This is a genomic window from Armatimonadota bacterium (genome assembly GCA_016789105.1).
GTDB lineage: Bacteria > Armatimonadota > Fimbriimonadia > Fimbriimonadales > Fimbriimonadaceae > UphvI-Ar2.
Genome location: JAEURN010000001.1, coordinates 56,286 through 112,712 on the forward strand (window position 1 = coordinate 56,286; position 56,427 = coordinate 112,712).

General features: G+C 58.9%; 59 protein-coding genes and 1 tRNA gene (2 of these 60 running past the window's edge). 40 read left to right on the forward strand and 20 right to left on the reverse strand.

Features of this window, described 5'->3' with window-relative positions; genetic code table 11:
- Positions 1-1,212, forward strand: the 3' portion of a protein-coding gene (locus tag JNM28_00290; GenBank protein MBL8066869.1) for a polysaccharide biosynthesis tyrosine autokinase. The gene continues 879 nt to the left of window position 1, outside the view; only the last 1,212 of its 2,091 coding nucleotides appear in the window; its start codon lies beyond the left edge, outside the window; it ends in the stop codon at positions 1,210-1,212.
- An 82-nt stretch (positions 1,213-1,294) separates the two neighbouring features.
- Here the strand turns inward: JNM28_00290 and JNM28_00295 are convergent, their stop codons facing one another.
- From JNM28_00295 to JNM28_00320, 6 genes are all read right to left on the reverse strand, one after another.
- Entirely contained in the window at positions 1,295-1,948 is a 654-nt protein-coding gene (locus JNM28_00295) for an exosortase-associated EpsI family protein (protein MBL8066870.1), read from the reverse strand.
- On the reverse strand, positions 1,945-2,850 hold the full coding sequence (locus tag JNM28_00300) for an exosortase/archaeosortase family protein (GenBank protein MBL8066871.1): 906 nt from the start codon (positions 2,848-2,850) through the stop codon (positions 1,945-1,947). Before JNM28_00300 ends, JNM28_00295 begins: the two co-directional genes overlap by 4 nt.
- Before the next feature lie 100 nt (positions 2,851-2,950).
- Positions 2,951-3,610, reverse strand: coding sequence for a sugar transferase (locus tag JNM28_00305; GenBank protein MBL8066872.1), 660 nt, complete (start codon positions 3,608-3,610; stop codon positions 2,951-2,953).
- 181 nt (positions 3,611-3,791) lie between these two features.
- Positions 3,792-4,124, reverse strand: coding sequence for a hypothetical protein (locus JNM28_00310; GenBank protein MBL8066873.1), 333 nt, complete (start codon positions 4,122-4,124; stop codon positions 3,792-3,794).
- A gap of 40 nt (positions 4,125-4,164) precedes the next feature.
- Positions 4,165-5,991: a glutamine--fructose-6-phosphate transaminase (isomerizing) gene (gene glmS / locus JNM28_00315; protein ID MBL8066874.1), complete on the reverse strand. Its 1,827-nt coding sequence runs from the start codon at positions 5,989-5,991 to the stop codon at positions 4,165-4,167.
- A gap of 12 nt (positions 5,992-6,003) precedes the next feature.
- The gene (locus tag JNM28_00320; GenBank protein MBL8066875.1) at positions 6,004-7,191 is read right to left on the reverse strand and encodes a glycosyltransferase; all 1,188 of its coding nucleotides are present in this window, start codon (positions 7,189-7,191) and stop codon (positions 6,004-6,006) included.
- Between the two features lie 54 nt (positions 7,192-7,245).
- Here JNM28_00320 and JNM28_00325 point away from each other — a divergent pair, with 54 nt between their 5' ends.
- From JNM28_00325 to JNM28_00335, 3 genes are read left to right on the forward strand one after another with little or no spacing between them, the layout of a single operon-like run.
- On the forward strand, positions 7,246-8,472 hold the full coding sequence (locus tag JNM28_00325; protein MBL8066876.1) for a glycosyltransferase family 4 protein: 1,227 nt from the start codon (positions 7,246-7,248) through the stop codon (positions 8,470-8,472).
- Positions 8,469-9,401, forward strand: a complete 933-nt coding sequence (locus tag JNM28_00330) for an NAD-dependent epimerase/dehydratase family protein (GenBank protein MBL8066877.1) — start codon at positions 8,469-8,471, stop codon at positions 9,399-9,401. Before JNM28_00325 ends, JNM28_00330 begins: the two co-directional genes overlap by 4 nt.
- 19 nt (positions 9,402-9,420) lie before the next feature.
- On the forward strand, positions 9,421-11,961 hold the full coding sequence (locus JNM28_00335) for an alpha-N-acetylglucosaminidase C-terminal domain-containing protein (protein MBL8066878.1): 2,541 nt from the start codon (positions 9,421-9,423) through the stop codon (positions 11,959-11,961).
- A gap of 224 nt (positions 11,962-12,185) precedes the next feature.
- On the opposite strand, the gene wcaF is transcribed toward JNM28_00335, so the two are convergent.
- Positions 12,186-12,743, reverse strand: a complete 558-nt coding sequence (gene wcaF, locus JNM28_00340; GenBank protein MBL8066879.1) for a colanic acid biosynthesis acetyltransferase WcaF — start codon at positions 12,741-12,743, stop codon at positions 12,186-12,188.
- Positions 12,744-12,818: 75 nt separating this feature from the next.
- On the opposite strand from wcaF, the gene JNM28_00345 reads away from it, so the two are divergent.
- The 3 genes from JNM28_00345 to JNM28_00355 are packed head-to-tail and all read left to right on the forward strand — an operon-like array spanning position 12,819 to position 15,180.
- Positions 12,819-13,814: a bifunctional oligoribonuclease/PAP phosphatase NrnA gene (locus JNM28_00345; protein MBL8066880.1), complete on the forward strand. Its 996-nt coding sequence runs from the start codon at positions 12,819-12,821 to the stop codon at positions 13,812-13,814.
- Positions 13,796-14,680, forward strand: a complete 885-nt coding sequence (truB, locus tag JNM28_00350) for a tRNA pseudouridine(55) synthase TruB (protein MBL8066881.1) — start codon at positions 13,796-13,798, stop codon at positions 14,678-14,680. The genes JNM28_00345 and truB overlap by 19 nt, the downstream gene beginning before the upstream one ends.
- On the forward strand, positions 14,677-15,180 hold the full coding sequence (locus JNM28_00355) for a DUF2752 domain-containing protein (protein ID MBL8066882.1): 504 nt from the start codon (positions 14,677-14,679) through the stop codon (positions 15,178-15,180). The genes truB and JNM28_00355 overlap by 4 nt, the downstream gene beginning before the upstream one ends.
- Here JNM28_00355 and JNM28_00360 read toward each other — a convergent pair.
- A complete protein-coding gene (locus JNM28_00360) occupies positions 15,167-16,159 on the reverse strand; it encodes a pyridoxal-phosphate dependent enzyme (GenBank protein ID MBL8066883.1) in 993 nt (330 codons plus the stop codon). The genes JNM28_00355 and JNM28_00360 overlap by 14 nt on opposite strands.
- A 77-nt stretch (positions 16,160-16,236) precedes the next feature.
- Between JNM28_00360 and JNM28_00365 the strand changes: the two genes are divergently transcribed.
- The 5 genes from JNM28_00365 (at position 16,237) to hemW (ending at position 21,802) form a co-directional block, all read left to right on the forward strand.
- A complete protein-coding gene (locus JNM28_00365; GenBank protein ID MBL8066884.1) occupies positions 16,237-16,803 on the forward strand; it encodes a hypothetical protein in 567 nt (188 codons plus the stop codon).
- A 103-nt stretch (positions 16,804-16,906) separates the two neighbouring features.
- Positions 16,907-18,874 carry a 2-oxoisovalerate dehydrogenase gene (locus JNM28_00370; protein MBL8066885.1) on the forward strand — a complete coding sequence of 656 codons (1,968 nt, stop codon included), beginning with the start codon at positions 16,907-16,909 and terminating at the stop codon, positions 18,872-18,874.
- Between the two features lie 65 nt (positions 18,875-18,939).
- Positions 18,940-20,388 (forward strand): type II toxin-antitoxin system RelE/ParE family toxin, encoded by a 1,449-nt coding sequence (locus JNM28_00375; protein MBL8066886.1) that lies wholly within the window; start codon positions 18,940-18,942, stop codon positions 20,386-20,388.
- Entirely contained in the window at positions 20,388-20,684 is a 297-nt protein-coding gene (locus JNM28_00380; GenBank protein MBL8066887.1) for a hypothetical protein, read from the forward strand. Before JNM28_00375 ends, JNM28_00380 begins: the two co-directional genes overlap by 1 nt.
- A complete protein-coding gene (hemW, locus tag JNM28_00385; GenBank protein ID MBL8066888.1) occupies positions 20,681-21,802 on the forward strand; it encodes a radical SAM family heme chaperone HemW in 1,122 nt (373 codons plus the stop codon). Before JNM28_00380 ends, hemW begins: the two co-directional genes overlap by 4 nt.
- Before the next feature lie 4 nt (positions 21,803-21,806).
- On the opposite strand, the gene JNM28_00390 is transcribed toward hemW, so the two are convergent.
- The gene (locus JNM28_00390) at positions 21,807-22,379 is read right to left on the reverse strand and encodes a hypothetical protein (GenBank protein MBL8066889.1); all 573 of its coding nucleotides are present in this window, start codon (positions 22,377-22,379) and stop codon (positions 21,807-21,809) included.
- A gap of 186 nt (positions 22,380-22,565) precedes the next feature.
- On the opposite strand from JNM28_00390, the gene JNM28_00395 reads away from it, so the two are divergent.
- Complete coding sequence (locus tag JNM28_00395) at positions 22,566-24,176, forward strand: methylcrotonoyl-CoA carboxylase (protein ID MBL8066890.1); 1,611 nt, start codon at positions 22,566-22,568, stop codon at positions 24,174-24,176.
- A gap of 5 nt (positions 24,177-24,181) precedes the next feature.
- Here the strand turns inward: JNM28_00395 and JNM28_00400 are convergent, their stop codons facing one another.
- The gene (locus JNM28_00400; GenBank protein MBL8066891.1) at positions 24,182-25,003 is read right to left on the reverse strand and encodes a helix-turn-helix domain-containing protein; all 822 of its coding nucleotides are present in this window, start codon (positions 25,001-25,003) and stop codon (positions 24,182-24,184) included.
- 197 nt (positions 25,004-25,200) lie between these two features.
- Between JNM28_00400 and JNM28_00405 the strand changes: the two genes are divergently transcribed.
- Together JNM28_00405 and JNM28_00410 are read left to right on the forward strand one after the other, a co-directional pair.
- Complete coding sequence (locus JNM28_00405; GenBank protein MBL8066892.1) at positions 25,201-25,860, forward strand: hypothetical protein; 660 nt, start codon at positions 25,201-25,203, stop codon at positions 25,858-25,860.
- A gap of 142 nt (positions 25,861-26,002) precedes the next feature.
- Positions 26,003-26,959, forward strand: a complete 957-nt coding sequence (locus tag JNM28_00410) for a glycosyltransferase family 2 protein (protein ID MBL8066893.1) — start codon at positions 26,003-26,005, stop codon at positions 26,957-26,959.
- Here JNM28_00410 and JNM28_00415 read toward each other — a convergent pair.
- Together JNM28_00415 and JNM28_00420 are read right to left on the reverse strand one after the other, a co-directional pair.
- Entirely contained in the window at positions 26,951-28,003 is a 1,053-nt protein-coding gene (locus JNM28_00415) for a M42 family metallopeptidase (GenBank protein ID MBL8066894.1), read from the reverse strand. The genes JNM28_00410 and JNM28_00415 overlap by 9 nt on opposite strands.
- A gap of 18 nt (positions 28,004-28,021) precedes the next feature.
- Positions 28,022-30,877: a PAS domain S-box protein gene (locus JNM28_00420; GenBank protein MBL8066895.1), complete on the reverse strand. Its 2,856-nt coding sequence runs from the start codon at positions 30,875-30,877 to the stop codon at positions 28,022-28,024.
- Between the two features lie 113 nt (positions 30,878-30,990).
- Here JNM28_00420 and trxB point away from each other — a divergent pair, with 113 nt between their 5' ends.
- From trxB to JNM28_00500, 16 genes are all read left to right on the forward strand, one after another.
- Positions 30,991-31,926: a thioredoxin-disulfide reductase gene (gene trxB / locus JNM28_00425; GenBank protein MBL8066896.1), complete on the forward strand. Its 936-nt coding sequence runs from the start codon at positions 30,991-30,993 to the stop codon at positions 31,924-31,926.
- A 38-nt stretch (positions 31,927-31,964) separates the two neighbouring features.
- Complete coding sequence (locus JNM28_00430; GenBank protein MBL8066897.1) at positions 31,965-33,095, forward strand: hypothetical protein; 1,131 nt, start codon at positions 31,965-31,967, stop codon at positions 33,093-33,095.
- A gap of 115 nt (positions 33,096-33,210) precedes the next feature.
- Positions 33,211-34,236: a flagellar motor switch protein FliM gene (fliM, locus tag JNM28_00435; GenBank protein ID MBL8066898.1), complete on the forward strand. Its 1,026-nt coding sequence runs from the start codon at positions 33,211-33,213 to the stop codon at positions 34,234-34,236.
- A 3-nt stretch (positions 34,237-34,239) separates the two neighbouring features.
- A complete protein-coding gene (gene fliN / locus JNM28_00440) occupies positions 34,240-35,139 on the forward strand; it encodes a flagellar motor switch protein FliN (GenBank protein MBL8066899.1) in 900 nt (299 codons plus the stop codon).
- 23 nt (positions 35,140-35,162) lie between these two features.
- The gene (locus JNM28_00445) at positions 35,163-35,783 is read left to right on the forward strand and encodes a flagellar biosynthetic protein FliO (GenBank protein ID MBL8066900.1); all 621 of its coding nucleotides are present in this window, start codon (positions 35,163-35,165) and stop codon (positions 35,781-35,783) included.
- A complete protein-coding gene (fliP, locus tag JNM28_00450) occupies positions 35,780-36,595 on the forward strand; it encodes a flagellar type III secretion system pore protein FliP (GenBank protein MBL8066901.1) in 816 nt (271 codons plus the stop codon). The genes JNM28_00445 and fliP overlap by 4 nt, the downstream gene beginning before the upstream one ends.
- Positions 36,596-36,600: 5 nt before the next feature.
- Positions 36,601-36,870, forward strand: coding sequence for a flagellar biosynthesis protein FliQ (fliQ, locus tag JNM28_00455; GenBank protein ID MBL8066902.1), 270 nt, complete (start codon positions 36,601-36,603; stop codon positions 36,868-36,870).
- Positions 36,871-36,874: 4 nt separating this feature from the next.
- Entirely contained in the window at positions 36,875-37,630 is a 756-nt protein-coding gene (locus JNM28_00460; protein MBL8066903.1) for a flagellar biosynthetic protein FliR, read from the forward strand.
- Positions 37,631-37,634: 4 nt separating this feature from the next.
- A complete protein-coding gene (gene flhB, locus JNM28_00465; GenBank protein MBL8066904.1) occupies positions 37,635-38,708 on the forward strand; it encodes a flagellar biosynthesis protein FlhB in 1,074 nt (357 codons plus the stop codon).
- A 34-nt stretch (positions 38,709-38,742) separates the two neighbouring features.
- Positions 38,743-39,759, forward strand: coding sequence for a hypothetical protein (locus tag JNM28_00470; GenBank protein MBL8066905.1), 1,017 nt, complete (start codon positions 38,743-38,745; stop codon positions 39,757-39,759).
- A gap of 30 nt (positions 39,760-39,789) precedes the next feature.
- The gene (locus tag JNM28_00475; GenBank protein ID MBL8066906.1) at positions 39,790-40,281 is read left to right on the forward strand and encodes a hypothetical protein; all 492 of its coding nucleotides are present in this window, start codon (positions 39,790-39,792) and stop codon (positions 40,279-40,281) included.
- The gene (nadC, locus tag JNM28_00480; GenBank protein ID MBL8066907.1) at positions 40,278-41,135 is read left to right on the forward strand and encodes a carboxylating nicotinate-nucleotide diphosphorylase; all 858 of its coding nucleotides are present in this window, start codon (positions 40,278-40,280) and stop codon (positions 41,133-41,135) included. Before JNM28_00475 ends, nadC begins: the two co-directional genes overlap by 4 nt.
- Positions 41,136-41,180: 45 nt before the next feature.
- Complete coding sequence (locus JNM28_00485) at positions 41,181-41,840, forward strand: biotin--[acetyl-CoA-carboxylase] ligase (protein MBL8066908.1); 660 nt, start codon at positions 41,181-41,183, stop codon at positions 41,838-41,840.
- Between the two features lie 58 nt (positions 41,841-41,898).
- Positions 41,899-42,267, forward strand: coding sequence for a hypothetical protein (locus JNM28_00490; GenBank protein ID MBL8066909.1), 369 nt, complete (start codon positions 41,899-41,901; stop codon positions 42,265-42,267).
- A 54-nt stretch (positions 42,268-42,321) separates the two neighbouring features.
- Positions 42,322-43,566 carry a YHS domain-containing protein gene (locus tag JNM28_00495; protein MBL8066910.1) on the forward strand — a complete coding sequence of 415 codons (1,245 nt, stop codon included), beginning with the start codon at positions 42,322-42,324 and terminating at the stop codon, positions 43,564-43,566.
- A gap of 4 nt (positions 43,567-43,570) precedes the next feature.
- Positions 43,571-44,026 carry a TlpA family protein disulfide reductase gene (locus tag JNM28_00500; protein ID MBL8066911.1) on the forward strand — a complete coding sequence of 152 codons (456 nt, stop codon included), beginning with the start codon at positions 43,571-43,573 and terminating at the stop codon, positions 44,024-44,026.
- 33 nt (positions 44,027-44,059) lie between these two features.
- Here JNM28_00500 and JNM28_00505 read toward each other — a convergent pair.
- Positions 44,060-44,134, reverse strand: a tRNA-Gly gene (locus tag JNM28_00505).
- Positions 44,135-44,216: 82 nt separating this feature from the next.
- Here JNM28_00505 and JNM28_00510 point away from each other — a divergent pair.
- Positions 44,217-44,978, forward strand: a complete 762-nt coding sequence (locus JNM28_00510) for an inositol monophosphatase family protein (protein ID MBL8066912.1) — start codon at positions 44,217-44,219, stop codon at positions 44,976-44,978.
- Here the strand turns inward: JNM28_00510 and JNM28_00515 are convergent.
- From JNM28_00515 to JNM28_00525, 3 genes are all read right to left on the reverse strand, one after another.
- Positions 44,967-45,875, reverse strand: a complete 909-nt coding sequence (locus JNM28_00515; protein MBL8066913.1) for a sigma-70 family RNA polymerase sigma factor — start codon at positions 45,873-45,875, stop codon at positions 44,967-44,969. The two genes, JNM28_00510 and JNM28_00515, sit on opposite strands and share 12 nt — an antisense overlap.
- A gap of 68 nt (positions 45,876-45,943) precedes the next feature.
- A complete protein-coding gene (gene dnaG / locus JNM28_00520) occupies positions 45,944-47,740 on the reverse strand; it encodes a DNA primase (GenBank protein MBL8066914.1) in 1,797 nt (598 codons plus the stop codon).
- Between the two features lie 28 nt (positions 47,741-47,768).
- The gene (locus tag JNM28_00525) at positions 47,769-48,614 is read right to left on the reverse strand and encodes a hypothetical protein (protein MBL8066915.1); all 846 of its coding nucleotides are present in this window, start codon (positions 48,612-48,614) and stop codon (positions 47,769-47,771) included.
- Positions 48,615-48,799: 185 nt separating this feature from the next.
- Here JNM28_00525 and trxA point away from each other — a divergent pair, with 185 nt between their 5' ends.
- On the forward strand, positions 48,800-49,123 hold the full coding sequence (gene trxA / locus JNM28_00530) for a thioredoxin (GenBank protein ID MBL8066916.1): 324 nt from the start codon (positions 48,800-48,802) through the stop codon (positions 49,121-49,123).
- 43 nt (positions 49,124-49,166) lie between these two features.
- Positions 49,167-51,005, forward strand: a complete 1,839-nt coding sequence (locus JNM28_00535) for a DUF2207 domain-containing protein (protein ID MBL8066917.1) — start codon at positions 49,167-49,169, stop codon at positions 51,003-51,005.
- Positions 51,006-51,007: 2 nt separating this feature from the next.
- On the opposite strand, the gene JNM28_00540 is transcribed toward JNM28_00535, so the two are convergent.
- Entirely contained in the window at positions 51,008-51,685 is a 678-nt protein-coding gene (locus tag JNM28_00540; protein MBL8066918.1) for an HAD hydrolase-like protein, read from the reverse strand.
- A 91-nt stretch (positions 51,686-51,776) separates the two neighbouring features.
- On the opposite strand from JNM28_00540, the gene JNM28_00545 reads away from it, so the two are divergent.
- The 6 genes from JNM28_00545 (at position 51,777) to JNM28_00570 (ending at position 54,950) form a co-directional block, all read left to right on the forward strand.
- Positions 51,777-52,616 carry a polyamine aminopropyltransferase gene (locus tag JNM28_00545; protein ID MBL8066919.1) on the forward strand — a complete coding sequence of 280 codons (840 nt, stop codon included), beginning with the start codon at positions 51,777-51,779 and terminating at the stop codon, positions 52,614-52,616.
- A gap of 86 nt (positions 52,617-52,702) precedes the next feature.
- Entirely contained in the window at positions 52,703-53,485 is a 783-nt protein-coding gene (locus JNM28_00550) for a matrixin family metalloprotease (GenBank protein MBL8066920.1), read from the forward strand.
- 73 nt (positions 53,486-53,558) lie between these two features.
- Positions 53,559-53,750, forward strand: a complete 192-nt coding sequence (locus tag JNM28_00555) for a hypothetical protein (protein MBL8066921.1) — start codon at positions 53,559-53,561, stop codon at positions 53,748-53,750.
- A gap of 9 nt (positions 53,751-53,759) precedes the next feature.
- Positions 53,760-53,972 (forward strand): hypothetical protein, encoded by a 213-nt coding sequence (locus JNM28_00560; GenBank protein MBL8066922.1) that lies wholly within the window; start codon positions 53,760-53,762, stop codon positions 53,970-53,972.
- Positions 53,973-54,054: 82 nt separating this feature from the next.
- The gene (locus tag JNM28_00565; protein MBL8066923.1) at positions 54,055-54,483 is read left to right on the forward strand and encodes a winged helix-turn-helix transcriptional regulator; all 429 of its coding nucleotides are present in this window, start codon (positions 54,055-54,057) and stop codon (positions 54,481-54,483) included.
- 98 nt (positions 54,484-54,581) lie between these two features.
- On the forward strand, positions 54,582-54,950 hold the full coding sequence (locus JNM28_00570; GenBank protein MBL8066924.1) for a hypothetical protein: 369 nt from the start codon (positions 54,582-54,584) through the stop codon (positions 54,948-54,950).
- Positions 54,951-54,978: 28 nt separating this feature from the next.
- Here JNM28_00570 and JNM28_00575 read toward each other — a convergent pair whose 3' ends face one another.
- The 3 genes in view from JNM28_00575 to wecB are tightly spaced (at most 3 nt apart) and all read right to left on the reverse strand, a layout consistent with a single transcriptional unit that may run on beyond the window.
- The gene (locus tag JNM28_00575) at positions 54,979-55,572 is read right to left on the reverse strand and encodes an aminoacyl-tRNA hydrolase (protein MBL8066925.1); all 594 of its coding nucleotides are present in this window, start codon (positions 55,570-55,572) and stop codon (positions 54,979-54,981) included.
- Positions 55,573-55,575: 3 nt separating this feature from the next.
- Entirely contained in the window at positions 55,576-56,394 is an 819-nt protein-coding gene (locus JNM28_00580; GenBank protein MBL8066926.1) for an undecaprenyl-diphosphate phosphatase, read from the reverse strand.
- Positions 56,382-56,427: the final stretch of a UDP-N-acetylglucosamine 2-epimerase (non-hydrolyzing) gene (gene wecB, locus JNM28_00585; GenBank protein MBL8066927.1), read on the reverse strand. 1,091 nt of this gene lie beyond the right edge of the window; the window shows 46 of its 1,137 coding nt (coding positions 1,092-1,137); its start codon lies off the right edge, out of view; the stop codon is at positions 56,382-56,384. The genes JNM28_00580 and wecB overlap by 13 nt, the downstream gene beginning before the upstream one ends.

A 56,427-nucleotide genomic window follows, 5' to 3' on the forward strand; every position in this document is an offset into this window, starting at 1 on the left:
AAAGATACGGCACCCCAAGTCAAAGAGGTCGATGCCCAAATCAAAGTCCAAGAAGACCACATCGCCGACCTCGAGAGCTCATTGAAGGCGACGTTGATGGAGGACAACCCTGAATACGATATCGCCGTCCGCCGCCTGAGCGAAGCCAATGCCAACAAAGATGCCGCCATCTCCCGGCGCACTGAACTGGGCCGCATCGTGGATCAACGACAAGCCGAGCTCGATGCGCTGGGGAGTTTCACCCAAGAACAACGGGAATTTGAACGGAGGATCGGGCTCCACACCCAATCCATCGTGAACATGGAACAGTTGCGCGATCGCGTCGCCCTTCGCAACAACCAAGTCCGGTCGACCGTTGAACCTGTTACGGGTGCCATTTTTGCCGAACAAACCCAGCCGAACTGGGCCGTGACGATGGCGATCGCTTCGGTGCTCGGGTTGGCCCTGGCCATTGTCTTCAGCATCGTCCGCGACTCTTCGCTGGACAAGGTCAACAGCCGCGAGGAAGCCTATGTCCTTTCCGGCCACAGCAACCTTTCCAACATCCCGGATCGCAGCCGCAGCAAACACCCCATCATCACAAACCCGCAAACCAACCTGGCATTTGAAGCCTATCGGGTTCTCAGATCCAACATTGCAGTGCATGGCCGGGCCAGCGAAATGAAGTCGCTGACCGTTTCCAGCACACTCCGGCGAGAAGGCAAATCGGTGGTGGCTTCCAACCTGGCTATCGCTTTTGTCCTCAACGGCCAGCGGACGATCCTGGTGGATGCCGATATGCGGCACCCGACAATCCACACGCTTTTTGGGTTGCAGGATAAGCCGGGCCTGGGTGACCTGCTCATCGGTTCGGCGGGCGTCAACGACGTCCTTCAGCCGACCACCGTCGACGGGCTGTATGTCGTCACTTGCGGCACAATCCCCGCCAATGCGACAGAAGTCATGGGATCACCCCGCATGCAGGAAATCATCAACATGCTGACGGCCCAGGCCGATATGCTCGTTGTGGATTCGCCGCACGTCATCGGCCTTGCGGATGCGCCCTCGTTGGCGGCCGCAACCGATGCCTCCATCCTCATTTGGCAGCCCGGCCGGGCCAGCAAGTCTGAATTCCGCGAAGCCGTCGCCAACCTGGAAGCGTCGTCGCCGGCGTTCCTTGGGTATGTCGCCAACCGGGTGAGCGCCAAGGACGCCCACATCACCGGCGCCTAAGGATCATCTCAGGCCTTCAAAACAATGAGGGGCGGGTTCCATTGAGGAACCCGCCCCTTAGATTTTTCTGCCTAGGCAAACTTTAAAGGATGCCCTTTGTCGACTCGTTCAGCTGGTCGATATAGTTAGCGGCAAACTCGCGCAGGTCTTGTTCCGTGATCCCCGGCGTCATGCTCACGAACCGGTACGAGAATCCGAGCGTCTCAGCAAACGGATCTTTGACCTTGGCTTTCAGGAATTCGATTTTCGCGCTGTCGTAATTGGCAAAGCCATTCGGTGTGCGAAAAATGTACATGGCTTCCTGCTTCGGCGAATCGCCCCGTTGGATGGTCATCCACGTGATCGGAATTTTGCCCCGGGTCTTGGTCTCCAACTCGCGGTTTTCCAGAGTGGTCAACGTCCAACCCTGAGCGTTGAAGCAGATTTTTTGGTCGTGGAAGGCCTCCATCGAATCACCGGCGATCACCACGACGTCGATCTGGTTGCCCTTCGAGTCTTCCATGATCTGACAGGCGATGCCGATCGGCTTCAGGACTTCGTAGCTGACGTCGCCCATTTTGTAGCTGATCTTGGAGCCGAACTCCTTTGGGGCAAGCTGGTAGTCGCCGACTTCGGTCAGCATCATGTCTTCAAGCCACGCCTCGGTGTGCTTTGCCCCCTTGGGTGCAGAACCATAAATGCCGATTCCGGCCATGATTGCCAGCACCGGCGCAACAACGATTGCCACGCGTTTCATACTTTCCACCCGAGTTTCTTAGCCGTGAAGTAAAGGATCCAAAAGGCGAGCAGCAACGTGCCGTAGCTCCCGTAATGGTGCATCCATTCGCCGGCGTCGCTGCCAAATTGGTTGCCCAAGATGCCGATCAGTGCAATCCGAAGCGAGTTGATCGCCACCGCGAGCGGCAACATCAGCCCGAGCAAAATCAAGTTGCCCCACCACTTCAGCCGGGCGATCATCATGATCAGAGCAGTCGAAGCGATCAACGCGAGCGTCAGCTTCATCCCGCTGCAGGCGGCTGCAATGTACAGGTTATAGTGCGGTAAGTTGATCACCGTCGGTTCGGCCCGGAACGGCTCCATGCCAATGATCTTGAGCAGGTAATAGGCCCCGGAAGTCGACCAGATCTGGAGGTTGTTCGTGTGGTCGTCGATGATGCGGTTCCAAATCGGCAACGCCATGATCGAATAACCGATCGCCGGCAACATGTGCCAGGTCCGCTGCCAGCCATAGAACATCAACGACAAAGTGGCCAGGCCGGCAACAAACAGCAGACTTTGGGGCGCCAAAAAGAAGGTCCACATCGCAACGATCTGCAAGCCGCAAATGGCAATCAACAGCGGCAGCGGCCACAGGGTCGGCTTGATCGGCGCCGCCAGGATCTTCTCCCGGTTATGGTAGAGCAGGTAGCCCATGGCAAAGGGCACCAGCGGCGCGTGCTGGTAATAACTGTCCGGCTCGATCCAAAGCTGAAAAGTCGTGACCGAGAATGTGCTGAATGCGGCCAGGAAAAGCGCGATGATGGCGCCCCCCCCCAAGACTTGGGGTTGCATGGCCCATTCGCGCACCCCATCGACGGTTAGTTTTGGAAAACCCGTCGGGGCGATCTGCGGCTCTTCTGGGATTGCGGCTGTGCTCATCGTGAAAGGCTCCCTATCTTAGCGTCCGATTCGGTTTGGGCGTTCCCAGTCCCAGGGAAGGGTCTCACAAAAACTGGATTCATTTCGTGAACCCCCGCCTTTAATAGGCACCCCGCCCGGTCAACATGGAAACCGCTGTCCGGTACAACACCACAAAGTCCCTCCTAAAAGAAGCGTGCCAATAATAGTCTTTGTCCAATTCAATGCGTTCTTGGTAGGTGGTGTCGTTCCGCCCGCTACACTGCCAAAGCCCGGCACATCCGGGTTTCATTTTCAAATAGACGTCGATGTCGTCCCCATACTTGGCAGCTTCCGGTTCAACAATCGGCCGGGGCCCGACAATGCTCATGTTGCCAATCAGGACGTTGATCAGCTGCGGCAACTCATCCAAGCTCGTCTTGCGCATCACAGAGCCGAACCGGATCAACCGCGGGTCGTTTTTGAGTTTGTAGGTTTCTTCAAATTCCTTCTTGGCCGCCGGATCCCGCTCCAGCAGCTCCTTAAGCGCCTTTTCGGCATCCTTGCGCATGGATCGGAACTTGTACATCCAAAAGAGCTTGCCCCTTTGGCCCAGCCGTTGCTGTTTGAAAAAAACTGGTCCGCCATCGGCGGTCAGCACCACCAAGGCCAAGATCAAGAAAATGGGGAACAACAAAATCAAGCCGATCAACGAGATCACGATATCGGCCGACCGCTTCAAAAACTTGAAGCTAGGCTGCTCATAGCGCGGGAGGCGGGCCGCTCCGCCCTGCCGTCTCATCTCCGTTCGCGACTCTTCCGTAATCATCCAAAAAACCAGCCTCTGCAATTTTCGAGGCAATTCCGCCTGATCGTGGCGATCCTGGAAATCCAACCGGGTTCAAAATGCCGTGCGGCGGAAAAGCAACTGCGGGATCCCCCAAATGAGGCTCCCGCAGTTATTATACAGGTCTTAACTTTCCTTATTCGTAATTGGCCTGGAACGGGAACCGAGAATGGGGTTGCATCAGGGCCGATTTCGTCCCCGACCAACTCATTGTGTCGCTGAGCTCAATGCCGCTGGCCTCTTTGGAAAAGATGGCAAAGTACCCGATCATGCCGGTCAGGGCCACAAAGAACGCTGTCAGGCCAAACATTTTGGCTTCGAACAAAATCAGGCTCCCAGCATCGCTATCCTGGAATTTTTCCCACCACGTGGGGCCTTCAACCGGCTGCGACCGAACCTGGTCGACCGGGAAAATGATGATTTGAGTCGGCTGAAGGATTTCCGGCGCCGTCTTGCGGAGTGCACCCATATCTGGGTTTTCGGCGCAAAACGGGGCCAGGCTCAGGGGGCTATTCGACAGTCACCGATTTCGCTAGGTTCCGTGGCTGGTCGATCTCACATCCCCGCTCTAGAGCCATGTAATAGCTGAACAGTTGGAGCGGAACGACCGAAAGCAACGCATTCAGAAACCAATCGCCAGTTTGCGGGAGTTGGCAAACGGAATCGCAAACCGGCGGAACCAGCGCATCATCCTTGGTCGTGATCCCCAAAACGTGGCCTCCCCGGGCCTGCAGTTCGCGGATGTTGCTGGCGAGTTTGTCCCGCGTGTCGGCCTGCGTGGCCCCCACCACGGCCAAGGTTCCCTGCTCAATCAAAGCAAGCGGGCCATGCTTCATTTCACCAGCCGGGCATTCCTGGGTCGGCACGTAGGCGATTTCCTTCAGTTTCAGTGCCGCCTCCAAGGCGACGCTGGCGTCGGCGCCGCGGCCCAAAAAGAACACCAGGGGGGCGTTGACGAACCTTTTGGCGGCGTCATGCATCGCGGCCTCGCTTTCCAAAGCTTCTTGGACGCTCTCCGGATATTCCCGTAACGCTTTGAGGCCCCGCAGGACACCGACGCCGGGCATCTCTTTGACTTGGGCGATGTGGTACGCCAGCATGTAGAGCACCAGGCACTGGGCAACGTAGGCCTTGGTCGAAGCCACGCTGATCTCTGGTCCGGCCTGCGTGTAAAGAACCCGGTCGACTTCCCGGGCTATGCTCGATCCGACAACGTTCACGATCCCCAAAGTCCTGATCCGCCGCTCCTTGCACAGCCTCAGGGCCGCCAAACTGTCCGCCGTCTCGCCGCTCTGGCTGACAAAAACCGCCAGCGATTTTGGCGAGAGCAAGGGGTCGTTGTAGCGGAATTCGCTGGAAAAGTAAACGTCAGTCGGCAGCCGCAACAGCTTTTCGAACAAAGTCTTCCCCATCAGCCCCGCATGGTAAGCCGTGCCGCAAGCGATGATGTTCACGCGGTCGATGTCGTGCCACACATGCTCGCCAAAGAGTCCGCCGATTGTGAATTCCTCCTGGCCGAGCCGTCCCGCCAGGCATTGCCGAACCACGTCGGGCTGCTCGTGGATTTCCTTGAGCATAAAGTGTTCGTAGCCGCCCTTTTCCGCACTCGCGATGTCCCAATCCACATCGAACGGGGCCAACTCGACCGGATGGCCATCGGCGGTTTTGGCGCTGATCCCGTCCCGAGTCACCAAAGCGACGAGGTCGTTGTCCAGCACCGCAACCGTCCGCGTGTAGGGCAACAAGGCCGGGATATCGCTGGCAATAAAGTTCTCGCCTTCTCCAAAGCCCAGGATCAAGGGGCTTGCATTGCGGGTGCAAACGATTTTCTCCGGCTCCCGGATGCTGATGACGACAAAACCGAAGGCTCCGCGGAGCTTGCCCAAAGCGCGTCGCACGGCTTCTTCGATCGGCACGCCAACCGCATATTCCTGGCCGATGATGTGGGCGGCGACTTCACTGTCGGTTTCGCTTTGAAACGTGTGGCCGGCCCGCACCAGCTCTTCTTTTAGCTCCAGATAGTTTTCGATGATGCCGTTATGGATGACCGCCACCGTGCCTTCTTGGTCAAAGTGGGGGTGGGCATTGAGATCGGTTGGGGCCCCGTGCGTGGCCCACCGGGAATGGGCAATCGCTCGTTCGGCATGCGGTTTTTCGGTTTCGACGACCTTGCGAAGTTCGGCGAGCTTCCCCGCCCGTTTGAGCACACGCAAAGAGTCGTCGTTTAAGAACGCGACCCCGGTCGAATCATAGCCTCGGTATTCGAGCCGTTCGATTTGGTCGATCACGACATCGACCGCATTGCGCTTACCGATATAGCCGGCGATCCCGCACATGAGGCGGGGAGTTTACCGTTCGGGTTGGGACGTCTCGGGTGCCGGTTCCCAAGGGGAGTTGGGCCTTGCCCCGCCTTGGCTCCAACGGATGACCTGGTCGAGGTAATCCGCGGCGTTTCGGGGCTCAAGGCACTTGGCCCATCCGGCGATCGCCTCTCGGCGTTCCAAGGGCATCAGGCCCCTTTGGATCCAGCTGTCCAGGATCCGGGCCAAATCGGGGACGCTTTCCGCCTTAGCCACCGCCCCCCGGTCCGGCTGGCTGCCGCGAACCAAGACTTGGCTCCCCGTTTGATCGGTGGCCACCACCGGGACCCCTCGCATCAGGGCTTCCCCAACCACAGCCCCCCAGCCGTCATGGCGGCTCGGCACAACGACGAGGCTCGCCGTTTCGAGCCGGGCCATCGCCTCGCTCCAGGGCAGAAAATCGTGTATTTCAACGACACCGCCCTTGATCTGTCCCGCCATGGCCCGACAATCGCCTTCCAGCTCGCCCGCCCCATAGAGCTCTGCCCTCCACCCTTGGCCAGAAACTTGGGCCAGAGCCTGAACCAGAACATCCGCTCCTTTGCGATGGCTGAACTGGCCCAAATAGAGGATCGTGAACGGTTCTGCCGCTGTTTTGGCCTGGAACCCCTCTCCCGGCCCAGCCGGGAAGTACCCGTACGGGAAAACCTTTTCCCCCCATCCAAAAACACGATATGCCTCTTCCGCCATCGCCCCGATGGCAAGGACAAAGAGGACTTGGCGGCCATACCTCGCCCGGACGACCCGTTGGGCGGCCGGTTGCAGGCCCCCCAAAACCCGGTTCGCCAGCGAACGCCCTCCGGCGGCCTCCATGCCTTTTGGGAGGGGCGCTTCGTTCATGAGGGCAAACCGGCACCCTTTCCTCATGCCCGTAAAAAAGGCACTCCGCGCCAATGGCACCCCAAAGATCCCTCCGGCAATATGCAATGTCTCTTCAAAGCGGCCTGAGAGCAAGGCCTCAGCTTGTGCCGTTTCCGGCGATTCCACCAAAGTCACACCAGAATCGGCGAACTCCGGCCACCCCATGGCCGCGCGCTCCCCGCTCAGCCCCTCCTGAACCGCCCAAACAACCTCGTAGCCGTGGTTGCGGGCAAGCGCAGCCAGTACCCCTGATTGGTGGTGGCTGGGCATGTTCTGCCAAAACACCAACCGCTTGATCGGACCAAAGCCGCCCATCGACCCGCCAAGCGTACCGCCTCCATGGAGTCCTGGCCCCGATCAACCATACTTATGAAAGGAGCCATGTCCGGAATGCCGATCAAACGCGTCTTGCAAGTGCATAACCGGTACGTTTGGAGCCCCGGCGGCGAAATCAGTGTCCTGGAATCGGAGGCCGAACTCCTCCGCGCCCACGGGGTGGAAGTCGAACAGTTTTTCGTCGATAACCCAGACGAGATCAGCGGCTTGGGCAACAAACTCAAGGCCGCCAAAAACATTGTGTGGTCCAACGACGGCCTGCAAATGGTGCGCAAAGCCATCCAGCAATCAAAGCCGGATATCGTCCACGTCCACAATTTTTTTATCCACCTCTCGCCCAGCGTTTACAAGGCTTGCAATCTCGAAGGCGTCCCCGTTGTGCAAACCCTGCACAACTTCCGAACCTGTTGCGCCCAAGCCGCCTTTATGCGCGATGGCCGGGCCTGCCAAGATTGCGTCGGGAGATTCCCCTTCCCGGCCTTGAAGCACAAGTGCTACCGGGGATCGCTTTCGGCAACTGTGCCGTTGGTGTTGATGCAACAGGTCAACCGCTGGAACGGGGCCTTTACTCACATGTGCGACGGCTATATCTGCCTGTCTGAATTTGCCAAGGAGATTTTTGCCCGTTCTGGGTTGCCAGTCGACCGCATCCACATCAAGCCGAACTTCGCCGCCGACCACGGAGCCAGCGCCAAGCCGCGCGAGAACAAGATGGTCTTTGTCGGCCGGATCGTCGAGGAAAAGGGCCCCCATGTCCTAGTCGATGCTTGGCTCAAAGCTCAACCAAAAGGTTGGACTTGCCATATTTTGGGGGAGGGCGAAATGAAAGACGCCTTGATGGCCAAATCACAGGACTGCCCCAGCCTCGTTTGGCATGGTTGGGTCCAAAAGGATGAGGTCGAAGAATTCATCCAGACTTCAAAATATGTGGTGATGACCAGCACCTGTTACGAAGGCTTCCCCCTGGCCCTCGCAGAGGCTTTGAGCTTCGGGACGCCGTCGATCGTCCCGAACCATGGCGCAATGCCGGAAATCATGCAATGTCCGGATGTCGGCCTTGCGGCTAATCCTTCGGATCCCGAAGATTTTGCCCGAGTAATCACAGAAGCGGCGTCTCTGCCCGATACCAATTGGCAGACCAGATCCCAAGCTGCCCGCCACCGCTTTGAGGGGAATTACACTCCTGAGATCAATTTCCACCAATTGATGGAGATTTACCAAAAGGTTGACGAAAGCCCGCACCGCCGGAGGTCACGGTGAGCTATCCGCGCAAAGCCCTGGTGACGGGCGGCGCCGGGTTCATCGGTTCGCACCTGGTGCTCGCCTTGCTGGAATCGGGGGTTGAGGTTTCCGTCATCGATGATCTCAGCAATGGGCTGGAATCCAATGTCGCCCTCTATGATGGCCAAGTCGGATTCCACCGCGCCTCCATCCTCGATCAAGGCGCCTTGGCAACCGCCGCCGCAGGCTGCGACACAATCTTCCACTTGGCCGCCGTCAGCAACGTAGCCCAAACCTTAGACCAACCGCTCCATGCCCATGCGGTCAACGCCACCGGGACGATGGCTGTTCTCGAAGCGGCCCGCGCCAACCGGGCTCATGTCGTCTTTAGCAGCTCGGCCGCCATCTATGGGGATACCCCAGTCGTCCCGACACCGGAGGACGCCCCCAAGGAGCCGATTTCGATGTACGGCTCCCAAAAGCTTCTTGGCGAGTTCTATGTCCGCAATTACTGCCGGCTGTTCGGCATGACGGCCGCGTGCCTGCGCTACTTCAACGTTTATGGCCCCCGCCAACGCCCAGATTCGCCCTACAGTGGAGTCATCAGCATTTTTGCAAAGCGGGCTCTTGAAGGCGCCCCAATCACAATCCATGGCAGCGGCGACCAGACCAGGGATTTCATCGCCGTCCAAGACGTGGTAGCCGCCAACATGCTGGCCGCCCAAGCTCGGAATTGCGCGGGCCGCGCGTTCAACGTGTGCACAGGAGAAAGCACCTCCGTAAAAACCCTCTGCGAACTGACGGTGATAGCCACATCGTCGCCGAGCCCTGTTTCCCACGGGCCGGCCCGAGAAGGTGATATCCGGCACAGCCAAGGCATCCCTACCGCTGCTGCCGAAGTATTGGGGTTCCGCGCCCAGACGAGGTTCGAGTCTGGCCTCCGCGCCCTTTTGACGGAAAATCCGTGATCCAGGTAAGTTCCCTGGCATGAAGCCGGCCATCGCCGCCACTTTGATGCTCGCCGCCGCAACCGCGGGGGCTGCAACGACCCAGGAATCCGCGGCAAAGGGGGTCCTCGCGCGGTTGATCGGTGGACGATCCAAACAGTTCCGGTTTGTGCAGTCGCCGCCGTCCCAAGGGTTGGATTGGTATGCCGTCAAGGCACAGGGTGGCGTCGTGGAAGTCCGGGGGACAACTGGCGTCGCCATGTGCCGGGGCGCATACGATTACCTCAAAGCCAAATGCGGGATCGTGGTGACGTGGGATGGCGACCAGCTCCGGTTGCCCAAGGAGTTCCCCGATGCCGAAATCAATTCCGGCCCCAACTCCCTGCAATACCGCCACTACTTCAACGTCTGCACATTTGGCTACACCACTGCCTTTTGGGATTGGAAGCGGTGGCAGCGCGAAATCGACTGGATGGCCCTACACGGCATCAATATGCCCCTGGCCATGAACGGCCTGGAAAAAGTCTGGCAAACGGTCTGGCGCGGTTACGGCCTGACCGACCGCCAAATCCGGGAGCACTTCGTGGGTCCGGCGTTCCGCCCGTGGCAATGGATGGGCAATGTGGATTCCCATGGCGGTCCGCTCCCCCAAGCCTGGATCGATAGCCAGGCCAAGTTGCAGCAACAGATCCTCGACCAAGAATTCGCGCTCGGCATGACGCCGGTGACGCCAGCATTTGCCAGTTTCATCCCCAAGGCGTTCGCCGCCAAGCTCCGCCCGGGGGATTACAGCCGTTCAAGCGGGTGGTGTGGGTTCGAACCCACCTATATGCTCGATCCCCGCAACCCGCTCTTCGGTGAAATCGGCGAACGGTTCATCAAAGAATACAAAAAACAATACGGTCGCACCGCCGGGCTCTATCTCGCCGACATCTACAACGAAATGTCCCCTCAGGTCAGCGCAGAAACCAAAGACCAAGAACTGCGCGAAATCGCCCAAGCAGTCCACAACAGCATTAAAAAAGGGGACCCCCAAGGCAAGTGGGTCATGCAGGGTTGGCTGTTCTACAACGAGCGCAACTTTTGGCACGAGCCTGAAATCGAAGCTTACCTGGGCGGCGTCCCCAACCAGGACATGGTCTTGCTCGACCTGGCCGGCGAAGCCTATGAAGTCTGGCGGGCTAGCCAGGCTTTCCGGGGCAAACCCTACATTTGGAACATGCTCCACAACTATGGGCAAAACACGGTCTTGAGCGGCAACCTGACCAACTTGGTCGAAAAGGTCTGGGCGGTCCGCACCGATCCAAACCGTGGGAGCTTGGCCGGAATGGGGCTCACCATGGAGGGCATCGAGCAAAACGCTCTCCAATATGAACTGATGTGCGACCTGATGTGGACATCGGAAAAGGTCGATGCCACCAAATGGATGACACAGTATGGAATCCACCGCTACGGGCAGGACTCAGCGGCAATCCGCACCATCTGGTCTTCGACCATCGGCGACATCTACCTGGGCCGCGCCCAAAGCGAAACCGCCCAATACACCCGCCGCCCATCCATGGCCCAAGTCGGCGAAGTCGGCGACGAACTCAAAGATGCCCGCCACCGGGTTGAAGGTTTGCTCGCCCTCTCCCAAACCCTTGGAAGTTCAAAACTGTGGCAACGCGACCTGGTGGATGTCGCCAAGCGGTATGGCGACTATGCTGTCCGCGCTTCGGTTGAAGAGGTGGTCGATGCCATTGAATCTAAAGACATGGGCAAAGTATCCAAGGCCAGGGCTCGTTTCCAAACCCTTATGCGCGACCTCGACACCCTGTTGGCCACAATCCCCAATCACCGGATGGATCGTTGGATCGACCAAGCCCGGGCGACGGCAGCCCCTCAAGATAAGGACCTCCTCGAAATGAATGCCCGGCTCCAGGTGACCGTTTGGGGCGGCCCGATCCTGTATGACTATGCGGCCAAAGAATGGTCGGGCCTCGTGTGGGATTTCTACCGGCCGCGATGGGAGCGGTTCTTTGACGGGCTCGAAGGCAAGACCCAACAACCCGGCTTGCCGGAATGGGAGTTGGCCTGGACCAAACAAAAGGGATTGCCCAAGCCGCAAGCTTCAGACCCCGTAACCGCCGCAAAGAAGCTCCTGACCGACGGGCTCCCCCTGGAGGACACGTCGGTTGACCGCGGCATCGCCGTGGGCAAACCCGTAACCAGCGACGGCGGGACGGAAGGCAGTGCCGTCCCCGGCATCGTGACCGACGGGCGGGCGTCAGGCCGGTATTGGGCCGCGGGCCCTGGACCCCATTGGGTTCAAATCGACCTCCTGGAGCCAACGGAAGTCAGCCGGATTGTGGTCTACCCCTATGTGGATGGCGAACGGTACTACCAGTACACGGTCTCGGTTTCGGCGGATGGACAGAGTTGGCAGACTGTGGCCGATATGTCGTCCAACCGCGCACCCTCGCCCCGGCGCGGCTTTACCCACCGGTTCCCCGCGGTTTCAGCCCGGTACGTCCGGGTGGCCATGACCTACAATTCGGCCAACCCCAGCATGCACCTCTACGAGGTCAGGGTCTTCCATTGAGAAGGTCAAAGGAACGTCATTCCGCCCTTGAGGCGGAATCCCTTTACACGACCCTACGAAACTTGTGATTTCCGCGAAGGCGGGATTCAGCAAAGTTTCCCTCCCCAAGTCTGGTGAGGGTTAGCGAGGGGTTGCCCAAGAGGCCCACACGGTCATTCCTTTGGAACAGGAATCAGCCCAAGCCATAGGCAGTGTGCCACTGGTTTCTTCAGTGGCACCCTCCATCAACTCCGGATCGGCGGTCGCTCCTTAATCGGCTTGCACGGGTTACCGCCACAGATCTGCCAATCCGGCATATCCTTGGTCACCACGCTTCCGCTGGCGATGATCGTCCCGTTGCCGACCCTCACCCCGGGCGCGACGAAACATTTGGCTGCCACCCACGCCTGATCGCCGATCGTGATCGGGAAGAACACGAGGGGAAACAGGGGGTCTTCGTAGTCGTGGGTGCCCGTACACAGGTAAGAATATTGAGAAACGACGGCCATCCGGCCAATCGTCACTTTCGCATAGTTGTAGATGTCCACGTCCCAGCCCACCCAACTCCCATCTCCGATCTCCAGCTCCCAAGGATAAAGCACCTTGACCGTGTTGTTGATCTTCACACCTTGGCCGATCTTGGCGCCAAACGCTCGCAGCCAAAAAATCCGCCACCCATCAAAGAACAGCCGGGGTGAGGGGCGGAATAACAACCGCCAAACAATCCCCCAAAGAATCCTTTTGATCAGGATTGCTTTGGACCACTTGGTCCGGCTTTTGGTCAGGTCGAGTTCGCCGCTCACTCAATGCCATTGTGGCTGATCGAACCCCAGAGGAGAGGGGGGGCGGGCAGCCTGACCCCCAGGTATCCTCCCCCAATGACCGACGCCTCCCCCGGACAACTGGGCGAAATGTGGCCCGGTCTGTTGGCCGAAATCCAAAATGCCGGAAGCATCTTGGTTGCCAGCCATGTGAACCCCGACGGGGACGCCTTGGGGTCGGCCCTGGCATTCAGTTTCGTCCTCGACCAATTGGGAAAATCCCACCAAGTCCTGTTCCACCACCCGGCTCCCAAGTATCTAGGGTTCCTGCCTGGGATCGAGCGGATCACGAACAAACCCGACCCCGGGCCAGCCGACCTCGCCATCCTTTTGGATTTGGAAGCCATGGACCGCATTGGCGACACCATCCGCCCTGCCCTCCTTGGTGCCCGGAAATTGGTGGTCATCGACCACCACCAGCCGCACGAGGAACCCGGCGACATCCGCATTGTCAGCACCAAATCCCCCGCAACTGCCGCAATCCTGGCCGACCTGTGGCGGGGCTCCGATGTCCAAATCACGCCGGATATCGCCACGCTTCTCCTGGTCGGAATCCTCACCGACACCGGGAATTTCCGGTTCCCCAATACCACCCCCCACTGCATGCACGTGGCCGCCGATTTGCTGGAAGCGGGGGCAAAACTCCGCCAGATCAACGAGGCCGTCTACCTCTCCAAACCCCTCCCCGCCGTTAAGCTCTTTGGCAAAGCGTTGGCCAACCTCCAACTGACCTCGGGGAACCAGATCGCCTGGACCACCCTGACCCGGCGCGATTTCGAGCAGTCCGGCGCGATCGAAGAAGACACCGAAGGCTTTGTCAACGAACTGTTGGCCATCGATACGGTTCGGCTGGCGGCAATCCTCCGTGAAAGTGCAAGCGGCCGCGTCAAAATCTCAATCCGAAGCCAAGGCCCCATCGATACGACAGCGATCGCCCGGCAGTTCGGAGGAGGCGGCCACATCAACGCCAGCGGAGCCCACAGCGACGAGCCGATCGAAGCCGCCGCCGCAAAACTTGTCCAGGCGATGGCCACATGTTTGGAATCCTCTTGATCGACAAACCGGCGGGGATCACCTCCCATGGCGTGATTTCCCGTTTGAGGAGGATTTTTGGAACGCGCCGGATCGGCCATGCCGGAACGTTGGATCCCTTGGCGACCGGCCTGCTGGTGGTAGCGGTCGGGCCGGCGACCCGGTTCCTGCAATACCTTGACCTGGAACCAAAAACCTATGAAGCCGAAATCACCTTTGGAGTCGCCACCAACACGTACGATTCTGAGGGGGAAGAAACAGAATCCAAGCCTATTCCCGATGATTTGAATAATTTGATAAAACAAAAATTGCACGATTTTATTGGAAAAATCGAACAGTTCCCTCCCGCCTATTCCGCGGTCAAACACTTGGGAAAGCCTCTCTATGCCTATGCCCGCAAAGGCGAGGAGGTCGAGTTGAAATCCCGCTCCGTATTTATTTCGCAGTTCAGCCTGGATTCACTCGATGGCGCAACCGGCCGATTCACCGTCGTCTGTTCGGGCGGGACATACGTCCGGTCACTGGCCCACGACTTGGGCCAGGCCATCGGATGCGGGGCCCACATTTCTGCCCTTCGGCGCACCAGCGCCGGCCAGTTCTCGGCTGACGATGCCACGTCATTGGAAGAGACTGAACCGTCTGATCTGATCCCCGTCAAGGAGGTTCTTGTCCATTTGCCACAAATCCAATTGGATCCGGAGCAGGTCGACTGCATCCGCCACGGGCGCCCAATCACAATCTCCGACCGCCTTGAAAGCCCTAAAGCAGCGCTCTTAACCCCAGAAGGAAACGTTGTGGGAATCGGTTCCGTTGTAAAAGAATCGACACTCCATCCAGAGTGTGTGATTCCCGCTGAAGTCTTCGACGAGTTGCTTTCAACCCCATGACCCCGCCCACCTGGCTATATGACACTCAAAACGTCCATCGGCGCAACCTTAATGGCCAGTGGTCATGGTTCGGTTTGTGGGCGGTTTGCACAGTGGTCGGGGCTCTGATCCTCCATCAAGACAAGCACCTCCACGGCACCCACACCCAGTTGGGGTTGCCCAAATGCTACAGCGTGGTTTTGTGGGATCGGCCCTGCCCAGGGTGCGGTCTGACGACGAGTTGGACATCCATCCTCCATGGGGATTGGCACACGGCCTTCACCGCCAACGCCTTCGGCCCAATCCTCTATTTGATGTTCACCGCCACGGCCCTGGCGGGGGCATTCGGTTCACTCAAAAAGTGGCGCCTGCGCTCGGAAACCGCATTTGCGAACTGGACATTGATTGTGACCATCGTCGCATTCCTGGTTTATGGCGGCATCCGGTTTGCCACAACGGTCTACCACGACCCGGCGCATGCCATCTGGGTGGGTATGCAAAGTCCCGTCACTTCCCGCTGAGTTCCCCGCTCGGGGAATGGCCCCGGGCCTGGGCGAACAACGCCGGAATCCCCCCCGTGTGCCAAAAAAGAACCCGGCCCGAGATCCTGCCGGAACGGGCCAGTGACACCAAACCGGCAAACGCCTTGGCTGAATAAACCGGGTCGAGCAGGATCCCTTCCCTTTGGGCCATGAGCGCAAGGGCCGATTCTGCCTCTGGCCCGGCGACGCCGTATCCCGGCCCCACGTGGTCAAGATCGAAAATGATGTCCTCCATCTCGAGGGCCGGAACCCCCGCCCAGTCCCCATAGCGCGCACTCAACTCCAACAAGTCGTCGATGATTTCAGGCTCTGGGTCGGCAGATATGCCGACAACCTTGGTCTTCGATCCCGAAAACGCATGCGCGAGCCCGATTTGGGTGCTTCCGCTGGAGCTGGCCGTCACCACCCAATCGAAATCCGCCCCGACTTCCCGGCCGGCTTCGACAAACGCCTGAACGGCCAAAACCGAGCTCCCCCCCAACGAGATCCGGTAAACCTTTTCACCCTGGTCGGCCAATTCCCTCTCCAAAAATTCGGCGTGGGCTTCCAGTTCGTGCCAGGTGCCATCAGCGACCCGGTGCCGCTCAATGCCGAACCAACGGTCTAGGGCAAGGTTCCCGCCTTCGGCAGGCACGTCGCGCATTTGGCGGTCCACCGTTTCGAACGGGGCATCCATAGTGGCCGCCACGCACCGCATGTCCAAAACTGCGCAAGCGGCTCCGAGCTGGCGGATGAAATTGCTTTGGCTGGCCCCGCAACTCACAACCGCGGTCGAACCTTGGGCAACCGCTTCTGCCATCAGGAATTCGAGTTTCCGGCCCTTATTCCCTCCTCCGGCAAAGCCGGTCAGGTCGTCGCGCTTGATCCAAAGGTCGATCCCTAGTTCCGGCCCCAGCCGTGGCAGGGGGTGCATCGGCGTCGGCAGCTGGCAAAGGGGGATCCTCTCAATCGGGGGCACTTGCGGAATTTACCGTCCCTTACACCATCTCGTACGTCTGACAAACAACCGAGTAAAATTGCTGGAAACCAGCGATAATGGCCACCGACGAACGTAACCCCCGAACCCGCCGCATGATGTTTGGGTGTCTTGGACTCTTTATCGGTATGGTCGTCGCATTTTGGATTTGGCTCGGCCCACTTCTGATGACGGCCCAAAAACGAGGATTTTTTTCGCCCCAGGTCAAGCGCAAGTATGAGGGCGACACGATGACCAACCTCAAGGACATCCACACCGCCTTGATGCTTTACCAAGAGTCCGAGGGTCAGTTGCCGTTTGCCGAATCCTGGATGGACGCCACTTGGCGCCGACTCCAAACGGGCGACATGGTGGAAGAAGAAGCCAAGAAAAAGCTCAAATCGCCCAGCGTTCTGCAGCAAAACCCCCAGGGCTTCGGCTACGCCTTCAACGACTTGGTCAGCGGAAAGTACTCGTCAGATATCAAAGATCCGGCCAAGACCCCCTTGGTCTTCGACAGCAGCGATATCACTTGGAACGCCCATGGGAACCCCGCCCAATTGGCCCCCAACCCACCACGGCCGGAAGGGAACTTTGCCCTGACCGTCGAGGGGAACGTTGTCAAGCTGGAATCTCTACTGAAATAAGCCCCAGATTCCCAGGAAACGTCCCCTTGGGCTCAAACAGCCCCTTAGCTATACTGGAACCGGGCCCCTGAGGAGGCCGCTTTCAAAGACGAAAGGAACAACCATGTCCGTGATTCAACAAACCAAGCCGCTGATAAAGATTGACTTCCTGCGCATGATGATGACGTCGCGGGAAGGCGATCGCCGGGAAGGCATCCTGTTGCGCCAGAGCAAAGGATGGTTCCAGGTCAGCGGGATGGGGCACGAAGCGTTGGGGGCCATGGCCCACCTGTTGAACGCCGACGACTACCTGTTCCCCTATTACCGCGACCGCGGCCTGATGTTGGCCCGCGGGATGAGCACGCAAGATTTGGCGCTGGCCTACTTTGCCAAGCGGGATTCCAGCAGCGGCGGCCGGCAAATGCCCGGCCACTACAGCAGCCGCAAACTCAAAGTCGGCAGTGTCTGCACTCCCACGGGGGGTGGCCTGATCCCCGCCGCCGGGGTTGCGTGGGGCATCCAGCTTGACGGAAAGGACAACGTGGTCATTGCCACAATTGGCGACGCGGCCATGCGCCAGGGTGAGTTCTACGAAGCCTGGGCCTTTGCTGTGCAAGAAAAGTTGCCGCTCATCATCGTCATTGAAGACAACAAGTACGGCATCAGCACCCCGACTGAAAAGTTCATGGCTTTGAACCACGATGGGATCATCGCCCGCGACTTTGTGATCAAAGCGGATGGCCGGACAGTAGATTCGGTTCTGGAAGCCTCGGGCAAGGCGATCGCCAAAGCCCGCGCCGGCGATGGGCCCAGCATCCTGTGGTTCGACCTGGACCGCCTGAGCAGCCACACCAGTTCCGATGACCACCGCACATACCGAGACGCGGACGAAATCGCCGAGATGGCCGACCGAGACCCGATCAAACTCCTGAAAGACGAATTGATCGCCGCCGGGGAACTCACCGAAGAAGGGTTCCAAAAACTTCAAGAAGAGATCATCGCCGAAGTCGACGCGATTTACCGGGAAGCGGAACAAGCCGAAGACCCGCGGGCCGATGAAGTCCAAGACCACCTTTGGGGCGTTCCCGACCAACCGGCGACCCCGCCGATTTCAACCGGCAACCAAACCATGGTCGAGGCCATCAATACCACGCTGGAAAAAGGGCTGGCCGGCGATCCCGATATCGTCTTTTTTGGCGAAGACATTGAAGACCCCAAGGGGGGCGTGTTCAAACTCACCGAAGGGCTTAGCGACAAGTACCCCAAGCAGGTGTTCAACAGCCCGCTCGCCGAAGCAACCATCATCGGTGTCGCCGTTGGGCTTTCCATGTACGGTAAGCGCCCAGTATTTGAGCTCCAATTCGTCGATTTCTTTTGCCCGGCCATGAACCAGATCATGAGCAATGTCAGCACCACCCGTTGGCGCAGCTTTGGCGATTGGCCGACCCCGATGACCGTTTACGCCCCCTATGGCGCCTATCTGCCCGGCGGATCGCTGTGGCACAGCCAGAGCAACGAAGCCTACTTTGCCCACACTCCTGGGCTCAAGGTGGCCATCCCTTCCACGCCTGAAGATGCCGCCGGCCTGTTCTGGACAGCGATGCACTCCGATGACCCATGCTTCATTTTTGTGCCCAAGCACATCTTCCGCAAGCGGGTCGACGTGGCATCGGTCGAACCGTTAGGGTTTGGCAAAGCTAGGGTGGTGCGCAGCGGGTCAGACCTGACCATTGTCACCTACGGGAACACCATCGAACTCGCCGTCGAAGCCGCCGACAAACTCGCCGCCGAAGCCTCGGTCGAAATCATCGACATCCGCTCGCTGGTTCCTTTGGATAAGGAGGCCATCGCCACCTCGCTGGAAAAAACTGGCCGCCTAGTCGTGATCCAAGAGGACACCAAAACCTGCGGATTTGGGCAACACATCATCAGCGAAGTGGTCTCCGACCCGGACGTGTTCGGTACGCTGTTCAGCAGCCCGCAACTTGTTGCCCGGCCCGATGTCCACATCGGTTACAACCCGATCTACGAATATGCGGCCTTGCCAGATGTCGATGAAGTCTTGGCCGCCTGCCGAACTGCCCTCGAATAACCGGACCGACAACTCCTCAAAGGCATTTTCCGGCGGCAAACCCGATTCCCCGCTAAAATAGGGGAATGATCCGCCACGCCTTTGTAGCCGCGGCCATGGTGGCAGCTGTTGCCGCCCACGCCCAGTTCGGCCCCATCAAGCCGCCGGAGATCAAAATCCCCGGACTGGACACCCTGCTCAAAGGCGAGCCGCCCCTTAGCACCACCATCAAAGACGCCAAGATTTGGGGCTGGCCAAACCTCGCCAAAATCGAACTCCGCAACCCGGTCACCCTTAGCGATGCGGATCGCAACGCCGACCACCTGTTTACGCTGGCCCCCGGCCACTACAAAATGACCGTCAAATCGTTTTGCGGCAAGGGTTACACCTATGGCCCCACCAAAGGTGAGGGTTATGTCTGGGGCCCCTGGAAAGGCTCGCGGCAGGCATTCATCAACACGCTCCTGCACGCCTACAACGCGAAAGGTGATGTGCCCCAAAGGAACGTCCAACTCCTCATTTGGCAAGTACTGGCCCGGGTCAAACCCCAAGATATGTCGCCCGAGGCAAAATCGGCCCTCCTCGCGCTCGTCGGCGAAAAGGGGCTCGACGTCCTGAAAGACGGGGCTGCCGACTACATGACCGGAAAACTAGCCGAGGAACTCTATAAACAAGCGAGCAAAGAGCTCCGCCCGTTCATCGAATACGACAACAAAATCCGGGGGCTGAGCCGTCAGGCCAACGCCACCTACGAACAGTTTGAAAGCCTCGCCGTGTTGCCGGCCCCCCAAGACACCCGGTCCGAAATCGGCCGAGGTGTTTGGAACATCTCGCCGAGCGGGTACATGATCCGGTACCAACCCCACGGCTACAGCCAAACCGACGTGGAGGTCATCGTTCCGCGCGTGGCCCACTTCGTCCGCGATGACGAACGGCGGGTGACCGCCGTGACCTGGGAGGACGGGATGCGGGTGGAAATCACGTATTCCGATGATCCGGCCCGGGAGATCCCTGGCGAACCTGCGATGAAAATCTGGAACGTCGCCCAGGTCAAACTCACCCCGGCCGGCGGGGGCGAACCGTTGGTTTCTTCAAAAGCCGACTATGTCCTGAAGGGTGTCCCTCGCAAAAAGCGTGAGGCAACCAACACCCCGTTGCACCTCCGGTTCATGAGCATGATTCCGCTCCAAGACTGGATGGGCCGCTATGAACGGGCGCGTGACCTCCACGACCGGATCGAAACTTACGAGGAGTGGTACCAACGCACGCAGAGAATTGAAAATGGGTCGGAGCCCGAAGAAGGGCTGTTCGATTCCAATCACATCAGCGACCTCATCGATTCGATTTTCGGGGGGACGGATGACCGCTTGGAGCAAATCGCCGACACGCATGGCCGCCTCGCCGAGCACCTGTCGCATGCCACGTCGCTCATCGATTCCCTGCCCACCACATCGACGGTCGATCCGGGTGAAGGGATTGCAACCCCCGGCGCCGGAGGGCACCAGCTCATCTTGATGAGCACCAACTCATATTAATGGTCGTCCCCCTTGTGCTTACGGGGCTGATCGCCAAAGATGCCTATGCATCGGCTTTGTCGGAGCGGCTCACACCGCTCCGCAACCGAGACTCGCTGACCGGCACGGAAAAAGCTGCCATCCGCAAGGCCATCGGCAAACGCCGAGTTGTGATGCTCGGCGAACTTACCCATGGCGATGGCACCGCCTTCCGGTTCAAAGTCGCCTTGGTCAATTTCCTGCGTAAGGAGATGGGATTCGATGGGATCCTGTTCCTGGGCTTGATGGAGCCGAGGATCCAACTGTCAAATCCATGAACGATCCCGTTGCCATCTATGTGCACACGCCGTTCTGCCCCAGCAAGTGCGGCTATTGCGATTTCAACAGCTATGCCCTCTCTGGCGACATCATGGCGCGCACATCCGCAGCGACCATCCAGGAAATCCAGCAAAGCCCTCACCGGGGGCGTCCGGCGAAAACGGTATTTTTTGGCGGCGGAACACCAACATATCTGCCAACCGGTCAACTCACCGCCATTCTTGAAGCCATTGTGGATGCCCACCCTCCCATCGAGGGATGTGAGATCACCAGCGAGGCGAATCCAGGGACGATCGATTTCCCCAAGTTCAAAGCAATGCGGGAGGCCGGGTTTAACCGCCTTTCCCTGGGGGCCCAATCGTTCCAAACCCACGACTTGATTCAACTCGGCCGGATCCACGCGCCAGACCATGTCGCCCAGGCCGTGGCGAAGGCAAGGGCCGCCGGGTTCGACAACCTCAACTTAGATCTGATGTTCGCCCTGCCCGGTCAATCATTGCGGGCGTGGCGGCAAAATCTGGAAACCGCGCTGGCCCTCCGCCCGGAGCACCTGAGCCTCTACTGCCTGACCATCGAACCTAACACGCGCTTCTATCGGCACCACTTGCGCGGTCTGCTTGACTTGCCTGGCGAAGAACTCCAGATTGCCATGTACGATGTGGCGATCGAAGCCTGCGAAGGCTCCGGTTTGTACCAATATGAAATCTCAAACTTTGCAAAAACCGGAAGGCAGTGCCGCCACAACCTGGAATATTGGCACGCTCGGGAATACCTCGCCTATGGCCCTGGGGCAGTCGGTTGCCATGCCGTAGATAAGGGCAAGTTCCGGTATACAAACATGAAGCATCCAGAGCGGTATTGCGAGGCCATTGAACAAGGGCTCCCTCTCCACTGCGATACCGAAACGCTTTCCCCGGAAGACGAAGATTTTGAGCGGATTATGCTGGGGCTTCGGCTCAACGCCGGGCTGCCCTCCCAAAACCTGGCCCTAGACTCAAAAGGCCTCCAAACCGCCGCCGCACGGGGGTGGATCGACCGCAACGGCGACAAAATCATCCTCACTGGCAAAGGCCGCCACTTCTGTTCAGAAGTGGCGGTGCTGCTCAGCCCCGGCTAGAGGCTCACTTGCGTTTGCGTGCGGCAACCAATGCCAGTCCGGCAATCCCGATCAACGTGAACGGTTCGGGAACCGGCCGGATGGCGATGCTGAAGTAGTGCTCACCCGCAGTTTGGTTGGACCAGAGACGGCGGGCGTTGATGTCAATGTTCGATTGGGTGCCCCAAGGCCCGGTACCGTTGGGGCCAAGGTCGGTCGGGGTGATGTAATTGACCCCAAAGCCGTTGAGGCTCAGCTGCCAATCGTTGGGGTTGGTCAGCATCGTTTGGGTGTTGTTGAGAAACTCGAACCCCGCATCGCTGAGGGAGGCTTGCCCAATAAACATCGATGGAGCGCCAAAGGCATCCCGGGCTTGGACGTGCAAGTAATTCGTCACGTTCGCCACGAGCGAAATCGATCCCGTCGCGCCGCCACTTTGCCAAGTGCCCGTTTGCTGGCAGATGAGCGTGCCCTGCACCGTATCGTTTGTGGACAGGTAGGCCTCAAAAAAGTCGTCAGCCACGCCGGTGAACGTCAATGTCGTCGCCTGAGCTACAACCCCCGCTGCCAATCCAATTGCAAAAAACGCAAACCTCATGGCTATCAGTTTATCGGGCCGTGAGGATAATTGCTAGTGGCCTAGCCCGTTTCTCTTGGCTTCCACTTTCCGTCAGCCTCAGGCCCCACATGTTTCCTTCGCATCTCGGTCAAATGACATCGGCAAATCAGAAGCAGGTTGAAACTGGGCAACATCCAATCGAACGAGTAAGATCTCTGTGGCCAAATGGAAGTCCTCGAATCGAAGATCAACCTGGGCGACGATGCCCACCGTGCCAACCGGGCTGCCATGGATGCGGTCATGGCTGAATACCGGGCAAACCTCCGGGGTGCGCTTGCCGGAGGCGGGCCGGCGGCGGTGGAAAAGCACAAGTCCCGCGGCAAACTGCTTGCCCGGGAACGAATCGACGCCTTGATCGACCCTAACTCGCCATTCCTGGAATTCTCCACCTTCGCCGCACATAACATGTACGAAGGGTCGGCACCGGCGGCCGGGATTGTGACCGGCATCGGCCGGATCCATGGCCGGGAATGCGTTGTCGTCGCCAACGACGCCACCGTCAAAGGGGGCACCTATTTCCCGATCACGGTCAAAAAGCACCTGCGCGCCCAAGAAATCGCTTTGGAAAACAACCTCCCCTGCGTCTATCTCGTTGATAGCGGCGGGGCGTTTCTCCCCCTCCAAGCCGAAGTGTTTCCCGATAAAGAGCACTTTGGCCGCATATTCTATAACCAAGCCAATTTGTCCTCCCGGGGCATCCCCCAAATTGCCGCCGTCATGGGATCGTGCACGGCTGGGGGCGCTTATGTCCCTGCCATGTCCGATGAAACCGTGATGGTTAGGAACCAAGCCACGATTTTTTTGGGGGGTCCCCCGCTAGTCAAAGCCGCAACCGGTGAAGAGGTCACGGCAGAAGACCTTGGCGGGGCCGACGTCCATACCCGCCTATCCGGCGTGGCTGACCACCTTGCCGAAGATGACGGGCATGCGCTGGAAATCGTCCGCAACATCATCGAGGGTCTTGGCCCCGCCCCGCGGAAATCTTTGGCCGAACCCAATGATCCGGAGGAACCGCTCTACCCGGCCGATGAGATCTATTCCCTGGTTCCGGCCGATAGCAAAACCCCGATGGATATGCGGGGGATTTTGGCGCGAATCATCGACGGCAGCCGCTTTCAGGAGTTCAAAGCCCGTTACGGCACAACGTTGATTTGCGGATTTGCCCGGCTCCACGGCCATCTCGTCGGAATTCTGGCCAACGACGGGATCCTGTTTTCGGAATCCGCCCTCAAGGGGGCGCACTTCATCGAGCTGTGCTGTCAACGGCAGATCCCGCTGGTCTTCCTGCAAAACATCACCGGGTTCATGGTCGGCCGAAAATATGAAAACGAGGGGATCGCCAAAAATGGGGCCAAGTTGGTGACGGCCGTCAGCACGGCGAACGTGCCCAAGTTCACCGTCATCGTCGGCGGGTCTTATGGAGCGGGCAACTATGGGATGTGTGGGCGGGCCTATGGCCCCCGGCAACTGTGGATGTGGCCAAATGCCGGAATCAGCGTGATGGGCGGCGAACAGGCCGCCAACGTCCTTTTGACCGTGAAGGCAGAACAATTGGCTGCGCAAGGTCAAACAATGTCACCTCAAGAGCAAGCCGAATTCAAAGCCCCGACGCTTGCAAAGTACGCCGAAGAATCCAACGCCTACTACGCCTCCGCAAGGCTCTGGGATGACGGGGTCATCGACCCCGTCGATACCCGCCGGGTGCTGGCGCTGGGGATCGAAGCAGCGCGCAACGCCCCGGTTCCAGAGCCGGCATTCAGCCTATTCCGGATGTGAGCCCGTTACCTGGTTTCGCCGTCGAGACTCCGTTTGTACTGCTCGATGCGGTAGATGTCTTTGGGCATGTTCCCCGCCCGGATCGCACGGGGGGAAGCACCCAACCGCAACCGGGCAAACCGGTTCAATTGGTGCAGGTCGCCGAATCCGCATTGGGCTGCGACTTGTTTGATCGATAGTGTGGAAGTGGTCAACAACTCCTCTGCCTTCCTGGCTTGGGCCAATTGGATGAACTGCTTGGGCGTAATGCCGTGCTCTTGCAAAAAGTGACGACCCAACTGGCTGACGGATATCCCGAGTTCCCTGGCAACTGCTGCAACCTTGAGGCCTTCCGGCAGCCGGTCTTCGATGATTTTTTCGGCAAGACCCACAATCGGGTTTCGCCGGACGAGTTCAACCGGTCGAGACACCGACCAGAGCATGGCCCGGGCCACGGTGTTGACATGCGCTTTGGTCGTTCGGGATTCCGCCAGCCCCTTGCGGAACTCGATGTTCCAAAAGTCGCCGGCACCTCCAAGTCCGGCCAGCTGCGGCAAAAGGCGCATCGTTCCGGCCCCTGCGACCCGGAAACTAAAGAAATTGTAAACGTAGGGTGGGTCCCCCTGCCACCGGGCTTCGCACCGCGAACCTGGCGGGATGATGACCAAGTCGTTGACCCTGACGGTAAAGGTCTCGCCATTGACTGTGAACTCCCCTTCGGAAAGGGAATGCAGGCCCTGCCAATGCTCGATGGCCTGAGTCCAAGCCAGGACAGGTTGGTTGTCGCCAAATGCCCCCGATCCGACAACGGGCAGGTCTTCGGCAAGGTTCATCCGGTAAAGGCGCACTGGTCATAATTATGACCAGTAAATTTAAGCTCTTTTCCAGTTTTTATATTCAAATTTATACGGGTTAGTATTCAATTTTAATCACAATGTATCGAAATTTCTCGCGCCAACCGCCACTTTGTTGCCGTACTGATAGAATTGAGGTCAGGTTTAAAGGCCAAGAACACAGATATGCGGCCTTTGCATTGGAGAAAAGTATGAACAGGGTTTTTTTGATTGCGTTGGCGTGCTTGGGGGCATCGGTTGCCTGGGGAGAAGGGTTTGGCCCAACGCCGTACCTTCAAGCCTCAGATTCGCCATGGAACAGCTACACCTGGAGCTACCACCATCTTGAGGACTTTGAAGACAACTTGCTCAACGTCCCCGGGGTGACTGTTGACCACGGGAACCCGTATTCAAACCCGGCCAATTGCGATTCGGTGGACGCCGACGATGGCACCATCGATGGATCAGGTCTGTTGGGCCATAGCCTCTTCTATACCAGTGGTTCGACGGGGGTCAAGTTCACTTTTGATGCCAATGCTTTGGGCCAGCTCCCCAATTACGCGGGGATTGTTTGGACCGATGGAGGCGGCGCAACGACCTTCACCGCATTCGACGCCAACGGTGTGCAGATCGGGCAGATCATCGCCACAACCGCCGACGGGGCCTCGAACGGCCAGACCGCCGAAGACCGGTTCTATGGTTGGCATTCAGATGCCGGGATCGGTTCGATCCATATCAAAAATGCAAGTGGCGGCATCGAGGTCGACCATCTGCAATATGGACTGGGGCAGCCCGTTCCGGAGCCGGCAACGTTCTCGGCCGCCGCACTGCTCGGTTTGTTGGCCCGGCGGAAAAAGAACCGGTCAAACTGACCGTCCCCGACGCCGATTCCCTGGCCCGATCCATCAGGGTTTCCCGGATCGGGCCAGGGGATCATTGGGCACCGGCAATGCTGCCGGATTTGCGGTTCTAACCTGGAGATCGGCCGCAGGCTAGCCTTTATGAACGCTGAGCATGCCTGTTCTCAGCATTGTGATCTTGTCCCACAACCGCCTCGCCGACTTGCAGGCCAACCTGGAATACCTCTTTGCCGCTGGACGCGAAGATTGGGAAATCATTGTTGTGGATAACGCCTCCACCGATGGCACGCCAGAATATCTGGCGGGGCTGGAGCATCCGCGCCTGACCGTCGTTGCCAACCAGGAAAACCGGGGCGTCGCCGGCGGGAGGAACGACGGCTTCCGCCTTGCTAAGGGCAAGTACATTTTGTGCATTGATGACGACTCCCAACCGGAACTCGGCTTCTTGAACGACTTGCCCGCCCTGTTTGCCGCTTATCCCGAAGCCGGTTTGATCACACCCCTCGTGCTCCACGCCCAGGACGGCACTCCTCAAAACGACCACGGGATGGATCCGATGTGGGTCTCCAATTTCCATGGCAGTTGCCACGCCTTTCGGCGTTCGTTGCTGGATGAAATCGGCTTTCAAGATGAACTATGTACGTTTGGGGGAGAAGAAATTGACTTTTCAGTTCGAGCCCACAAAGCGGGCTATCAAACCCTTTACCATCCCGAATATGTCAGTCGCCACAACAGCTTTGTCCGGCCCCCGGCCGAGCAAATGAAGCGGTGGCACCGCTGGGCCTACAACTATGCCCGTGTGCTCGGCAAAAACTTCCCCCCCGAAATGGCCAAAAAGCTGGCCGACGAGCACACCAAGCAATTTGCGCTCAAGTTGGCGCGGGCCGGCCAACCGAGGGGATCCCAAACCATAGCCCAAGAAGGTCTACGCGGACTGATGGAAGGTCTTGCGGCAAACGAGCAATGCCCGGTCGAAACCCAGCGGTTTTACTCCAACCCCGATCTGGCCCCAGAGTTTGGAAACAAGACGATCTTGCGCAAAATCTGGCACAAAGTCGCCAAACCTGGCCCAGCTCCAGACCTGCTTGCCGGCCGGCGGAAACTAGCCTAGATCAAAGGCGTAATCCTTCTTCCCGCAATCTTCGATGTACCGGGCGAGCAGATCGATGGACGCCTGCACGTCGGCCTTGTGAACCGTTTCGTTGACCGTGTGGATGTAGCGGGTCGGGATTGAGAGCGTGAAGCTCGGGATCCCGCCGTTTTGCCGTTGCACTCCACCCGCATCCGTCCCGCCGGCGGGGAGCAACTCGATTTGGTGGGGGATTCCGTGGGTCTCGGCAAGCTCCCGGAAGTGGGCCACCATTTTGGGGTGGCAGATCAACGATGAATCCATAACTTTAATGGCCGTGCCCTCGCCGAGTTTCGTCACGCAATACTCGGCCGGGATCCCTGGGAAGTCGTTGGCCAACGTCACGTCGATCGCCACGCAGTAGTCCGGGTTGATCCCACTGCCGGCCGCGGTCGCCCCCCTCAAACCAATCTCCTCTTGGGTCGTCGCGACGGCATAGACGTCCACGTCGTGATCCCGCGCGGCTTTGACGGCTTCGATCATCACAAAGACGGCGGCGCGGTCGTCCATGCTCTTGCACGTGCAAAGGTCTCCCATGGTTTGGAAGTCCCGGTTCATCGTGACCATGTCGCCGATCCTGATCTGCGCCTTGGCCGAGTCGGCGTCCAAGCCGGTGTCGATGAAATAGTCGTCGTGTTTGGGCGCTTTGTCGGCTTCGGCAGGGGAAAGCAAGTGCTTGGGCTTTGTGCCCAGCATCATCAGCCCGTGTCGCGGTCCGCTTTGGGTGTGGACGATCACGCGTTGGGCTGCCATCATCCGCGGATCCCAACCCCCCAGCGGGTGGATGCGCAAGAACCCCTTGTCGTCAATGAACTTGACGACAAACCCGATTTCATCCATGTGGGCCGCCAGCATCAGCTTTTTGCCGGATCCGCTGCCCCGCTTTAGGCAGATCAGGTTGCCCATGGCATCGGATGAAATATCGCAGAGCCCCTTCAGCTCTCGGTGGACGATTTTGCGGATCGCATCTTCCTGTCCGGGCACGCCATGGGCTTCGGTGAGTTCTTTGAGGAGTTCGAGGTTCATTCGAACCGTTTTACCGCGTCAGGCGGCTTTCGGTTCCTTCATCTTGGACCAAGCGGTCACCCGGTTGCGCCCGGCCTCTTTGCTGGCATAGAGGGCCTGGTCGGCCCGGTCGATGAGTTCCGCCTTGCTCTCCACGTCTTTCGTGTACATTGAAACGCCAAAGCTAGCCGTGACTTGGCGGTGCGGCCAATCTTGGTCTTCAATGGCCATCCGGCAGTCTTCTGCCAGTTCCACCATCCCGTCTTCGGAGAGCCCCACGCCGACGATCACGAACTCCTCGCCCCCATAGCGGGCGACAAAGTGCGGAGCTGGGACGTTTTCTTGTAGAGTTTTGGCCACCCGTTTCAAAACCTCGTCCCCTGCCAGGTGGCCAAACCCGTCGTTGAACAGCTTAAATTTGTCGACATCCATCAGGCTGACGCCGATCGAAATTCCCGCGGTGTCGGCGACGGCCATTTTGTCCGAGAGGAACTCCTGGAACGTTTTGTGGTTCTTCAGCCCGGTCAAACCGTCAGTAGAAGCCAGGTTCAAGAGCTTTTCGTTCGCTTCTTGCAACATCGACTGTTGGATTTCCATCTGGACGTTGGCTTCGTTGAGCGCCGCCATCTGGTCCTCGATCTGGCGTTCGGCATCTTTGCGACTGGTGATGTTTTGGTAGAACACGCTGATGCCGCCGTCAAGGTTTTTATATGTGCGGAATTCCAGCCAGGAACCGGTTGGCGGGTACATGAATTCCATGTTCTCGTCTTCGCCGGTTTCTTGCACTCGGTCGAATAGTTCCCGAACCGGTTGCCAAAAATCCTCGGGCATCGAATCCCAAATGTTCGTGCCGATGAGGTCGATGGCCTCAACCCCCATGCTGGCGGCGGCAGAGGCATTGATATAGGTGTACCGACCAGAGGGGTCCAGGGAGTAGAAACTGTCGTTGATGCTCTCCAAAATGCGTTTGATGCGCATGTTGGCGGTTGCCAAGGCATCTTCGGCCATTTTCTGTTCCGTGACATCAAGGCTTGTCCCCCGGAATCCGGCCAACTCGCCCATTTCGTCGAACACGGGGATGGCGTTGAACCGTTGCCAGACCCGTTGGCCATATTTGCCGTGGGAATTGAGCAACAAGTTCTTCACCGGCATGCCGTCCAAAACCGATTCGGCCAAACGGTTTTGGACTTCCCGGACTTCTGACCGTTCGATGTAGTCGAGCGGATTGTGCCCCAAAAGTTCTTCTGGCAAAAAGCCGAGCACGTCTTCCACCTTTTGGCTAACGTAGGTGAACCGAAAATCGGCATTGACTTCCCAAACGTATTCACCGGCTGATTCGACGACGTCGCGGAACCGCGCCTCGCTCTTGGCGATCTGGATTTGCGCTTCCTTTTGTTCGGTGACATCATCTTCGATCACCACGATATGGGTGCAGATCCCAGAGTCGCTTTTGATCGGTGTGATGGAGACCCGGCTCCAATACTCCTCCCCATCCGGTCGTTTGAATAAGTTTTCACCCTGGTATTCCGCGTGGCGCCGTAGGGCTTGGCTGAGCTCGGGCAGGCTCTGGTACTTGGGGTCGACCTCCGAACGGAACGCAAACGGGGTTTCTCCGACGACTGCGCCGAACTCGAATCCGCTCAACCGTTGGAATGCCTCGTTGGCATAGATGATGCACGCCGCCGAATCCAAAATCAAAACGCTGTTCATGCTCTGCCGGGCGACCATGCTGAGCATCTTGAGTTGTTCGGCAACCGCTTTCTCTTCGGTGATGTCCTTTGCCACCGTCAGGTAACCGCGGATCCCGCCGGCCTCGGTCCTGATCTCGTTGAGGCTGAGGTTGACATCGATCTGGTCGTCTCCGGAAGTTTGGTATTGCCACTCCGTCACCGAATTCCCTGGCTTGGCCGCCAAGTAGGCAAACAGATCCGGCCCGGTTTCCAGAATATCGCCGGTGGTCGCCTCGATCTCGGCTATCCGGAGGCCGATTTCGGTTTTTGGATGGAAATCAGAAAGCCGTTTTTGGCCGACGCACTCCGCCTCGGAATACCCGAGGATTATTTCGGCAGCCCGGTTCATCCCCAAAATCGAACAGTTCTCATCCGCCCAGACGATCGAATATTCGGCAGCATCCAAAACCGCCTCTTGCAGGGCCGCCATGTCTTCGAGCCTCCTTTGTGCGGCGACTTGTTCGGTGATGTCCAAACCGCAAACGATCCCGCCCAGGATGTTGCCGTCCCGGTTGCGCAGCGGGAAGAACCGGAAGTTGACGGTTCGTAGTTGCGATCCGAATTCAAAACTGCGTTCGACGGAGACCATTTCCCCATCGTGCATTACCTGCCCGATGATCCCTTCGAGGAGTTCTGCACCGTCATCCCAGCGGAGGGATTTCGCGATGGGGTGCAAAACCGCGTGGTGGGTGGGGATGCCGGTCAGCTCCGCCATCTGCGGGTTAGATTCAAAGATCGTGCCTTCGGCATCAAATGTTGCGGCACCGATCGGCAGACCCTCGAAGAGGCTTTGAAACCGTCGTGATGCGTGTTCTTGCATCGATTTCTGGATTTCGGCCAGGTCTAGGGCTTGCTGGATTTCTTCTTGCTGTTCTTGCTGGCGGTTGAGGATCCCTTCGATCTCTTCCCGTTGCCTGATGAGCTCGTCGTTATCCGACTGCATCTGTGCCGACTCGGCATCGATGCGCCGGCAGACCGTGAGAAACACCCAAATGTTGGCGGCAATCGAGGCAGCGGCCGTGATTGACGCCCCGATGGCGACCACAGTCATCCCGCCTTTGATTTGAAGGGTCAGGCCGACTGTGAGCGCCAATTGGAGGACCGCAAGCCCAACAAAAACCCATTTCAAGCCTGACCTGTTTCCGCCCAGGTTCCGCGACTCCATCCGATCCTCATGCGGATTATCGGCAAGGCGTTGGCCAGAACTGCAACCCAATGTCCATTAGGTCTCACCCTGGGGCGGGGGAACATGTTGCCTGGTAACCTCCTTCCACCAATATGACTCACAAAGTCGCCATCATCGGAACCGGCCCGGCCGGATACACGGCCGCACTTTATGCAGCCCGCGCAGATCTCCGGCCCATCGTCTTTGCCGGGCCCGAACCGGGTGGCCAACTGATGATTACGACTGATGTGGAGAACTATCCGGGCTTCCCCGATGGCGTCATGGGCCCCGATATGATGGACCTCTTCCGCAAACAGGCCGAGCGTTTCGGGGCGGAGGTCATCCAAAAGACAGTCGAGAAGGTGGATCTCTCCCAGCGCCCGTTCCGGATCTGGGCGGACGGCGCGGAATACATGGCGGAGTCGGTGATTATTTCAACCGGGGCATCGGCCAAATGGCTGGGGCTCGAGGGTGAAGTGACGTTTGGCGGTTACGGCGTATCGGCTTGCGCCACATGCGACGGGTTCTTCTTCAGAGGCAAAAACGTCATCGTCGTCGGAGGCGGGGACACGGCGATGGAAGAGGCCAACTACTTAACCAAGCACGCAGAAAAAGTCTACCTCGTCCACCGGAGGGATGTCTTCCGCGCCAGTAAAGTCATGCAGCAACGCGTGGTAGAAAACCCGAAGGTCGAATTGGTGACCAATGCGGAAATCACCGAAATCTTGGGCGACCTGGAGCCCCGCAAAAAGGTGACGGGTGTCGTCTTACGCGACACGGTGACCGGCGAAACCAGATCCATGCCCATCGATGGCGTGTTTATCGCCATCGGCCACAAACCAAACAGCGATCTCTTCACCGAATTCCTTGACCACGATGAGGTCGGCTACCTCCACCGGGAGCCGAACTCAACCAAAACGAAAATCCCCGGCGTGTTCGTGTGCGGGGATGTTGCCGACAGCGTCTACCGGCAGGCCGTGACCGCCGCCGGAACCGGCTGCATGGCGGCCATCGACGCCGAACGGTTCTTGGAAGGCACCGGGCATTAAAACGAACCGCCCGGTGAGTGCGTCACACTGCTAAGACTATGTCGATCCTGGGTGCCCTCCTGCTGGCCAGCTGCCTGGCCCAACCCCAAGACCCCCAAACCGCCCAACTCTTTGCCCAAATCGACTTGCCGTCGCAATCCTCGCCAGGAGCGATGTTGGAAGTTTTGCACTACATCTCTCCGATGCGGACGGTCAAGGAGATGCCCGAGACCGAATGGCAATTCCCATTTGTGAGCGTGGGCATGGCGGAAACGGCGGCTGGCGCGGGGGCAAGCGTCAGGTTCCGGGTTTTCAGCCAATCCCGAGCAAGCGAAACACCCGACGAGATCAGCCAATGGGTGACGCGGATGATGGTCCGGCTGTGGGACTACGCCTACTACCGGTGCGACCTCGACCACAACCCCCGCACTCAAAAGACCGTCGATGTTTACCTCTGCAAATCGGGCGATTCGGGCTCACAACAAAAGTTCGTCTATGACTACCAAGAACTCGATGCCGCCGACCGCCCATCGCCGAAGAACCTGATCGCCGTCTATCAGATGGACAAGGCGAAGAGAGGCATCCAGCTTTCGCGGGAACTCGCTCACGAATATGGGCATGCGGTGATCCCTCCGGCCGGAGGGTTTGAAAAACCGGAAAGCTACACCAATGGCGACATCGGCGAAAGGGTTTTCCTCGCCATGTTCCGGGACGACTTGGCCAAAGGCAAGCTCGCGCCCGAAGACACGCTGTTTACCGACAAGGCCGCATTGGACGCTTACTACGATGCCAAAGTGAAACCGATCGTCCTCTCCATGGCCGGTTCGGGCCCCGATTTCCCCCTCCTCAAAACAAGGACGGAAACGGCCTATTGGGGCTATGTCAACACCATCGTTTACCTCAGCCGCATCTGTCCACCGCGGTTGTTCGGCCGAACCCTTGCCCTCACGACCCGTGCCGCCGAAGACTTGGGACCCGCCGTTAAAAGCGCGGCCGAAGAGCAGCCAACCTGGGAGGTTTCGATCCCAGCGGAGCTCAAAGGCAAACCGCTTTTCATCCCCCTGGTCAAAGGAACAGTGACCGGTGCCAAAGTGCTCAAAAAGTCGGGAGATTGGGCAATGATCCAACCAGAGCCGGGGAAAAAGGTCGTTGTAGCCAACCCGCCCCTCCCGCCGGATAGCAAATCTTAGAGAAAGTTCTCAACTTTTGCGCCCTCCTCCTCTAAAGACTGACGGGAGGAAGCCCAATAACCAAGCTGAGAGCCCACACCAGGCCATCTGGAATTGGGCAGGACAGGAGACTTGGTTGTCGGACATCCTCTCACAAGATGAGATCGAAGCCCTTTTGGGGTCACTTTCGGGTGGCGAGCCCTCGCCATCGGCGGACCCCGAAAAAACAAGGGAGTCGCACGGTGGGTCGTCGACCGTTTCCAAACGCACGTCCAGGAGTGCGGTCGCCTATGAAGTCTATGACTTCCGCCGTCCCGACAAATTCAGCAAGGAACAGCTCCGGACCTTGCAAATGCTGCACGAGACATTTGGGCGGCTAGCCGGGACGAACCTTTCCGGCCTCCTCCGCACCAACGTCAACATCGACCTAATCTCGTTGGAACAGGTGCCCTACGAAGAGTATTTGCGGAGCATTTCCAGTTCGGTTTTCACGATCTTCTCCATCCCGCCGCTCAGCGGCCAAGCGGCAATCGAAATGGAGTTCGACCTCATCTTCACGATGATCGACAAACTCCTGGGAGGTCCTGGTCGTTCGGTCAAGCGGCAAAACCTCACGGACATCGAAGAGCCGTTGTTCCACCAAGTCGTCTCCAAGATGTTCGTCGCCCTTAAATCGGCTTGGGAAGGCGTCGTGATCGTCAACCCCAGCATCGAGGAAATCGAGACGTCCAGCCAATTCGTGCAGATCGCGCCGCCAAGCGACATCGTCGTCAGCATCTTGTTCGAAGTCCGGGTCGGCGACACCCACGGGGCCTTGAGCTTGTGCATCCCCTATATGGTCCTCAAGCCGATCACGGCCAAGCTCAGCGCCCAAAAATGGTTTGCCGCGACAAGCAACCGCAAACAAACGGCCGCCCACCGCAATGCGCTCACCGGCCAGCTGAACAACGCCCCCGTCAACTTGGCGATCAGGATGGGCAAAAGCCGAATCAGCGTCAAAGATTTCCTAATGCTCCGGCGAGACGATGTCATTAGGCTAGATCAAAAGGTCAAGCAAGACATGGTGCTCACCGTGGCCGACCAAGACAAATTCGCTGGCACGCCCAGCCTCAACGGCAACTCAATCGCTTTCCACATCAACGGGATCATCAACAAGGACTAACCCATGGCAAACATCACTACCGAAATGGTCGACAAGTTCAGCAACTTGCAGTCCAACATCTGGCAAAACGTGTCGCTCGCCGTCAGCGAGGCGGCCGGCACGGCGATCAACTTTTCTGACGCGATCACAATGCCGACGGAAATCAGCGACCTGTACGGCGAAATGTCCAGCCCCAAGCTGATCATCCAATTTGCCTTTGCCAACAATCCGGAAAGCGTTCAAGTCGTCCTGATCTCCCAAGACACCCTCGTCGATATCTACAACCTTGTCACCGGCAAGACAGAAGACTCGGTTGACGAAAACACCCTGGCCGAAATCCGCGACTCAATCGAGGCGATCGTTCAAGGCCTGTGTTTGGCCGCTGGGAACATCCGCAACGAGGCCATGGTCGCCAGCGGCCTGTCGGTCCGACTCCAGATTTTTAGCCTGCCCAACAACATGCAGGTGGCCGGTACCGTTATCCGGACAAACGTCCGGGTCAGCGGCGACGAGCTCAGCGGGAGCCTCACCTGGCTGGTCGATGAAGAGACTGCCGCCATTTTCAACAACACAGAATCGACCGGGTCATCTCCCTATGGATCGGGTTCCGCTTCCGGCGGTTCCCACTCCCCAGGCGCGCTGGCCGGCCTGGAAGAATCCGGGCTTGAACTCCTCTACGACATCCCCCTCGAAGTCACCGTGGAACTCGGCCGGGTGAAAATGGTCGTCAAAGACGTGATCGAACTCGGTTCGGGTTCGATTGTGGAAATTGACAAAGCGGCCGGCGAACCGGTCGATGTCATGGTCAACGGCCGCCTGGTCGCCCATGGCGAAGTCGTTGTGATTGAAGACAACTTCGGCGTCCGGATCACCGAGATCCTTAGTCCCGCCGACCGTTTGGCCCGGCTCAACGACGCGGCCTGACCCCGTTTGGATTGATTTGCGTTATGGTTCGCCCCACCCTCACCCTGACTGGCATTCTGATCCCCGCATTTTTGCTGGCCCAATCGGTAAGCCCCAACCTGGGCACCAAATCCGACATCATGCGGGCCGGAACGGCAAAACCAACTGGCCAAACCATGGATCCGGCACAACTGCTCCCGATGCTGGTTGCCCTCGGACTCGTCTTCTTCCTCCTCAAATATGCCCTGCCCAAAGTGGTGGCCAAGTTCAACAAGGGAATGTCCACCTCTCTAAACAGCCCAATCATGTTGGAAGAGAGCGCATCTTTTGCCACGGGAACATTGCAGGTTGTGACCGTACGGGGGAAATCGTTGCTCCTGGCCGTGACCCCGCAAGGTGTCACTTGCCTCTCCGAGGTTCCCACCACTTTGCCAGGCGACCCCGTCCCCGCATTTTTTGAGATCCTCGACCGGGAATCGGAAAATCCCAAGGCACAAACCGTGGTCACCCATGCCGTTGTGGAGCAAGCGGCAGAACCCAAGCCGAACCCGGCCGTTAAAGCTTATGCCGCCAATGCCCGCCCCCGGCGGAAATCGGCAACCCCATCGCGCGAAGAGTTGTTAGAACGCCTTGCCCACCTCCAAGGTTTGGTCGACGAAAAATGAATCGCCTGGGGAGCACTCTCGGCGAGGCGACTCGCCACCCGCTGTTCCGGCCCATCCTGGTTTTGTTGATGGTGCTGGCGGCAACATTCGCCCTTGCGCAAACCGCCGGGGCCCCGCCCAAGCCAAGTAGCGTTCCCGTCCCGAGCATCAATCTGGGCATCGGTTCCGGTAGCGATAAAGAACAGCTGAGCACATCTCTGCGCATCCTGGCGATGCTCACCGTTCTCAGCCTGGCTCCGGCGATCTTAATCCTGACGACGGCGTTCACGCGGATCGTCATCATCCTCAGCTTCACGCGGACCGCCCTGGGCACGCAAAACATCCCACCCAACCAGGTGATCATCGGTCTCAGCTTGTTTTTGACGATGTTCGTGATGGGGCCGACCTACAACAAAATCAACGAGACGGCGATCAAACCGTTCACCGCAGAAACCAACCCCATCAGCTTCGAGGTCGCGGTCAAACGGGCGGAGATCCCCCTCAAAGATTTCATGCTCAAGAACACCTATGAGAGCGACCTCAAGATGTTCATGGATTTCAAACACCAGACCGCCCAAACCCGCAATGACGTCGACATCATGTCGTTGATCCCGGCATTTGTGGTCAGCGAGCTCAAAACGTCGTTCATCATCGGCTTCTATATCTTCGTTCCGTTCATCATCATCGACCTGATCATCGCGAGCATCTTAATGGGCATGGGGATGATGATGATGCCGCCGGTCGTGGTTTCTTTGCCGGCCAAGATCTTGATCTTCGTGCTCGCCGACGGTTGGTCGGTGATCGTCAAGGCCATTCTTTCGGGGTACGCCTAACCGCCATGAACCAGTCCATCGTCATGGATTTGGCCCGTCAGGGCATTACGGTCAGCCTGATGATTTCTTTGCCGATCTTGGCAATCGCCTTGTTCACCGGCTTGATCGTTTCGGTGTTCCAGGCCATGACCCAGATCCAGGAGATGACGCTGACTTACCTGCCGAAACTGATCGGGACCGGGTTGTTGATCCTGTTCATGGGCGGCTGGATGCTCTCGACCCTCGTCGGCTTCATGCAGCATTGCTTTGACCTGGCGGGCCGGCTAGGAGGCTGAACCCGTGCAACTTGACTCATCATTTGTCCTGCAGTTCGCCGCGATCTTTGTTCGGTGCGGGGCCATGATGCTCTCAAGCCCTCTTTATGGTGGGGCTGTGCCGGTGAACATCCGGGTGATGACCGCCGGGGTGATATCGCTGGCCTTGACCCCGGTGGTCGGCCCCCTCATCAATCTGGATGTGCAGTCCCTGGCCGGGCTTGGCTTGATGATGGGCCGAGAGGCGATTTTTGGACTGCTCATCGGCATGTGTTTGCAGTTCCTGTTGGCCGCCATCCAAATCGCCGGATCGTTTGCCGACATGCAGCTCGGTTTGGGGTCGGCCCAGTTGTTCAATCCCCAAATTGGTGGCCAGACCTCTCCGCTCGGCCAATTCAAATTCTGGCTGGCCACGGTGATCCTGTTTCTGCTCAACGCTCACCAGCTCATGTTCCGCGCGTTTGTCGCCAGTTTCCATCTCAAGGGTGCGCCCATCGGTGGGGGGGAAATGCTCAGCTCCGGGGTGATGCTCCTTAGCCAGCTCTTGATCCTCAGCATCCAAATCGCCGCCCCGGTTGTGGCCGTGACCGTCGTCATCGACGTTGCCGCGGGGCTGATCAACCGGGCGGTTCCCCAAACCCAGCCTTTCCTGCTCGCGCTCCCGGCCAAGCTCGCCCTGGGGTTGGTGACCTTGGCTTTTGGGCTCCCCGCCCTGGTGGTCGCGGTAGAGAGGGCGGTGGAAACCTCGTTCGCCGGATTGCAACATATGTTTGGAGGCTGACCCGATGGCAGAAAACGAATCCGGCGAAAGGACAGAGGATCCAACCCCCAAGCGGAGGCAAGAGGCCCGCAAGAAAGGCACGGTCGCCAAATCAACCGACCTCACGGGGGCAATCACGCTCATGGCGGCAACCCTGGCGGCCCCTTCGATCTTTGGCGGAATCGCGGGGGCGGCGATCCCGGCATTCAGCCGACAGGTTTCCCAGGCCCCAAAAGATGTCACCCCGTTTAGCATGATGGGGTTTGCCCAGGGCGTGGCCGCGCCCTGGTTGGGCGGGGCGCTCGCCCTTCTCATGGTCTTGCTGGTCGTTGGCCTCATCGCCAACGTCGGCCAGGTCGGATTGCTCTTCACTGCCGAGCCTATGTCCCCCAAACTGGAGAAGATCAACCCGATGGCCGGTGCCAAAAGGATCTTCAGCCGGCGGGCCGCAATGGAAGGGTTGAAAGCCATTGCCAAACTGGGGATCTTCGCATGGATCGCCTTTTCCGCCATCTCCGCCGACTGGCAAAAAATGACGGGCCTCGTCTGGATGGATCCTGCCTCTTCGGCGGCCATTTTGGGCGGCGTCTTGCACGGCCTGATGACGAAAATCGCATTTGTTTGGTTGGTGATCGCCTCGGTCGACTACTTCTTCCAAAGAAAGGAGGTCGAAAAGCAGCTCAAAATGACCAAACAGGAGCTGAAACAAGAAATGAAGGAGCAGGAAGGGTCGCCGGAAGTCAAATCCGCCCAGTACCAAAAGCGACGCCAACTCCTCAAAGGCGGGTTGGCCAAGCAACTCCGCGAAGCCGATGTGCTGGTGACGAACCCGACCCACTTTGCCGTCGCCATCAAATATGAGCGGAACTCCGTCCACGCGCCCGTTGTCCTGGCAAAGGGCCAAGACCACCTGGCATTGAAAATGAGGGAGATCGCCGCCGGGATCGACTTGCCGATCGTCGAAAACAAGCCGTTGGCCCGCGCCCTTTACAAGCAGTGCGAACCAGGGGATTTCATTCCGCGAGACCTCTTTGGCCCAGTGGCAGAAGTCTTGGCCTTTGTTTACAAAACGGTCAAACAGCGCCGCAAAGCGGCGTAGCCCGTCACCGGCGCCGCGCCATAATCAAGCCGCGATGCCCGAGCGTGCCTCAGAATCTTGGAAAAAGATGGTGCTGCGCTCGATGCAGCCGCCGGCATGGCTCACCGAAGAAGCTGACGACCTCGACATTGTTGTCAGTTCTCGGTTCCGCACCGCGCGGAACCTCAAGGGCCACCGGTACCCCCACCGGTGTGAACCTCCAGAGCTGGTGGAAATCGCCCAGACGGTATCCAAATCGTGCAACGGTCTCGCCTTGTCGGTGTCGCGTAACATCACCGAGGCCGAACGGGACTACCTGCTAGGGGCCCGCCTCATTTCGCCAGATTTCCCCCACTCCGAGCCCGGCAGACTGGTCCTGCTCGACCAACCCCGGTTGGTCAGCATCATGGTCAACGAAGAAGACCATCTGAGGATCCAAGCCGTCAGCGGCGGATGGTCCATCCGCCGGGCCGTCCATGAAGGGGAACGCGCCACCGCCGAGTTGGCCAAACGGCTGGATTTCCAATCTTCCCCGGAACTCGGATTCCTGACCGCCAGCCCCACCAACCTTGGCCAAGGTTCCCGCCGGTCGGCCCTTTTCCACTTGGTCGGGCTCTCTAATCAAGGCCGGTTGAACCGGATGATCAAATCCCTCCATCATTTGGGTATTGCAACTCGCGGATTGTTTGGGGAATCGTCGCGGGGAATCGCCGCGTTCGTCCAGGTCTCCGGAACCCAAACCCGGGAAACCGATTTCATCGGCGCCTGCAACCACTTGATCCGCGAAGAACGGCTGGCCCGCAGCGAAGTCTCCCCCCGCGACACGTTGGAAAGGGCCCGTGGGGCGATCGATTATGCCGTGATGAGCAACCAGGTTTCCATGCGCGACGCCCTGCTCGTCCTCGGCTATGTCCGGTGGGTGGCGGCAATCGGATTGCCAGAAATCGGGGTCACGCCACGGCAGGTCGATGGGTGGGTCACGGAGATGGAAGTCTTTGGAACCCAGTCGCCCACGGCCGCGGCCCGGCACCGGGCCGACTTCTTGCGGGGCAAGATTGAAAACCTGGCTTGACCAAAACCCGTATAACCCTTGACGCAAACCATGCCTCTCACCACCTACACGCCTGCCGAAGTGATGCACTGGTTCGACACCGAGTCGAAGCGGAACCAAGCCCTAGTCCGCGCCCAAACCCGGGATATCGCCCGGGTCGCCAATGAAGAAGGGATCATCCCCACCATCAAGCAAGCGGCCACTGCCGCATTGAGCATGGGCAAGGGAGCCTATGGCACGGTGGTGCAAAAGCAGGCGACCGAAACCCGATATGACCTGTTCGATACCGGCTTTGAGTTTGTCGATATCGCCCGCCGGATCAAAGTCGACTATTCCCAAGTGCGCCAAATCGTGGCCAAGGCGGGCGACCGGTACCAAATCCTGTTCAACGGGGGCAGCCTTACTGTCAAACCGCCGGCCCACTTGGTTGCCGGCAAATACCGCGTTCCGGTAGGCTGGATGCGCAACGGAGTGGAAGTCCCCTTTTTGACCCTCGTCGAGGAGATTTCTGCCCGGAGCGGCATCGAGATCATCGCCGAATGAGTAACGGATTCAAAGCCCCCGCCCCAGAAGGGTGGGTCGACCTCCTGTGGGCCGCTATGGCCGAAGACTTGGGACCCGGTGACCCCACAACCGCCCTTTTCGAAGAGTCCGACCCCGTCAAATGGTACATCGAATCACAGGCGGAGGGCGTTTTGTGCGGTGTCGGCATCGCCGCCTACCTGTTGCAACCCGAAGCCGACGAACCGGATTCCTGTTACACCGAAATTCACTGCCAAGATGGCGACCATGTCAAACCTGGCACCATGATCCTGAGCGGTCGCCTCAACCCAGCCCGGCTATTGACCAAAGAGCGCACGGCCCTCAACTTCCTCATGCACCTCAGCGGCATTGCCACCCTGACCCACCAGTTCACACAAAAAGTAGAAGATTTGGGCGTAAGGATTGTCGATACGCGCAAAACGGTTCCGGGCATGCGGTACTTGCAAAAATACGCCGTCCGGTGTGGCGGCGGCACCAACCACCGCATGGGCCTCTACGACGGCATTATGCTCAAAGACAACCACATCCGGGCCGCAGGTTCAATCCAGGGAGCGGTCGAACAAGTCAAAATGGTCGCCGGGCACATGACCCTCATCGAAGTGGAATGCGAATCAGAAATCATGGTGGACCAGGCAGTCGCGGCCGGGGCAGACATCGTGATGCTCGACAATATGGATCCGTTTCAAATGGCCGACATTGTGCGCAAGTACAAAGGAAAGGTCATTTTGGAAGCAAGCGGCGGGGTGACATTGGACACCGTGCGCGGCGTGGCCCAGACCGGAGTGGATGCCGTCTCTGTCGGCGCCCTGACACATTCGGCCAAAGCCCTGGCCATCCACCTGGAAGTCGAATAGTCGAATATGCAAGTCCCGGACGGGAAGTTACATATTTTCGCGAGTGTGGCCAGCACTCAAGATGAAGCCCGCACATTGGTGGCGGGCGGCGAGGAGTTTTTGGCCGTCTTGGCCCACGACCAACTGTTGGGGCGGGGGAGGTTCCGGCGGGAGTGGCACAGCCAGCCGGGAGAATCACTCACCATGAGCATCGCCTTTCATCCCTATCGGGGTCATCCCGAGCCTTGGCTGGTGGGCATGGCAGTTGCTGTCGGACTTGCCGGCGCCGTGCGGTGCCAAATTCAGTGGCCCAATGACCTGGTGATCCAGGGGAAAAAAGTCGGCGGCATCCTCACCGAACTGATGCCAGACCCGGTCGGGGTCAACATCCCCGTTGTCGGCATTGGCATCAATTTATCCCAGCAAGAGTTCCCGGACGCAATCCGGCACCGGGCGACGAGCCTGATCCTCAGCCAGGGCCGAGCGCCTGAAGCCGAATCCTTTGCCAAAACCCTTTTGGCCGCTCTCGCCCATGCCCCGGAACCCGCAAGTTGGGAAGAAATTGCCCCGGCATGGCGGTTATTCGACGCGACTCCTGGCAAACCGTACCGCCTCCTCGACGGCCGAGAGGCCACCGCGATCGGCATCGGGCCCGACGGCCGGCTAATCTGCTCCGCCGATGGCGAAACCCATGCCGTGATGGCGGCAGAAGCCCTGTTCGGCTGACATAGGGGGGGCGACAATGAACTTTTGGCCTGCACACGGCATAATAAAGGAAAGAGGCGTGACCCGAACCCACTTTTTGCTCCGCCTGGTTTTGGCCACCTGCTTGGCCCTGGGTCTTATCCCAGCCCAAGCTGTAGCGAACCTGTGCGCCTCGGCAAAGCCCGCTTGCCATGCCGCGGCAAGCTGCTGCGGGGCAAGCAAAAAGTGTGGGTGCAAAGTCGATTCGCACCCAAAGCAAGCGGCTCATGCCGACCTTGCCCCCGCCCCGCCCCCGCTGCAGGTGATTTCCATCCCCGAGCCGGCGGCCACCGTATTGAAGTCAGCCGGGATCCCACCCCCCATCCGGTTCCCTGAGCCCAAAGCCCATGCTCCACCGGGCCCATCCCGTTCCCCCGGCGCCCCCCGCGCCCCTCCGATTGACCTGTGATCCCGTCACCGTTTGGGCTGATATGGCCCCATGACGACCCAACAGGACAATCAGATGAATTCAAAAACGCTTATTACCGCTTCACTGGCCTTGGCTGCACTTGGTGCCCTTGCCCAGTCCGACCAAAAACAAGAACTGGCCAGCCTCTCATGCCCAGTGCTGGGGAACCCAGTCTCGCCACAGAAAGACCTCTCGATCGAATACCGGGGACTTTCAATTTCGTTTTGCTGCCCGGGATGCGACGCCAAATTCCTGGCCAACCCCGAGAAGTACTTGGAAGAAGCCTCCCATGACGGCAAGACCGTGGCAATCAGCCTGTTCGACCCGGTCAACCACAAACGGCTGGCCCTTGCCGATGCAGCGGCTACCCTGGACTTCCAGGGGATCCGGTACCCGTTTGCCACCGCGGCCGATGCCACGGAGTTCCGCTCTCTTCCCGGATCGTATGCCTACGCTCCCAGCCGGGAATCCGTGACCTGTCCGGTGATGAAGAAAACCGTCGAAAGCCACTCATCGGCGGCGGGATTTGCAGATTTCCGGGGGGTTCGCTACTATTTCTGCTGTCCCGGTTGCGACGAAGATTTTGCCAAGGATCCGGAAAAATTTGCGGCATCGGTTGCGGACAAGGTGCGGCCCGTGGCCGCCACGGCAGAAAAGGCCCATCCGCAATTGACTTTGGCGCCGACATGTGCCGGGTGTGCCGGTGAGGCGAGGCTTTTGAGCAATGGGGGGTTTGCCGGAAAATTCACGGCGGCCTATCGGTTTGTGGCCATTGACGATGTCGCGGCCCGGCACCGGTTCACACTGGACTACGCTGTCACCCCCCGCCTCACCGTTGGAATCGAGCGCAGCGGTGGCGATGCGAGCCTTGCCCCAGTTCCCCGATTCCAAGACAACCCCGGCGACTTCCTCCGGTTTTCTGATGGCGACGCCCTGGTTATGCCGCGGTTCAGCTGGTTCGTCTCACCCGAAAAGGAGAACTGCCCGAGCTTCCTCGTCGGCATGGCCTCGGATCGGCTCAGCACGCCTCGCGGACAAGCCTTTTTTGCCACCGCCTCCAAGCACATCGCTGGAACCTCGGTCACGCCGTTCCTCAGCATAAAGACCAACACCTTCGATGGGCGGACGGTCATGCCCTTTGGAGTGAATTACGCGTTGCCCGACAATTTCGTCCTGCAGGCGGTCAACGACGGCGACTACACGCACTTCTTGTTCACAAAAATGCTGGATCGGGCGTCGGTCAGCCTGTTGCTCGCCCGGAGCCGGTATTTCGGTTTCAGCGTCGCGGTGGGGTTTTAAAGCCATGGTTGCCGCAGCTCTGGTGCTCCTGGCCCAAGGCCAACTGGCCACCCCTGCCCCGATGCCCGAACTCAACTTGAAAGACTTGCAAGGCAAGACATGGCGCAAAGAAGGGCTGGAACGAGACCGCGTCTATCTGGTCGAGTTCTGGGCAACCTGGTGCACAACGTGCCGGGCCATCCATCCGGAAGTCCAAAAGTTCGTCAAGTCTCAAGCCGAAGCCAAGTTCACCTACCTGGCAGTGAGCGTGGATGATGACCTTGGTGCCCTGCGCAAATGGGCAAAGGCCGAACAACCAGCCTATCCGGTTTTGATGGATCCCGATTTCGCCGCAATGGAGCGGTGGAAGGTGAAAGAGGTTCCCAGCCTGTTCTTTGTGCTCAACGGCAAGGTGTTGTGGCGGCACACGGGCTCTCTCAAATCGGCCGATTTGAATTCGGCCTTGGCAAAGATCAAATGAAAACGGCCCCCAATAGGGGGCCGGAAACTGTTTTGGAGCGGGAAAGGAGATTCGAACTCCCGACCCTCTCGTTGGCAACGAGATGCTCTACCACTGAGCTATTCCCGCTCGGGAGAGCGATAATATACCCCAAGCCCGCAGGCCGTGCAACGGGCCCGGCACCTCCGGGTCAAAAGGGCATAATGTCCCCGTGGCCAATTACCGATCGCTGACCGAAGCCACTGCCCCCCTCCTCCATCAAGCGGCCGCGATTGCCAGCAACCTCCGGACTGGCCTCCAAATCGATCAAAAGCGCGATTCTTCCCTGGTCACCAACGTTGACCGGGCCATTGAGCAGTTCCTCAAACCGGCACTTTTGGATTTGACTCCGGGTGCCGGCTTTTATGGCGAAGAGTTCGGCCACACCCCGCCGAGCGATGCCGGATACTGGGTGGTCGACCCGGTAGACGGGACCTCGAATTTTGCCTACGGGCAACCCCTTTGGGGAATCACCGCGGCCTATTTGCAGGGCGGCCGCATCCGCTCCGGTGGGATTCTGCTGCCAGACCTCGGCGAAACCTACCTGGCAACAGAGGGCGAAGGCGCGACGCGGAACGGGGTCAAACTCCCGATGATCCCACCCGGCCCCATCCAAGAAACCGAGCTTTTGGGGAACACCGACAGCCGGATTAGGTTTTTGGGGCAAACGCCCGGCAAACTCCGGCATATCGGGGCTTTTGTGGTGGAAAGCACCTTTGTCGCCACCCAGCGTTACCGGGCCCTGATCACGGGTCAGATCTCGCTCTACGATTGTGCGGCCGGCATCCTGATTAACCGGGAATTGGGTGCAGAAGTCCGGTACCTGGACGGCGGCCATTTCGATGAATCCCGCCACTTGGGAACGGATCTTTCGCCCGGTTTCTATATCGGCCCAAGGGATTCCAACTTCCCGTTTGGCCTTTCAAGCGAGTAAGGCGCGGCATTCGCTGCGCTTGAGTTTTTTAAGTCCCCGCTGCTCGATCTGCCGAACCCGCTCCCTGGTGATTTGAAGTTGGGAGGCAACCTCTTCCAAGGTGAGTTGCAATCCGTCCCTGAGGCCAAACCTCAGGCTGAGGACTTCGCGTTCCCGATCATCCAGGATGGAAAGGGCCTCGGCGATGGATTGTTTCAAATGGGTTTGGTCAATATCGGAATTGCCATGGCGGGAATCGGGGATCACATCCTGCAAAGTGGCGTCGTCGCTGCCCGAAATAGGCGATTCAAGCGAGAGGGCGTCGGGCACCAGGTGCAAAAATTCGTTGACTTTTTCGACCTCGATCTCTGCCCTCTGGGCGATCTCCTCGGCCGTCGGCTCCCGTCCAAGCTCAAACTGCAGCCGGGCGGCAACCCGGCGCAGCCTCATGGTTCCTTCGACGACATGAACCGGCACGCGAATCAGCCGGGATTGGTCGCTGATGGCCCGGCTGATCGCTTGACGGATCCACCAGGTGGCATAGGTGCTGAAGCGGAAACCTTTGGCGCCATCGAACTTTTCCACGGCCTTGATGAGCCCAATGTTCCCTTCTTGGATCAAGTCATCCAGGCACAGCCCCCGGCCCGTGAATTTTTTGGCGATGTTGACAACTAGCCGGTAATTGGATTCGACCAGCCGCTTCCGGCTTTCCAAGCAACCGCTGGTCATTTTGCGGGCAAGGACAGTCTCCTGCTCTGAAGTAAGCAACGGCGTACGCCCCACGGTAGCCAACCACAGCTTGAGGCTGTCATCGACTTTGACCCGGGACACCGGTTCATGCGTTGCCGCTCCTGGCTCTAATTCAAATCCATCTGACCGCTCCGGTGATCCGGTCAACCCAGGTTGAACGAATGCCATGGAATCCAGTCCGCCGCCGGAACAAACACCGCCGGCTTCTTGCGTTATACTCCACAATCTTTGTATATTCAAGAAGAATTTTGCGGGGATTTGCCGCCCTTTAACCTTCTTAACCTATCGTTTATGTTCCTCAATGCCTCGTCATCTGCAGCCCCGGCGGTGAGGGCCGCTTCGGCTTCCAATTGGGCAGTCCGAGCTTCCAAATCGCGGCTCAGGCGGTCGACAGCTTCTTCCAGGATCGGGAGTTCGATTGGTTCGCCGGACTGCATGGCCAAGTCAAACAGCAATGTCCTGATGGCGGCATCCTGAATCTGATGGGGCCACCGGTCGTCGCGGGGGGCGGCCGCGCCGAGCCCTTCCAGGCTCCGGGCCACCCGCGTTCCCAATGCGGTTTTCATCAACGGGGCATGACAGGCAAATTTCCATGCTTCGGCAACGAGGGCGGGGGCAAACAGCGAAAGGAACACCACCTTTTCCGGGCCCGCGAGGTCGCCTGGCTTGAGTTGTTCTTCGACAGCAACCGGCTCAACATCCTCTTCGGCCTGGATTTTGGCCTGACGCGGGTTGTCTTTCCTCTTCCGGTCGTTCCTGGCCTTGGCCACCATGCGTTCCAGCGCCTTGGCGGCTGCCTGCCGGTCGCGGATTCCCGGGTACTTGGCTGCCACCGGGATCAGGTGTTTTTGGAGTTCCAGCGGAGTTTCGGCCGTCGCCAAGATTTCCACCACCTCTTTCCAATAGGCATCCGATTCTGGATCGAGCTTGGCATTGAGCCGGCCCATGCGGAAATCCATGGGGCTGACCCCCTGCTCGACGGCCGCGACCACGGCCGCCGCACCCTTCTGCTTCAGCAGAGTGTCCGGGTCTTCACCGGCGGGGGCCAGAGCGACCTTGACACTAAGCCCACCTTCGGCCAGAAGCAAGGATGCCCGGTCGGCGGCCTTTTGGCCGGCCTCGTCGGCATCGTAAAGCACCACAACTTGGCTGCACCACCGCTTCAGCAATCGCACGTGGTCGTCGGCCAGGGCTGTCCCCAAGCTGGCCACCGCTTGTCCGACCCCGGCCCGGTGGCAGGCAATGACGTCCAGGTACCCCTCCACAAGCACGGCCTGGCCGGCTCTTGCGATGGCTTCTTTGGCGCGGTTCATCCCGTAAAGCACGCGCGATTTGCTGTAAAGCGGGGTATCGCTGCTGTTGATGTATTTGGGTTGGCCCTGGCCCGTCACACGTCCGCCGAAGGCCACCAAACGTCCGCGTTCGTCGCGGATCGGGAACATGATCCGGCCCCGGAACCGGTCGTAGTATCCACCGGATTGGTCCCGGTCAACCAAGAACAGCTGCTGGCAAAGCGGGAGATTGTGCCCCTTCTTCTTCAGGGTCAACGCAAGCGCTTCGCCGGCCGGGGGGCCATAGCCAATTTCCCAGGCGTCTGCCGTTTCTTTGTCGATCCCCCGTAACCGGAGGTATTCCTGGGCATGGGTGTCGCTTCTGAGCTGGTCGCGGAAAAAGGCGAGGGCGTCGGCCATCGCTGCTTCCATTTGCTCTGGCTCGTCAGAATCCTGTTTGCCGGTGAATTGGGGGATTTCGACCCCCGCGGCCTTGCCCAAGATGCGCATGGCATCCATGAAATCGACCCGTTGGGTTTCCATGACCCACTTGAACGCGTCGCCGGTTGCCCCGCAACTCCAGCATTTGTAGATCCCAAGGGTCGGGTTGACGTTGAAGCTCGGGTTCCGGTCGTCATGGAACGGGCAGAGGCCGGTGAAGCCTCTGCCCGTTTTTTTGAGCGACACCCGTTGCCCGACCAGATCGGCCAAATCGGTGCGGCGGCGGATTTCTTCCTTGATCCGGTCGAAATCAGCCGCCACTGCCCATCAATTCCAGACCAAGCTGAGCTTAGGTCTTGCCCGCGGCGACCACAACGCCGGTCACGACTTGGGGTTTGTCTTTTTGCAAGCGGTTCATGCGGAAGGCAACCCGGTCACGGACGAGGAACCGGACGACGAGGTTGTCGCCGTTGATTTCATAGCTGTCCGGCGCATTGTAGGCCTTGATCAGGCTGGAGAAGCTGGACCCAAAGGTGATGCCCCGCCTGGTGCGCACGGCGCTGTTCTTGAGCCCGATCGCTTCGATTTGGATGACGCGGTTGAACTTGTCGAGGACGAAAGCGTATCGGCTGCCGTTGCGTTTGTAGACCCAGCGGGTGTAGATGACTTTGCCGCCACCGCCGCCGCTGGCTGCGCCGCCGCCGCGCCCGCCGGTTCCGCCAGGACCCGTGTTCGGGGTCGAGGCTCCGCCGCCACGGCCGGAATCTCCGCCGCCGCCATCGTCAGGCGGGGCCAAAGTGGCTTGCCGCCATTCTTGGCCGTTGCCAAATGGGTCGCCGACCAATTCGAACGGGGTGTTGTATTTGCCGCCGGCGCCTTCGCCGCCCGTCGGGCCGCGCTGGCCGCCTTGCGGTGCCCCGCCCCGGCCGCCGACGCCGGTGCCCGGAGTTCCCGCGCCGCCGCCGTCGCCTGCCCCGCCACCGGCCGCAGAGCTGCTGCCGACGTTGAGGGCCAGAATGTCATCAGGTGACCCATACTTGCTGATCACCTTGCTGCCCGGGTCATAAAGGCTGATGCCGATTAAGCTGTTCTCTGCCGAGCCCCGGTGGGGTTGCGGCGAATTTTGGCCGATGACGACGGCAGCCGACCCCAAGGTCAGTGCCGCCATTGCCAATCCGATAAGTGCGTTCTTCACAGGTCTGGAACTCCCTCTTTCCGAGTACGCCCATTACGACGTGGCAGAGGGGCAGAATGGTTACACACTTGTCCCCAATCCGCCTGACCGGGACCCCCGAGAACTTTCTGCTCTTCCTGACTCTTATACAAGTGTAGACTGGACGGCGTGCGGGAAACGCCCCCGCCCAGCATCTAGGAAGAACTATGGGAGCAAACCTGACCCTCGAAGCTAGCCGGTTCGAAACCGAAGTCCTCAATTCCGATGTGCCCGTCCTCGTCGATTTCTGGGCCACCTGGTGTCGGCCGTGCATCGCCATCACGCCGAGCGTGGAAGAAGTCGCCACCGAGATGGAAGGCCGGGCCAAGGTCTTCAAAGTCGATGTGGATGAAAATCAAGCCCTCGCCATGAAGTACGACATCATGAGCATCCCTGCCCTCGTCGTGTTCAAAGGCGGCAAGGAAGTCGACCGCATGGTCGGTGCCGGCAGCAAAGCCGACATCAAAAACCTGATCGAACGGCACGCCTAAGCCGCTCGCCGGCTCCGGCCCACCGCAAAGAGGGGGCAACGCAATGGAACCGGGCCGCGTCACTATGGGTGACGTGGCCCGTTTTCGTTTCTGGTTCCTCCTGTTCTTCCTGTTGGCCCCGATCCTCGGGCTTGCCGATGATGGATTTGAGATCGAGAACTACGACGTCCGGATGACAGCCACGGCTAACGCCGTCATCGAAGTTAATGAAACGATCTCGGTCACGTTCACCGAATCAAAGCACGGCATTTACCGTGAAATCCCCAATCGGTACGAAATTAGCGGCGGTCCGCAACGCCGAGTGTTGATCCAGAACGTCCAGGTCCCCGGGGAAGGTGTGCTCGTCACGCAAAACCTCAACAACGTCCGGATTCGCATCGGCGACGCTGACACCGTGCTTCCCGCCGGCACCAAAAAGACCTATATCATCCAATATTCCGTCAAGGGCGCCATCAACTGGTTCAAAGGCGATGAATCGTGGGAGCCGCGGTCGGAAATCTATTGGAACATTGCCGGGCCATCCTGGCCGACCGCCATCAAACGGACGACCTTTACGCTCAGCTATCCATCAGAAAAGGCCAGTTCGATCAAACCCCGGCTCTATGTCGGCTATTTTGGGGGCACTTCCTATGTGGAACCCGGGCAAGGCGGCAAATCCATCCGATTCGACCAATCCCCAGGCATGGTCTCCGGCACCGTATCGCAACCGGTTTACCCAGGCCAGGCCGTTTCGGTCGTCGTCGCCGTACCGGCCGGGTTGATCCGTCAACCCGCCTGGTATGAGGATCTCGGCGACTTCCTCCGCATCAACTGGGGGTTATTGTTGCCCTTGCCGTTGGCCGCAGTTTTGGGGGTTGTCTGGTTGTTCATTGGCCGCGACCCCAAAGTTGGCCCTCCGGGGGTGCGGTTCGACCCCCCGCCCGGAATTGACCCGGCCTTTGCCGGGGTCTTGATCGACGACAAGGTCGATGGCCGCGACATCACCGCCGGGATCATGTCCTTGGCCGTCAAGGGGTATCTCAAGTTTGTCTCCAATGACCCCCACGGACGGTTTGACCCGGAAACCACTTCTGTTCGCCGCACCGGAAAACCTGTCGGGTCTGACCTCATCGAATTCGAGCGAACCCTGTTGGACCGGGTTTTTGCCGGAGGAACAACCTACACCACCTTGGAGAACATGATCGACAACCTTCGGGCTTCCGGCTACTCGATCACCAAAAAGCTCCGCGACCGGCTCGTTGGTGGCGGTTATTACCGGATCCATCCCGAGGATGTGCGCGGACAGATGGCCGCGCTGCCATTCATGTTGATCTTTGTCCTCTTTTGGGCAGGCGGGTTCTTCTCTGGCTTCTTGTCCCACCTCGGTCTCGCGCCATCCATCATGAGTGTCATATTCGGGGTTCTTGCGTGCGTCCCCGTCTATGGGTTTTTCATGGTGATCATGCCGGCGCGGACCGCGCTTGGGGCCGTCAAAAACAAGGAATGCCTCGCCTTTTTTGAAGCCATGAAGCGCCGGGCCCACTACAACGATTGGTTCACCAAAACAAACCTTGACCAAGCCAAATATGAGGAGTACCTTCCTTATGCCGTGGCTTTCGGCCTGACCCGCGAATGGTCCACGATCTGCAACAGCGTTGTGCAAGGGTTGCCGAGCTTTTGCGAATCGGGTTACAACGGCCCGTTTGACTACTATCTGTGGTCGTCCAGTTTCCACCACAGTTACGATTCGATGAACAGCCAATTCGCCCCGATGACGAGGCCCCCATCCAGCTCAGGATATCATGGCGGCGGCTCCTCGGGCTGGTCGGGCGGATCTGGGTTCAGCGGTGGGGGAGGATTCTCCGGCGGAGGATTTGGTGGCGGCGGCGGCGGCAGCTGGTAGGGCTAATCCTCAAGCAAGAGCGCCGGAAGGTGGTTGATATTGGCCACCAGGTGGGTGTGGGGGTACGGCATCAGCGCTTCCCGCGAATGGGTGCCTTCGGTGACCCCGACAACCCATCCGCATCCGCTGATGTTGCCCATCAGCAGGTCATTGGGGGTGTCGCCCACCTTGGCCACGTGGGCGGGGTTGTCCACGGCGAAACGTTTCATGGCTTCAAACACCATTTGCGGGTTGGGTTTGGGTTTGTTGACTTCGTTTCCGGCGACCGTCCAATCGATGATCCCGCCTTTCCACTTCAGCTTTTCCAAAATGTGGTCGGCCACATGCCGGTTCAAGCACGTGTCGAGCACGACGAAGATGCCGTTCTGTTTGAGGACGCTAAAAACAGACATCGCCCCGGGAACCGGGATCGCCTCGTCCGCGAAATAGGCGTTGAGCGTGGCATCGAGTTTGACGACGGTCTCGGCCACAAAAGCCGGGTTTTCAGCGCGGTCGTCCCCTACTCGGCGCAATGAGCGGTTGACGACGAATTCCGGCGGTGATCCCATCCAGGGGATGAAAGCGCCGGGCGGGATTTCAAAGCCATATTCCTTGAAGAAGTCGGACATAACGCGGGCGATCCCCCCACGGTCGAACACGGTTGTGCCCGCCATGTCGAACATCACCAATCGCGGCTTCATCTCCGCCAAGTATGACCCAATGGGGGTCGCTGTTCGTTCGGCCCGCTGCCCATGTTATGCGGATTCTTTAGAAATCCAGGTGAAATAGGGCGTGCAAACTTTGACCTACCCGATCCGGAGCGACAAGCTGACAATGACCGTCGCCGTGGAAGCCCATGTGGCCAGCGTCGGCTCCCCGTTCCAGCAGATCGACATCTACCGGACTACTGAATTGGGGCACATGTTATTTTTGGACGGCCATGTGCAACTGGCCGAATTCGACGAGCACGCCTATCACGAATCCTTCGCCCACATCCCCCTTTCTGGCATGGCCTCACCAAAGAGCGCGCTGATCGTCGGCGGGGGCGACGGGGGATTGCTTCGGGAACTTTGCCGCCATTCATTTTCAACCATCCACATGGTGGAAATTGACGATATGGTGGTCGCCACCTGCCGCGACCACCTTCCCGGGTTGAGCCACGGTGCGTTCGATGACCCTCGCGTGCAGATATTCTACGAAGACGCCTTCGCCTTCCTCAAAAACCCTCCACAACGGTACGATGCCATTTACATCGACGCGACCGATGTTTACGAAGAAGAAGACGGTTCGTTGAGCGAGCAACTGTTCACGGGCGGGTTCTACCGCGATTGCCGGAATGCGTTGACCGAAGGTGGGATTGTTGCCACCCAGGCCGACAACCCGGTTTTTTGTCCCTATTCGGCGGCGCCCTTGCTCGGCCAGTTTGAAGCGGCGTTTGGCCAATCGGGGTTCTATTGGTGCCTGGTGCCCAGTTTTGGCGGGTATTCCGGATTTGTGTGGGGGAGCCCGCAACACCGTCCGGCGAAATCCCGGCAACTGCCCGCCGACCTCGCCACCCGGTATCTGGACGACCTGACCTACCGGCTGGCGTTTAGCCCGCTGCCGTTTGGTGACCTCGCGCCCAAACCGTAGAAAAAACCGGGATCGCACAATCCCCTGCCAAATACGGGAGGCCGCAACCGAGGCGTGCGGAACACATGCCGTGAGGTTTGTTTTCCATGCCCGCCTTGTTGCCCTTTGCCCTCGCCTTTCTGCTTTCCCCCCAAACAGGTTGGGAAGCACGGCCTAACCGGCCGCTCGAAGTCCCCGCCGAAGTCCACAAGAACGTCGTGGAGACTTTGAACGACGCCTTGGAAGCCCAATCCAAACGGGACTACCAACTTTCGTTGGCCTTGTTGCACGGCGTCATCTACCAAGGCGGGGTCAAAGTCGCCGTGGATCCCCGGTATCCGGCCCCTAACGCGGCCGCCAAGGAAGGTCTCGACCGGGCCCTGCGCACATGGGAACAGTCGCTGGGCAACGATGACCCAATCCGTTTTGTCTCCGATCCGGCCTCGGCCGAGGTCAAGATCCAGTTCGTCGACAAGGTGCCCCGGTCGGGCCACGATGCCCTGGGGCTCATTGAACTCAAAAAGGAATACCGGTGGAACAACTCCCGGTACGAAACAATCGTCTCGGGCACCATTTACATTCAGACCCACTTTGAAAAAGTCCCGCTGGATACCACCCAGTACAGCGAGGTGGCGGCCCACGAGCTTGGCCACCTGCTGGGTCTGGAGGACATGCCCAATACTGGGCAATTGATGGGGCCGATGTTGCTGGACAAGCCCGTGCCGACCCCCAACCGGCGCGAAGTTTCGGCCGTGCAATTTGTGCGGAACCAAGCCCGCCGGCAATGGAACAGCGTTTTGGATTCGATGCAAAAAGATGCTGGTTCCAGGCTGGGCTCATTCCAGCTGGTGCAAAAATCGCACTATCTGGCATGTTGCACAGGAGGCTAAGGCCCTTGAGTGCGGAAAATCACCTTCAGAGAACTTATGGAGGCTCTCAACTATGGTCAGCGCGAATTATGCAATGAATTCAACCCTGGCCGGTTTGAAGCGCCTTGAGGCTCAACTTCAGCGCGCCATGCTGGAAGCAAGCGGAAAGGCGCCACAGCAATCGGCCCAGCAGCCCGAAAAAGTGGCAGAACGGATGGACTTCGAGGCAAAGAAAACCGAAGCCCGAGCCAACACCGTGATGAATGCCCTCGACATCTCCGCCTGAGGAAAGAAAATGATGGTCAGCCCCGCATTCTCAATGCTCGCCCGCAGCCTCAACGATGCCCAAGACAGGGCTCTGCGGGCGGCTGGCCAGATCAGCCAAGGGGGCGACATCGCCGAATCGTTCGTCGACCTGAAGATGGCCGAACTCCAAACCAAGGTGGCGGCCAAATCGCTCCGCGCCCTGGACGAAACAACCCAATCCGTGCTCGACATCCTCGCTTAAGCCGGACGCCGGGCCTTGACTTGCCCCCCAAGGCCAATTGAAAGTGCAACCTGCCCTCGACCTAAAGCGGTACTCTGGGCCCGTGCCGGAAAGCCAAATCGGGCCCCTCATCGCCACGATCTACGAACTCCAATCATCCTGGTTGGAGCCCCGACTCAAGAAATCCGGCATGCGGTGGACGACATTCCAACTGCTTGCCACGGTTATGGCCGCCGGAGACGGGGCCTCCCAAGCCGAGGTGGCCCGACGGCTTGGCGTCGCCCCCGCCACACTCAGCGAGTCCGTCCACGCCCACGTGGATTCTGGTCACCTACTCCAAGAACCTTCGCCTGGAGACCGCCGCAAGAAGATCCTCCGCCTCACGCCGTCTGCCAAGAAAAGGATGGGCGAAGTGGGGAAACACGTCCGGGAACTGGAATCGCGGATGTCCCGTTCGCTCCAAGGCCAAGAGCTTTCGGATTTGGAGAAGATGTTGGAAAAAGTCGTTGAAAACCTGGAGGGGGAACCGTAAAGACCCGCACCATCAAGCGACAAAGCAGGTAAAAGTACAGGATCGGGGGCATCTCTTGGGTCCATCCCCTCGTCACTACCTCACAACAGGTGCATTGAATGATCCGGATTGTCGGCGTCCAGCCAAGCGAAAACATCGGTCAAGAGTTCGTTTTGTTGCAAAACCAAGGCAACATGCGGGTCAACCTGCGGGGTCACGCCTTAGTCGCCGAAGATTCACTGCTTGACCCGCCGGGCCTGCAACGCGTTTTTGTCATCAACCAGGATGTTGATATCCCTGCGGGTCACCATGTGGCCATCCGGACAGGTTCTGGCGACCATCAGTGGTGCCACAAGCACGATGGCTACCACATCTACCACTTCTTTTTGAACCGGGGGGAATCGCTTTGGGATTCTCAGAGCACGCTGATGTTGCTGGCCCCCAACCACCGATTCACCCCCCGCAAGGTCGAAACGCTCCTCGTCTAGCTTGGTCGCCATCGGGATTGAGACGATTTTAGACCTGGTTCACCAAGTTCATTGCGCGCTCAAGCCCGTCACTCAACCAAGATTCGATGCCATTGGCCGCGGTTTCGAAAACCCTTTCGACGGCGGCCCGTTCATCTGGGTCGAACCGGCCAAGCACATGGTCGATTGTTTCCCCCGACTTCCCGATGCCGATCTTGATCCGGGGGTATTCGTCGGTGCCCAGCGAAGCGATGATTGATTTGTGTCCGTTGTGGCCCCCGCTGCTGCCCTTGGGCTTCATTTTCAGGGTGCCGGTTGGCAAATCGAGGTCGTCGGTCACAACAAGGATATCGGCGGGGCCGATCCCATAGGCCGCGGCCAGGTCTTTCACCGCGCGACCGCTAAGGTTCATGAATGTCATCGGTTTGACCAAGGCGACCGCCACGCCAAGAATTTCGACCTCCGCGATCAGGGCTTGGCGACGGCCCGTGTTGACTTTAACGCCATGTCTCTTTGCCACAAGGTCAATGATGTCGAACCCCACGTTGTGCCGGGTGTGGGAATATTGGGGGCCCGGGTTACCAAGACCGACCACGAGTTTCTTGGGATAGACCTTGGGCGACTTCTTCTTGAAGAATCCCACTCCTCATGACCTCGAAATGGCAGAAGCGGCGGTGAGGAGAACCACAACCCCCAACACCACCCGATAGATGGCAAAGGGCCAGAGCGACTTCGTCTGCAACAGCTTCATCAGCCAAGAAATGGCTACCCACCCAACTACAAAAGACACGACCGTCGCCACCAAGGTCGGCACCGCCCCTTCGACCATCAGGTTGTCCTTTTCTTTGATAAGTTTGTAGAGCCCGCTTGCCGCGACGCTGGGGATGGAGAGGAGAAATGAAACCCGGGCGGCGGTCGCCCGGTCGAAGCCCCCGAACAGCCCACCGGTGATTGTGGAACCGCTCCGGCTGGAACCCGGGATCAAAGCCAGGCACTGCCAAAGCCCCATCAGCACGCCATCCAAGACCCGGAAGTTCTTAAGGTCGCGATCCTTTTTCCCAAAGTGGTCCGCAACACCCATCAGTAGCCCAAAAGCCACCAGGGAACCAGCAACAACCGTCGCCGTGCGGAAATCCTTGTCGATTTTTTTCTCCAGCAACAAGCCGAGCACGGCGATGGGGAGGGTTCCAAGAATGACACCCCAACCCAAGTTCCAATCATGGCCCCGGTGGCCGGGATCGCGGAATCCGGCGACCCAGCCCTTAAAGACCTGAACGATGTCCCCCCAAAAGTAGATCAGCACGGCCAGCAGCGTGCCCAACTGGATGACTGCGGTGAAGCCGCTCCCCGCATCATCCCACCCGAACAGCGAGGGGACGAGCAGCAGGTGGCCGCTGGAGCTGATTGGCAGGAATTCGGTAAGGCCCTGCACAATGCCAAGGACGACCGCTTCTAAGATCCCCATGATTCCTCCGCCGGGCTTTCGATTCCCAGGTGG

Excerpts from the sequence above, each read along its gene's own strand:
- JNM28_00420 (MBL8066895.1), bottom strand. The coding sequence starts at position 30,877 with ATGGAGTCGCGGAACCTGGGCGGAAACAGGTCAGGCTTGAAATGGGTT.
- JNM28_00415 (MBL8066894.1), bottom strand. The coding sequence starts at position 28,003 with ATGAACCTCGAACTCCTCAAAGAACTCACCGAAGCCCATGGCGTGCCC.
- JNM28_00500 (MBL8066911.1), top strand. The coding sequence starts at position 43,571 with ATGGTTGCCGCAGCTCTGGTGCTCCTGGCCCAAGGCCAACTGGCCACC.
- JNM28_00370 (MBL8066885.1), top strand. The coding sequence starts at position 16,907 with ATGTCCGTGATTCAACAAACCAAGCCGCTGATAAAGATTGACTTCCTG.
- JNM28_00390 (MBL8066889.1), bottom strand. The coding sequence starts at position 22,379 with ATGAGGTTTGCGTTTTTTGCAATTGGATTGGCAGCGGGGGTTGTAGCT.
- JNM28_00310 (MBL8066873.1), bottom strand. The coding sequence starts at position 4,124 with ATGGGTGCACTCCGCAAGACGGCGCCGGAAATCCTTCAGCCGACTCAA.
- JNM28_00335 (MBL8066878.1), top strand. The coding sequence starts at position 9,421 with ATGAAGCCGGCCATCGCCGCCACTTTGATGCTCGCCGCCGCAACCGCG.
- truB (MBL8066881.1), top strand. The coding sequence starts at position 13,796 with ATGTTTGGAATCCTCTTGATCGACAAACCGGCGGGGATCACCTCCCAT.
- JNM28_00560 (MBL8066922.1), top strand. The coding sequence starts at position 53,760 with ATGATGGTCAGCCCCGCATTCTCAATGCTCGCCCGCAGCCTCAACGAT.
- JNM28_00430 (MBL8066897.1), top strand. The coding sequence starts at position 31,965 with ATGTCGATCCTGGGTGCCCTCCTGCTGGCCAGCTGCCTGGCCCAACCC.
- trxA (MBL8066916.1), top strand. The coding sequence starts at position 48,800 with ATGGGAGCAAACCTGACCCTCGAAGCTAGCCGGTTCGAAACCGAAGTC.
- JNM28_00495 (MBL8066910.1), top strand. The coding sequence starts at position 42,322 with ATGAATTCAAAAACGCTTATTACCGCTTCACTGGCCTTGGCTGCACTT.
- hemW (MBL8066888.1), top strand. The coding sequence starts at position 20,681 with ATGAACGATCCCGTTGCCATCTATGTGCACACGCCGTTCTGCCCCAGC.
- JNM28_00325 (MBL8066876.1), top strand. The coding sequence starts at position 7,246 with ATGAAAGGAGCCATGTCCGGAATGCCGATCAAACGCGTCTTGCAAGTG.
- JNM28_00320 (MBL8066875.1), bottom strand. The coding sequence starts at position 7,191 with ATGGGCGGCTTTGGTCCGATCAAGCGGTTGGTGTTTTGGCAGAACATG.
- JNM28_00445 (MBL8066900.1), top strand. The coding sequence starts at position 35,163 with ATGGTTCGCCCCACCCTCACCCTGACTGGCATTCTGATCCCCGCATTT.
- trxB (MBL8066896.1), top strand. The coding sequence starts at position 30,991 with ATGACTCACAAAGTCGCCATCATCGGAACCGGCCCGGCCGGATACACG.
- JNM28_00300 (MBL8066871.1), bottom strand. The coding sequence starts at position 2,850 with ATGAGCACAGCCGCAATCCCAGAAGAGCCGCAGATCGCCCCGACGGGT.
- JNM28_00365 (MBL8066884.1), top strand. The coding sequence starts at position 16,237 with ATGGCCACCGACGAACGTAACCCCCGAACCCGCCGCATGATGTTTGGG.
- flhB (MBL8066904.1), top strand. The coding sequence starts at position 37,635 with ATGGCAGAAAACGAATCCGGCGAAAGGACAGAGGATCCAACCCCCAAG.
- JNM28_00475 (MBL8066906.1), top strand. The coding sequence starts at position 39,790 with ATGCCTCTCACCACCTACACGCCTGCCGAAGTGATGCACTGGTTCGAC.
- JNM28_00375 (MBL8066886.1), top strand. The coding sequence starts at position 18,940 with ATGATCCGCCACGCCTTTGTAGCCGCGGCCATGGTGGCAGCTGTTGCC.
- fliP (MBL8066901.1), top strand. The coding sequence starts at position 35,780 with ATGAATCGCCTGGGGAGCACTCTCGGCGAGGCGACTCGCCACCCGCTG.
- JNM28_00395 (MBL8066890.1), top strand. The coding sequence starts at position 22,566 with ATGGAAGTCCTCGAATCGAAGATCAACCTGGGCGACGATGCCCACCGT.
- fliN (MBL8066899.1), top strand. The coding sequence starts at position 34,240 with ATGGCAAACATCACTACCGAAATGGTCGACAAGTTCAGCAACTTGCAG.
- JNM28_00535 (MBL8066917.1), top strand. The coding sequence starts at position 49,167 with ATGGAACCGGGCCGCGTCACTATGGGTGACGTGGCCCGTTTTCGTTTC.
- nadC (MBL8066907.1), top strand. The coding sequence starts at position 40,278 with ATGAGTAACGGATTCAAAGCCCCCGCCCCAGAAGGGTGGGTCGACCTC.
- JNM28_00380 (MBL8066887.1), top strand. The coding sequence starts at position 20,388 with ATGGTCGTCCCCCTTGTGCTTACGGGGCTGATCGCCAAAGATGCCTAT.
- JNM28_00550 (MBL8066920.1), top strand. The coding sequence starts at position 52,703 with ATGCCCGCCTTGTTGCCCTTTGCCCTCGCCTTTCTGCTTTCCCCCCAA.
- JNM28_00470 (MBL8066905.1), top strand. The coding sequence starts at position 38,743 with ATGCCCGAGCGTGCCTCAGAATCTTGGAAAAAGATGGTGCTGCGCTCG.
- glmS (MBL8066874.1), bottom strand. The coding sequence starts at position 5,991 with ATGTGCGGGATCGCCGGCTATATCGGTAAGCGCAATGCGGTCGATGTC.
- JNM28_00555 (MBL8066921.1), top strand. The coding sequence starts at position 53,559 with ATGAATTCAACCCTGGCCGGTTTGAAGCGCCTTGAGGCTCAACTTCAG.
- JNM28_00410 (MBL8066893.1), top strand. The coding sequence starts at position 26,003 with ATGCCTGTTCTCAGCATTGTGATCTTGTCCCACAACCGCCTCGCCGAC.
- JNM28_00295 (MBL8066870.1), bottom strand. The coding sequence starts at position 1,948 with ATGAAACGCGTGGCAATCGTTGTTGCGCCGGTGCTGGCAATCATGGCC.
- JNM28_00570 (MBL8066924.1), top strand. The coding sequence starts at position 54,582 with ATGATCCGGATTGTCGGCGTCCAGCCAAGCGAAAACATCGGTCAAGAG.
- JNM28_00580 (MBL8066926.1), bottom strand. The coding sequence starts at position 56,394 with ATGGGGATCTTAGAAGCGGTCGTCCTTGGCATTGTGCAGGGCCTTACC.
- JNM28_00305 (MBL8066872.1), bottom strand. The coding sequence starts at position 3,610 with ATGAGACGGCAGGGCGGAGCGGCCCGCCTCCCGCGCTATGAGCAGCCT.
- JNM28_00540 (MBL8066918.1), bottom strand. The coding sequence starts at position 51,685 with ATGAAGCCGCGATTGGTGATGTTCGACATGGCGGGCACAACCGTGTTC.
- JNM28_00405 (MBL8066892.1), top strand. The coding sequence starts at position 25,201 with ATGAACAGGGTTTTTTTGATTGCGTTGGCGTGCTTGGGGGCATCGGTT.
- fliQ (MBL8066902.1), top strand. The coding sequence starts at position 36,601 with ATGAACCAGTCCATCGTCATGGATTTGGCCCGTCAGGGCATTACGGTC.
- JNM28_00515 (MBL8066913.1), bottom strand. The coding sequence starts at position 45,875 with ATGGCATTCGTTCAACCTGGGTTGACCGGATCACCGGAGCGGTCAGAT.
- JNM28_00345 (MBL8066880.1), top strand. The coding sequence starts at position 12,819 with ATGACCGACGCCTCCCCCGGACAACTGGGCGAAATGTGGCCCGGTCTG.
- JNM28_00355 (MBL8066882.1), top strand. The coding sequence starts at position 14,677 with ATGACCCCGCCCACCTGGCTATATGACACTCAAAACGTCCATCGGCGC.